Raw genomic sequence first — 46,725 nt, 5'->3', positions numbered from 1 at the left:
TTCAAGGCTTAACCAAAAGCCTTTGTTCTTAGAATTTTCAGGGTTTTACATACTGTTCAGTTTTCAAGGTTCTTTGTTGTTGTCTCATTGACAGCTCATTTATATTACCACAATCAGTTATCTTTGTCAACAACTTTTTTATTTTATTTTTCGCAACTGAGCTTTCGCTCAACAGCTTGAATATCATATCATAGGCAGTTGTCGTTGTCAACTATTTTTTCTTAATTTTCAAAACATTTTCGCAAATAAGAAAACCTGTGATATTCGATTTTCCCTGCATATGCAGACTAACGTCAAAACACGTTAGAGTTAAAGTCTACCATTTCAGCATTAACTTGTCAAGGGATTTTCACTTGTTTTTTTCGCCTTGTTTTTTCGCTGATATATTCCATACAGAATCATTGCGCATCCTCGCGGAGCATTTATCTCAGTCGGAGGCCCAACTCCCACTGAGACAAATTTGCTATTACTCGCCACCTAAAAAGGTGGGAGTCTTCTCGACTGAAATAAAAAATTTGGCACACCCAACTCATCACTAAGCAGCGAGAATGCGGTGTGCCGTTTTTCAATATCACAGTTTTTCTCTATAAGCTTTTAAATAATCCGTTTCACAACACCCATCAGGATGCTTCCAAGCATATTGTGGTCATACAGCCAGGTCAGCCAGATATTGCTTTCTATCTGGTTCAGGAAAAGTTCACCAATCGCCGTTGCCGAGAACAGTGTAATAAGCAGTGCTGCAATCCAGACGAAAAAGATCCCTTCCGCACCCCCCAGCACGGCACCTGCCAGACGGTTCAGCCCCGATATGATCGGCAGCCGGGAGACCACATTGAGCGATACGGACAGAACACGCAGTCCGCCGAACACGGCTGCAAACAGCAGAAAAAAACTTATAATATTGATCAGGCTGTTTGCCAGATAACGGCTGACGTAGTGGGTAAAGCTGCTTACACCCAGCGCCTCGTAAACTTCGCTGTTATTATTCTCCAGAAGCGCATCCTTTAACTGTTCCGGAAGCTCCATTTCTTCAATAATACTGCGCTGTACGGATGGCGGCGCCGCGTCAGCTGCCTCATTTTCCGCCTCATCGTCCTTTTGGATAAATTTCGTCACGCTGTCCTCCACCGCCTGATAGACCACCTCATTGCTGCGAAGCAGATTCGCGACAGACGGCGCACCAAAATGAACCACCCCCAGCGACAGCACCAGGGAAACGGCCGAGACTGCCAGGCGGACAAATCCGCGGTAATGCCCGTACAGTACCATGGAAACCAGATAGACTGCCACCACCACGAACAGCCAGTTTTCTTTTATATAAGCACCCATTGTCTGATCGCCTCCGCTACGCCCTCTTCCCGGTTCGAAGCGGCAATCCGGTCTGCGCGTTCCTTTAAAAATGGGGCGCCATTTTCCATCGCCACGCCGATTCCTGCTGCCTCCAGCATGGGCCAGTCGTTTTCGCCGTCTCCAAATGCCATCGTCTCCTCCGCTTCAATTCCCAGATACTGACAGAGATTCCGCAGCCCGCTCCCCTTTGTGATGCCCGCCGCGTTGAGTTCCAGATTCCACGGAAGCGAAGAGGTCACCAGAACCTCCGGCATCGCTTCCAGCTTTTCCCGGACTGCCTGCTTGCTCTCCCGGTCCTTAAAATTTAAATTCATCTTCTGCACCGGGCATTTTTTCTCCCGCAGATACTCCACCATGTCAGTAACTGCCCGGCGCGTCGCCCGGATATAGGCGCATTCACGTTCCGGTATCCCGTATTCTTCCAGCTGTGCCAGCAATCGCATCTCGCTGACGCCGCCCTCCGATACATACATATCGTAAATAACCGGATGCCGGCGCAGCACCTCAATCACCCGGATCGTCTCTTCCCAGCTCAGGCAGCTTTCCGACACCCAGGTATTTTTCCCGAAATCCCGGACGACCGCCCCATTTGTAAATATGCCATAGTGGACGCCCGGCAAGCTCAAAACCTCCTCTGGCACTGCCGGGAGCGCGCGCCCGGTCGCCGGAACAATCTCAATCCCCCGCTGCGCGCACAGTTCCATCATCTGTCTTGTTTTTTCCGACACGTGCATTTTTTCATTTAACAGTGTCCCATCTAAATCGAGGGCTATTAACCGTGTTCCCATCTTTCTCTCCCGTATCTCTTTTTACTGTCCACTACCAGAAAACGCTGCCGGGAAGCATTCCCCCGCAGCGCTCTCTTTTACTTAGTTTTAATTTTAAAATTTCTCGAATTATTTTAATTAATCAAAGAAATGCTTCTCTTTCAGAATCAGAAGTCCATCCTTATCATATTTCGATGAGAACAGTCCGCTGAAGGATTTCTTCTCCGCCTTATCTGCAGCTTCCTCGATCAAATCTTCGGCACTTGTCTTGCTAAGCGGTTCTCCGTCCTCCTCCATCATCTCAGCGCGCTCGTACAGAGCCAGCATGCTCTTTCCCGAAATACTGCAGTCGATCTCCGATGCATATTTGCAGGCATACTGAACGAACTCCTCAACATCCATATCGCCGGACTTTTTGGACGGTTTCTCTTCCGGCTCATCCTCTGGATAATTGGAATACTCGTCGTCCTCGCGTTCGTCTTTATAGCTGTCTTTGTAATCGTCCTTATAATCATCACGATAGCCGCCACGCGCATAATCATCCTCCGGCTCATACTCGTCCTTCTCGTAGTGATCTTCTTCGTCTTCATACTCCGGCTCGTCATCGCGTCTTGCCTCTTCCTGACGGCGCAGTTCTTCTCTCTGCCGCTCTGCCAGACGGCGATCTTCCTCCGCTTTACGCGCTTCTTCTGCCTCTTTGGCTGCCAGCGCCTGTGCTTCTGCCTTGGCGCGCTCTTCTTCCTCACGGCGGGCTGCTGCTTCCTGCTGTCTGCGTTTTTCCTCTGCCTCTTTTTCTGCCTGACGGCGGATCTCCGCTTCACGCTCTGCCTGGCGTTTTCTGGCTGCTTCTGCTTCCTGCTGCGCCTGCTGGCGTTTCAGCTCTTCCTCGCGCGCCTGTGCCAGCTTCGCTGCATCGTCTTTCTGGTTTTCACAGCCGATATACTGGAAACGCACTGCTAATGCCGGATATGCGCGGTGCATCTGCTCTAAACGTGCCTGCGTATCAATCAGAACAACGACCATGCCGGTTTCATCCTGTGTCATCAGTTCTTCCAGCTCTTCCACCGTCAAATCGTCCAGATCAGCTGCATGCTCGACCACCAGATCCTTGCCTGCCAGGCGCTCCGCCACCGATGCGATGCCGCGATGGGAAAGGTTTGCACCGCTGATCTTGGCAACCGGATGCTTGGTTCCCAGCTCGCGGTGAATCTTTTTCAGAGAATCAAGTGCCATCGCAAGACCGGCTGCCGGATCTTCCGCCTCGATCATCAGATGATTTGATTCCTTGATCTCCTCTTCTTCCTCTTCCGGTTCGAAATCCCAGTCTTCCACTATGGTTTCTTCTTCCTCTTCAAATTCATGAATCGGAGCTTCCTCGCTCTTTTCCTCTGCCTCTGCCGGTTCCAGGTCGCGGAGATTCCTGAAAACACGTGTCTCCCCTTCGGATGCGCCCTCTTCCTCATCGTAAGGCTTGATCTTGGACACTTCTTTTGCCAGCGCTTCTTCCGCCTGTGCTTCATGAAGGCTTGCTACTACATCCTCGTCCAGCGCAGCCTTTTCTACTTTCTCGTCCGCCGGTTTTGTCTCGGCTTTCGGTTTTCCAGCCTTCTCTTCTGGCTCTGCCTGCTCTGGCTGTCCCTCCGGCTCATTCTCCGATTCGTCGTCCAGCTCTGCCTCCGGCTCATCCGTATCCAGATACTCTCCTTCCGGCTCCGGCTTGCGGTATGTACCGTTCTTGTACTCTTCTTCCACCGCACGCAGCTTCTCTTCGTACTTCTCGCGGTTTTCTACCAGATCCATCTGATATTTCGTCAGCGGCGCATACTGAAGTTTCAGTTCCATTGCCTTGTCCACATATTTGCCAAGACCGAACATCAGCATGATCTTGTCGCAGATCCGCACACAGTCGTCCGCCTGGTTCGCCTGATGATAAAGCTCTGCCAGGTGGTACAGCCATTTCTCATCCAGCTCTTCCTGACAATATCTCTCCAGAGAATTGATCTGCTGCTCTAACGGCGCATCCTTCGCCTCCAGAATCAGGAAACGAAGCAGGTACTGGCGCGGGTCATCGCCGGACAGCTCACAGAACTCCCGGTAATATGCCTCTGCCTCCTGAATATTATTTTCACGCAATGCAAGGTCAGTCAGCTTATATAAAAGCCCCTTTCCAAGCGGCGCTCTCTCATATGCCAGCAATAAAATATCCTTGGCATCCTGATACTCTGCATTTTTCTCATAAATCTGGGAAATCATCGTAAGCAGGCTGGTGCTGCGTACACGACGCCAGTCGATGGTATCGGCGATCTTCATCGCCGTCTCGAAATCTCCCTTGTTGACCAGTTTCTTAATCTGCTCTACCTTGATGTTAAACTCGTATTTATCCATCTTATGCATCTCCTAACTTCCTGCCGCGGCAGAAGTTTTATTGTTACTGTTCACGCATACGTGCCCAGTAACGTTTTATTTGCTCACCGGCTACAGCTCTGTACGCCCATCCAGCGCGCGCAGAAGCGTTACCTCATCAATATATTCCAAGTCGCCCCCAACCGGAACGCCGCTGGCGATTCGCGTCACCCGGATCCCTGTCGGCTTAATCAGCTTGCTCAAATACATCGCGGTCGTCTCGCCCTCCAGGCTTGAGTTGGTTGCGATAATGACCTCACGAACCTCCTCTTTCTGCAGGCGAGTCATCAGCTCCTTGAGCCGGATGTCGCCCGGCCCGATCCCCAGCATCGGGGAGATCGCCCCATGCAGCACATGATAGACCCCGTTGTATTTTCCTGTCTTTTCATATGCCGCCAGATCGCGCGTATTTTCCACCACCATGATCGTCTCATGATCTCGCCGGTCGCTGCTGCAGATCGGGCACAGTTCCTTATCAGTCAATGTGCAGCACTCCTTGCAGTAACGCACATTCTGCTTGGCTTCCAGAATCGCGCCGGACAAGTGCCTGACCTGTTCTTCCGGCATATTGATGATATGAAATGCAAGACGCTGCGCCGATTTACTTCCGATTCCGGGAAGTTTTGACAATTCTTCGATTAGCTTGCTAATCTGACTGCTGTAATAATCCATCGCTTAAAACGGGAATCCGCCTCCCAGACCGCCAAGGCCACCGGTCAACTGGGACATCATCTGGCTGCTGTCCTCTTCCGCCTGACGGAATGCCTCGTTGGTCGCCGCCACGATCAGATCCTCTAACATCTCGATATCATCCGGATCCACTACTTCCTCAGACAGTTTCACGGAAAGAACCTCTTTTTTACCAGATACGGTCACGGTTACAGCGCCGCCGCCCGCGGATGCGCTGTACTGCTTCTCCTCCAGCTCTTTCTGCTTCTCTTCCATCTGGCGCTGCATTCTCTGCGCCTGCTTCATTAAATTGTTCATATTGCCCGGCATACCGCCTGGGAAACCGCCACGTTTTGCCATGGTGTCATTCCTCTCTTTCACTTCTTTTTATTTATATTCAGACTGGCTGCCGATTGCAGCCGGTTCTATATATCATATAAACCCACTAATATCATTTATCTGTATTTAATCACAGCTTCTTGCATTACAAAACAAGGCTCATCTTTGGCAAGCTCCACTACACGGAATCATCCTCTTCGACAATCACATCGGTATGGATTGCGTTCTTTAAATCCTCATCACTGACATAAACCGTTCTTTGCGGCACAGCAGATGATTCTAAACGGACTTTAAATTGCAGAGTCTTTTTGTATTTTTCTTGCACTACTTCCTGCAAATTCTTAAGCTCAGGCTCCCGATTGATAATTCCAAACGTATTTTCATCTGTACACACAATGCAAAGGCAGCCTTCGCCCGCCGGTTCTACACTTGTCTTGGGAAGACTGAGTCTAATCGAACCCACAAGCTGGCTCAGGGACGCAATCCGTCCCCATTCTTTCCGCATCAGCATCAGATCCTCGTACTGTGCCGGCGGAAGGGATACCGTCTTCGGCTCAGGCGGCGTTTCCACCACAGCCGTTTTGGAGGATGCCGCCTGCCCCGCTGCCGGTGCAAGGGACGCCAGTTTCTGTAGATTGTCCGGCATTTCCTGCATTTTCTGCTCTAATAGCGTAATCCGCTGTAAAATGGAATCAAGATTCTGTTCCATCGACGGCGTCGTCAGCTTGATAAAGGCAATCTCCACCAGAATCCGCTTCTGCGACGCGTAGCGCAGCTGCCCGGAAAGCTCCGAGAAAATACGGATGTAACGCATCAGCGTTTCCGCATCAACACCTGCCGCCTCTTCCTTTAAAACTGCCAGATTTTCCTCCGACATATCTAGCATATCGCCCGGTTCGTCGGTCGTCTTGGCAATCAGGAGATTTCGCATATACCAGACGAAATCGTTGACAAGCTGCGAAAGATCGCGCCCCTGGATGATCATTTCCTCAATCTCACGGATGCACGCCTTCGTATCACTTGCAAGCACCGCCTGAAACAGCTTGCTGAACACGCGGTTATCGACCGCGCCCAACACCTCGAGCACATTGTCATACGTCAGCTTTTCCCCGAAATGGAACGCCACGCACTGATCGAGAAGACTTAACGCATCTCGCATCGAGCCATCCGCCGCACGTGCCACATACCTAAGTGCCCGGTCATCTACATCGATCTGCTCCGCCTGCGTCAGCTCCGCCAGTCGTCCCGCAATGGTATCGATCGAGATCCGCTTGAAATCATATCTCTGGCACCGGGACAGGATCGTGATCGGGATCTTGTGGACCTCCGTCGTCGCCAAGATAAATATAACGTAGGACGGCGGTTCTTCCAGCGTCTTTAAGAGCGCATTGAACGCGCCGATCGAAAGCATATGAACCTCGTCAATGATGTAGACGCGGTAGCGCCCATCCGTCGGCGGGTACTGCACCTGCTCCCGGATATCGCGGATATTTTCCACACCATTGTTGGATGCCGCATCGATCTCCACCACATTGAGGGAAGCTCCTTCCGCAATCTGGCGGCACATACTGCACTCGCCGCAGGGGCTGCCGTCCACCGGATGTTCACAGTTGACTGCCCGTGCAAAGATCTTGGCAATACTCGTCTTACCGGTTCCGCGCGTCCCGCAGAAGAGGTACGCGTGCCCGATCCGCCCGGAGTTGATCTGATTTTTCAGGGTCTTTACGATATGGTCCTGACCCCGGACCTCTTCAAAGGACGTCGGACGCCATTTTCTGTACAGTGCTGTATATGACATAAACTACTACTTCCTTACTATTCGTCGCCGAAGCTGATGCCTACATCCTTAGCTTCCCGGATAATATCGCTCTTCGGATCGACCATCTTTAATTTACCGGCAATGTCCGCGAGCGGAATTTTTTCAATCTTATTGTTGTTTAAAGCGACCATATAGCCGTATTCTTTGCGGTGGATCATCTCTGCTGCCTCCGCGCCGAGGCGCGTCGCAATCACGCGGTCATACGGACATGGCTCGCCTCCGCGCTGCATATGCCCCGGAACCGTCACACGGATCTCCTGCCCCGTCCGCTCGGAAATCTGGGCGCCCAGCTCGTAAGCGACCGACGGATAAACCGGTCCATTTTTCTTCTTGTCTTTTAATTCTTTCTTGGTCAGGGCTGCATTTTCCTTGGAAATCGCGCCCTCTGCGACCGCCAGAATCGTGAAATTCTTGCCATTTTTAGTACGGCTGCGGATCGCATTTACCACCACATCAATATCATACGGGATCTCCGGCAGGAGAATGATGTCAGCTCCGCCCGCGATGCCTGCATAGAGCGCCAGCCATCCCACCTTGTGGCCCATGATCTCCACGATGAAGACTCTGCCATGAGACGCCGCCGTCGTATGAATACAGTCGATGGCATTGGTCGCCACATCAACCGCACTATGGAATCCAAACGTAAGATCGCTGCCCCAGAGATCGTTGTCTATGGTCTTCGGAAGAGAAACGATATTGAGTCCTTCCTCCCGCAGCAGATTTGCCGTCTTCTGGCTGCCGTTGCCGCCTAAAATGACGAGGCATTCCAGTTTCAGCTTGTAATAGGTGTGTTTCATCGCTTCCACTTTATCCAGACCGTTCTCGTCCGGCGTCCGCATCAGCTTGAAAGGCTGTCTGGAAGTTCCCAGAATCGTACCTCCGCGTGTCAGAATCCCGGAAAAATCCGACTGTTTCATAATCCGGTAGTCTGCATACATAAGACCTTTATAGCCGTCTTCAAATCCAACTATCTCTATGTCATCGAACATCTTGTACAGCGATTTTGCCACGCCTCGCATCGTCGCATTTAAGCTCTGGCAGTCGCCGCCGCTGGTTAACATACCGATTCTTCTCATGAGCGCTTTCCCTTTCTTCATAACCGTCCAGTACCTTCACAGTTACCCTTATTCTAAGTTTCCAACAACCCCCATATCAGGATAAACTACACCCATTTTGTAATTATAATACAATCATATCCCGCGGGCAAGAAAAAATTCCTTACAAATATCATAGACATAAAAATACCGGGATACGCGCTTTTAATCTGCTCCGGCACGGTATTCCTCCCCCTTGGCAAATCAAATTCCACATATCCCGGCTATATTCACACACCTGCAAAAATGCTTGTTTCTGTATCTATTATTTTCTATTTTTTATTTCATAGGAAGCAATTTCCTATGAAATAAAAAAATCCGCACGCCCGGCTTCGAACGTATGCCATGGACGTTACCCTGACAGTTAACTCGGTCCAGGCTGCCTTGCGGCACACAGAAGGTTCTGCTTAGTGCTGCTGCATTCCTGCCCTGACACGGTTCACAGATTTCTGTTGCGCAAGACCCAGACTTCAACGCCACTTTTCAGGGGCAGCCCCACAGTAAAAACGCCCTCGGTCGGACAACACCCCTGCTATAGCGGATTGCAGGTACAGGGCACCGCTAACTCCCCGGCTGTGCGGAAACTTTATGACTTGATCTTATATGACGGAATGACCTGCAGACCGTCAGCCTGTTTAGTATACATGGCAGCCGCCGTTTTGTCAAGCCGGAGCTTGACTAACAAGCATTGTATAAAAATACACAAGAATACATTTTATTGTTTTTTTATCATTTTTTATCCCAGAATCTTGCAACAGAAGAAAGAAATCATTATAATAGGTATAAATCTAGCGACTGCAAAAAGTCAAACAGTTACTAAATCATAAAATTCTGTAAGATTGGAGCAACGATTATGGAGAAGAAAAACATCGACTGGAGCAACATCGGTTTCGGCTATATGCCAACGGATTACCGCTATGTTTCCATGTACCAGAATGGTTCCTGGGACGAAGGCGTCCTTACCTCCGACCCGAATATTACCCTGAATGAATGTGCCTGTGTTCTGCAGTATGCACAGACTTGCTTCGAGGGTCTGAAAGCGTATACGACCGAGGACGGCCATATCGTTACGTTCCGTCCCGACTTAAACGGCGAGCGTATGGAGAATTCCGCAAAAGGTCTTGAAATGCCGCCATTCCCGAAGGAGCGCTTCGTAGACGCCATCACAAAAGTAGTAGAAGCCAACGCAGCATTCGTACCGCCGTATGGTTCCGGTGCAACCCTGTACATCCGCCCGTATATGTTCGGTTATGATTCCATCATCGGCGTTAAACCGGCAAACATCTATCAGTTCCGTGTATTCTGTACACCGGTTGGCCCGTACTTCAAGGGCGGCGCTAAACCGATCACCATCCGCGTCAGCGATTTCGACCGTGCAGCACCTCACGGAACCGGTCACATCAAAGCCGGATTAAACTACGCGATGAGCCTGCATGCGATCGTCGATGCTCATAAGAACGGTTTCGATGAGAACATCTACCTGGATCCGCAGACACGTACCAAGATCGAGGAGACCGGCGGCGCAAACGTTATCTTTATCACCAAAGACGGCAAGTTGGTAACTCCGAGGTCCAACAGCATCCTTCCGTCTATCACACGCCGTTCTATCCTGCAGGTTGCAAGAGATTACCTCGGCATGGAGACCGAAGAGCGTGAAGTATACTTAGACGAGGTAAAGGATTTCGCAGAGTGCGGTCTGTGCGGTACCGCAGCTGTTATCTCCCCGGTTGGCAAGATCGTTGACCACGGCAAGGAAATCTGCTTCCCGGCAGGTATGGAGAAGATGGGTCCGGTTACCCAGAAACTCTATGAGACACTGACCGGCATCCAGATGGGTCACATCAAAGCTCCGGAGGGCTGGATCCACGTAATCAAATAAGGACTGTACCTTTCAGTTTGAACGGAAAATATGAAATTAAAAAAGCTGGCAGAGGTTTATTTGCCAGCTTTTTCTTCTTTCTTCTTTTTTCTCTTTTCACGCAATTCTTTGAAAAATTCTTTCAACATCATCGAACATTCCTCGCCCAAAAGTCCTTCTTCTGTCTCCACCTGATGATTGAATCCTTTTTCATCCAGAAGATTCAGTACCGAACCGGCGCAACCGGCTTTCGGGTTCATGGAACCGATGTAAACTTTTGGAATCCGCGCCTGCACGATCGCCCCTGCGCACATCGGGCATGGTTCCAACGTCACGTACAGCTCACATTCTTCCAGGCGCCAGTCGCCCATGCGCTTGCACGCTTTTTTGATTGCCGCGATCTCCGCATGTGCCAGCGCGCTATGATCGACCATCCGACGGTTGTAACCCCTGCCGATGATTTTGTCCTCATACACGATCACGCAGCCGATCGGCACTTCTCCGAGCGCCCAGGCTTTCTTCGCCTCGCGGATCGCCGCTTTCATATATTTCTCTTCCCGTGTCAATTTTGCTGCCACTGTTTTTTCCTCCGTTCAAATTCATCCGCTTCCAACAACAGACATCCTTATCCCAGTTTCCCGACAAGTTTGATCCGCTACCAACCAAACACCTGAAAGCATTTGACCCGTGTCCATCCTACCCAGAAAAGCTATCCTTTGTCAAGAGTTCTCCAAAAGGATCAACCGGCTTTTATGTAAAATTCAAATCCGTATACCAATACCCGAACCGGCTGTCGCGCGGCGGCTGGCGGGTGGAACGGACAAAGCGGTCAAAGCCGAACATCGCCGCCATATATTTTTCATTGTTTCCATAATGTCCCGGCACGCCCAGAATGTAGCGCCCCCGTTCGCCGGGTTTCCCCAGTCTCGCCAGAATCAGATATCGGTAGTTGTAGTAACCGTGCAGAAGAAAGCTGTTATTTCCATACACCCAGTTTTCCCGCGGCAGAAGCCCGATATCCTGCGGTTTGATTACCAGAATCTCGCAGCCGTCGGCGCATTCGAAGGCGGTTACTTTGGGATAGGCAGCACGCAGACGGTTCCAGAGGGACTCGGCGGGATCTTCTTTCGGAAATTCCTTGGATGAATCTGGTTGCGGTTGTTTTTGATTTTGAGAGTCTGACTGAAATGCCTCTTGATGGTCTGGTGGAGAATCTGGAGGCATTTCTTTCTGGACTTCCCGGGTGGATTCTTGAGAATCTTTCCGTCGCGCCTCTGTCTGCGCTTCCTGATTGGATTCCTGAAAACTTTCCTGCGGTGTCTCCGTTTGCGCTTCCTGATTGGATTCCTGAAAACTTTCTTGCGGTGTCTCCGTTTGCGTTTCCTGATTGGATTCCTGAAAACTTTCTTGCGGTGTTTCCGTTTGCGTTTCCTGAACAACTTCTGCCTCTTGATGATCGGATGTTTCTGAGATATCTGGAACCGCTTCCATGGTTTCCGTGTCCTCGAAAATCTCCAGGTTTGAATCCTCCAGCTTTTCTGGCTGGGGCTGGCTGATTCCGAAGTCCGTTTCGTTTATATTCACAGCTTCTTTCTTCTCTGTCTCCGTGGATGTGTCCTGATTCTCCATTTCTCCCGACCGGGTAAGTTCTGACGCCTCATCCAATTTTTCTTTCCCTACAGACGCGCTGTTCACTTCCCCAGATACATTCTCTGCCAGTTTCCGCGTTGCCTCTTCCTTCTCCGCTTCCTGCTCCCGCACTTTCTCAGCAGTCACATCCGCCAGCTCAACCTCTGCCGCATGCGCGACGGCATCTTCCCAGATCGTCGTATAGGCACGCCATGCGCTGTCCGTCTCATGAAGAGTCAGACCACAGCACTCTTCCATATTGCAGCCGCTTCCTTCAATATTTTCACAATTGACGACGGCACGGAACTCCCCATTTCCGCCACGGACAAACAGGGTGCCGATACGGATCTCCTCCTGCCCTGCCAGAAGGTATACGCCGATCGGGCTGCCGCCCGCAAAGACACGGCGGACGCTGACCTGAATCCGGCAGGAAGTTCCCCGCGTCTCCAATTTCGCAAATCCCGTATTTTTCCCTTTGATTCCGCCTTCGTATGCATAGATATATGATATTAACCGATGATATGCAGACATGTTTTCACTCCTTTGCTTTGTATTATATGCAAAAGAAGCGCCGGTTTATGACAGGATTTCTATATCCTGATATAAACCAACGCTGCAAATACGTCCGTATAACGCAAAATCGGGAACAGTTAAAAACTGTTCCCGATACTGCCGGCGACCGGAATCGAACCGGTACGAAGTTTAACCCTCGCAGGATTTTAAGTCCTGTGCGTCTGCCAGTTCCGCCACGCCGGCATCATGATTACTCATGACTGGCACAAAGCCAAATGGATGGAGGTGGATTCGAACCACCGAAGCGAGACGCAACAGATTTACAGTCTGCCCCCTTTGGCCACTCGGGAACCCATCCAAAATTGCTCTGACAGTTGAAGATTATAACATGGCTGTCTCAAAAAAGCAAGTGTTTTTATATATTTTATTTAATATTTTTATTTCCATTTTTTCCTGCTTTTGATTCTTCTCGCTCAACTGCCAGAAATCATATATCTTGTCGAAGCCACATTTCCTACAATGCCGTATCATTTCCCGTCAAAACGATACTTCCGACCGGTGGGATTTTCACCTCGATATAGCCGTCCTTTACCTCATGTTCAACCTGTCCGGCGTTGTAACCGTCCTCATAGGTCATCATTTCCCGGCGCAGGAGCGCCCCGTCGCGCGCCCCGATCTGCCAGACCGGAATCTTGAGCGTCAGCCAGTCATCACCTGTATTGACCGCCGTCACGCCGCAGCACGCGCCGCCAGCTCTCTGAGCACTCTGAAAACGTCCATAGGCAATATAGCCATCTCCCGCCGCCAGCGCTTTCAGGGAACCATTTCTAAATGCCGGACAGCGTTTCCGGATGCCGCTCATGTAGCGGTGGAACTCGATCAGCTCCAGATTTTCCCCGCCCCACGGGTACGTCCGGCGGCTGTCCGGATCGGTCCATCCACAGACGCCCGCTTCGTCGCCGTAATAGATCGTCGGTGCGCCCGGCCAGGTCATCTGCATGACAACACCCTGGCGGAAAATGCCATAGCTGATGCCTTCCTCCGCTGCTTTTGCACCTGCCGACGCAAGACGACCCACCCGGCGGTTTGTCCGCGTCATAAAGCGGGAGTGATCGTGGTTGGACAGCTCGTTCATCGCACACTGCACGGAAGCCGTCGGCATTTCACTCATATGGTAGCGCATCGCCTCAAAAAAGGCGCATCCATCCCCAAACAGAGCCGGATTTTCTTCGTCACTGTGCTTCTCCATCCCGGTCAGAAACCATGACAGCGGCTCCATAAACGCATCATAATTCATGACCGTATCCCACTGATCGCCCTTCAGCCAGTCATACGGGCTGCCGTAATGTTCCGCGATCATGACCGCCTCCGGATTTGCCTCCTTGACTGCCGCGCGGAAATCACGCCAGAACTGATGGTTCATCCCGGCGCTCCGCCCCAGATCTGCCGCCACATCCAGCCGCCAGCCATCTGCTCCAAACGGCGCCGATACCCATTTTTTCGCAATCCCCAGAATGTACTGGTACAATTCCGGCGATTCCTCGTAATTGAGCTTCGGAAGCGTCGCGTGTCCCCACCAGCCATCGTAGCTGTCATTAAACGGCCAGGCATTTTCATTGTGAAACTGGAAGAAATAGCGATACGGGCTGTCCTCCGAGACATATGCCCCCTGCGGATAGCCGCCCGCGTGCTGGTACAGAAGTTCCGCATCCAGCCATTTATTGAAAGAACCACAATGGTTGAACACACCGTCCACCAGCACCCGGATTCCCCGCTTGTGCGCTTCCTCAATCAGGCGGGCAAAAAAGGCATCGCTCGCCTCCAGGTTCTGCTCATCCGCCGTCCGCGTCATATATTTATGTGCGCGGTCATTGTCCGTATCTTCCGGGCACACCAGCCCGTCTGCGTCCTCCAGAATCACTCCATAATGCGGATCGATATGGTCGTAGTCCTGACAGTCATACTTATGGTTCGACGGTGATACAAATACCGGATTTAAGTAAATTGCCTCTATCTTGAGACTCTTTAAATAATCAAGTTTATCTAAAACACCCTGAAGATCGCCGCCGTAAAACCGTCCCACATCGAGTGTACCGATCGGTTCCTTCCAGTCCGTCACCCGGGTGACCGGCTTTTTCAGATAAATATATTCATTGGTTTCCGTATCGTTTGTAGGATCGCCGTTGCAGAACCGATCCACATAGATCTGATACATCAGCGCGCCCTTGCTCCACTCCGGCACATGAAACCCCGGAATCAGGCGGAACGGGTGCGCCGCCGCATCCTCTGTCAGCCCGATCCGGTTGTAAAGACAGACGTTCTCGCCCCAGGTTACCTGAAATACATACGAAAATGTTTTCGTTCCCAGAGTCAGCGCACAGCTGTAGTAATCAAAACGGCTGTCTGACTTGTCAGCCATACCGCTACCATCTATGCCTCGATTTGTATCTGCACCGTTCCCAACGCTGCCAGCACAGCACTCCCACGAAAGCCGTTTCATCTGCCACTCCTGCAAAAGCGCCCCGGTCTCCGGGTCACATTCCAGCAGTACAACCGCATCTGCTCCATTTTTCTCTGTTCTGAAATAAAATGTAACGACTTCACCCGCATCTGCCTCCGAAGGACAACGGTAATCCTCTGTCTCGTCGCAAAATAGCGCGTCGCGATTGATCTGCTCCATCTGTTTCCCTTTCCAGCGGTTTCGCCGCTTTCACAATCATGTTATTTTCTGCCCATATTTTACAGGATTTCCCCAAATTACACAAGTTATTTTCACGCCCCTAATTTTAGGTAATAAAAAAGAATGTGCCTTGGCACATTCGGGCGTCTCGCGCGGTCGCTTGCGACATGTTTCTGCTTCGCGCGAGTGTGCATCCTCGCGGAGCGTTTTTTGTTTCATAGGACGTAATTTCCTATGAAATAAAAAAGGTCAGCGGGGTAGCTGACCTTTTTAGGAGAAGGTATTTCGTTTTATGGGGTGTAGCAAAAACTATATAATGTATTGGGGGGGGGTTACGTCTATTATAATAGCATAGGAGCGGAAATAAGTGTGCACAAACATCGTTTTATTTCGATTTCTTTTTTGTGCAAATCAACACTCTCTCCCGAAATGTCCAGCAAAATCCGCCTGAAATTTGCATAAAAGAAGGTGCCACCACTGCCATTTCCATCTATCCGATGGCTGTCCGGGATGTCTCCCGCACATTCTGGCAGCTGACTGGCACCTTTTTTCAGGCTTATTTGCAGACCTGTTTCATGCTTTGAACTTTTTATGCTTCTATCACCGGAGTTTCAACTTCCCCTGACGGCTTTTCTCCATCCTGGAACAGCGCTTCAAACTCAGCCTGACCGATCTTCTCTTTCTCCATCAGCAGGGCACAGCAGGAATGAAGGACATCCTCGTGATCGAGAATGATCCGTTTTGCCTTGGCGTAGCACTCATCGATGATGCGCTTTACCTCGCTGTCGATCTCGCTCGCCACTTCCTCGCTGTAGGTTCTCGTATGCGCCAGGTCGCGGCCAATAAAGACCTCGTTGTTGTCGCCGCCGTAGTTGATCATGCCCAGCTTCTCTGACATACCGTACTCGGTTACCATCGCGCGCGCCATCGAGGTCGCCTGCTTGATATCCTGGGAAGCGCCGGTCGTGATGTCGTCAAAGATAATCTCCTCGGCGATTCGTCCGCCCAGCGAAACCATGATATTTTGAAGCATTCTGCCCTTCGTCATATGAAGCTCATCCTGCTCCGGAAGCGGCATCGTATAGCCTGCCGCACCAACGCCGGTCGGAATGATCGAAACGGTATGAACCGGTCCCACATCCGGGAGGACATGGAACAGAATCGCATGACCCGCCTCATGGTATGCGGTAATCTTCTTATCTTTCTCGGAAATCACCTTGCTGCGCTTCTCAGCGCCGATTCCCACTTTAATAAAGGCTTTCTCAATATCCGTCTGGGTCAGGAACTTACGTCCCTCTTTTGCGGTATTGATCGCCGCCTCATTCATCAGGTTTTCCAGATCGGCTCCGGTAAATCCAGCGGTTGTCTGCGCGATGCGGTGTAAATCCACATCCTCGCCCAGCGGTTTTTCCTTCGTATGGACGCCGAGAATCTCCTCGCGACCCTTGACGTCTGGTCGTCCGACTGCCACCTTTCGGTCAAATCTGCCCGGCCGCAGAATCGCCGGATCGAGAATATCCACACGGTTCGTCGCCGCCATGACAATGATGCCCTCATTGACGCCGAAACCATCCATCTCAACTAAAAGCTGATTGAGCGTCTGCTCGCGCTCGTCGTGACCGCCACCCATGCCGGTACCACGCTGTCTGGCAACCGCATCGATCTCATCGATAAAGACGATACACGGGGCATTTTTTTTGGCTTCCTCAAACAGGTCGCGGACACGGGATGCGCCAACACCGACGAACATTTCAACAAAATCCGAACCGGAAATCGAGAAGAACGGGACACCCGCCTCGCCCGCTACGGCCTTAGCAAGCAAGGTTTTACCAGTTCCCGGAGGTCCGACTAGGATCACGCCCTTCGGGATGCGCGCTCCGACACCGGTGTATTTCTGCGGGTTTTTCAGGAAATCTACGATCTCCTCCAGTTCCTCTTTCTCCTCTTCCAGACCGGCAACTTTGGTAAAGTTGACCTTGCTGGTCGATACCATCCGGGCACGGCTGCGTCCAAAATTCATCATCTTGGCATTTGCCCCGCCGCCGGAACGGGAATTGATAAACATAAACAGGAAGATCAGGACGCCTGCGGACAAAGCGATCGGCAAGATCACCGTCATAAAATAGCTGTCCTGGCGGACGCTGGTGGTCGTGTACGGAACCCCCGCCTTGCGCAGCGCCATCTCTACTTCCTTCACATCCAGCACATTGAACTCCTCCCGGTCACCGGAGGTTGTCTCAAAAACAACCTCACCGGTCGGCACCTCGCGGTTCGGGCGGATCTGTGCGCTCTCTACGGTCTTATTTTCCAGATATACCATGAACTCCGGATAGCTTAATTCCCGCTCCGTCGCCATTCCAGGAACCTTCAACGAGAAAAACATGATAACAAGCAGCATGAGGATCAGAAGCCCCACGCCTCCCATCGACTGACGTTGTTTCAACTGGCTTCCTCCTTATACTTCCACAACACCGATGTACGGCAGGTTGCGGTATTTCTGATCGTAATCCAGGCCGTAACCTACGACAAACTCATCCGGGATTGTAAAGCAGGTATATTTAACCTGAACCTGTTTTTTTACACGGCGCTCCGGCTTGTCAAGCAGGGTGCACAGCTCGATATTTTTCGGATTTCTCTGTTTTAATACCTCGATCAGATATGCCAGGGTGCGTCCGGAATCGATGATATCCTCCACGATGATGACATTCTTGCCCTCCAGCGGCTCGTCCAGATCCTTGATAATCTTTACCACACCGCTTGACTTGGTGTCAGAACCATAGCTGGATACAGACATGAAATCCAGGGAAACCGGAATAGTCAGGCGTTTTGCCAGTTCGCAGGTAAAGAATACGCCGCCCTTTAAGATACAGATCAGGTGGACTTCCTTTCCCTCATAATCTTTGTTGATCTGTGCTGCCACTTCACTGATCTTCTTGTTTACTTCTTCTTCCGTTAATAATACACGAATCTTATCAGCCACTGCTTTTTCCTCCGTTAAATTCCACCTCAAGGATGGTTTTTGTCTGTTCTGTTATCTTATAATATGCGCTGATCCGGTGCCCCACTATCCACAGGATATGTTTTTCTTCCGCCAGAAGCCAGATTTCCTCCCGCTCCTGTCTCGGAATTTTCTCATCGATCATCCAGGATTTCAGCGTCTTCCGACCGCCGGACGGCAGTGTCAGGTAGTCCCCCGGCTGCCGGTGTCTCAGCGATAAGGTACCTTTTATTTTATCATAGTCAAACCATTTCGTATACTGGTTTTTCGGAAATTCATCCCCATTTTCACAGGGGAAAGTATGCATCTGCAAAAGATTCTCATTCTGGATGCCCGGAAGCAAACCCCCTTTTCTTTCCCCTGGATGACTAAGCGGGCGCACTTCAAGAAATCCATATATATTTACCGCCCGGAACCCATGCGGCAGCGAAATACTCTTTCCGGTTCCCTGGTACAGAAGTTCCCGAACCGCCTGCACATGCGTCTCCGTCACGTCCCGGAGCGGCATTTTGCTCTTTAAAAACAGCCGCCGCACGATATAACCCTGCACAATCTCCGCCTGCTCTGCCAGCGCTCCTGCATCCGCTTTTCCGTCCGGTGCATGCTTTTGAAGCCATTCCTCTGCCACCTCTTCCAGATAGGCATCTGCCTGCCGGATGCGTCTGCCCGCCTGGTCGATATGACGGACTGCCTGTGCATTCAGGCGCTCTTCTACCGCCGGAAGCAGTTCATTCCGAAGCCAATTGCGGCTGTATTCACTCTCCTGGTTCGTCGAGTCCTCGACCCAGTCCTGTCCCTGCTGCCGCAGCCAGGTCTGAATCTCGCTTCGCTGCGCCCAGAGAAGAGGACGGATGATGCGCCCCCGCACCGGAGCAATGCCGGAAAGCCCGGTCAGACCGCTTCCGCGGAACAGGTTAAAAAGAACCGTTTCCGCGTTATCATCCGCATGGTGGGCGGTGGCGATATGAACCCGGGCGGCTACCGCCTCTTTCCCCCCCGCATTCTCCGATGTCAAATCCGGACACATCTCTTTCTCCCACGCAAGCGCCGTCTCCTCATACAGGCGGTACCGCGCCTGCCGTCCCGCCTCCTCGACGGAACATTTCCGGTCAAGCGCCTCTTTCGCCGCATCGATACGGAACTCATAAAAAGGAACTTCCAGCCGTTCACACAGCATCCGTGAAAATGCCGCATCTCTATCCGCCTCCGCGCCGCGCAGCCCGTGATGGACATGGAGCGCCCGCAGGGAAATCTGAAACGTCTCCCGCAGCTTCCAGAGCACCAGCAAAAGACCGACGGAATCCGCTCCCCCGGATAAACCGACCAGAACGCCATCCCCCGGCCTGGCCATATGATTTTGTCTCATATAAATTTCTGTTTGTTTCTGCATTCTTTTATATTTCTTTTTATCCCTCTTAACATCCACTCGTAACTACTGTTCCGTACCTTCACAGTATAACGGATCTCCTCTTATTTCTCAACCTGCCAGATTCTACGTTACTGTTCACGCATACGTGCCCAGTAACGGAATTTGCCGTGGCTTCGCATTTAAATACGGCAAATTCCTGCTGCCACCACGTTTTCTTACGGCACTTTCGGTTCCAAAAGTGCCTACCCGTAAACAGTAACTACCCACGTTCCAGCACCGTCCCGACCAACACGGTGCAGTCATCCACCACACCCCCGGACGAAAGCCCGGACGCAAACGCCAGGATCTGTTCTGCCAATTCCTGCGGGTTGCCGCCGGAAAGGTTTGATATAAATTCCATGAACGTCTCTTCCTTGTGTTCCCCCGGCATCGCTTCGAGAATACCGTCGCTTATCATAATGATTTTTTCGCCGTCCCACATTTTCCGCGACATCAGAACCGGCTCCGCGTTCTGTACAATTCCCATCGGCAGCCCGCCTGCTTCCAGAAACTCAACACCCTCACGCCCCAGAATAAAGGTCGGCACCGCGCCCAGCTTCATCGCTTCCAGCACACCTGTCCCCAGATCGATACAACATAGATCGATTGTTGCCGGATTCTGCTCCGTACCCGCCAGCAGAAGCACCGTATTTACCAATTTGAGCGCCGATCGCGCCGAAAATCCCGTCTCCAGCAGGCGCTGGGTCAGCTCAATGACCTTCTCGCTGTCCTCGCTGGCGCTTCTGCCGCTTCCCATGCCGTCCGACAGGCTCATAATCACCTGCCCCGGAAGCCCGGTCTGCACCGTGCATGTGTCGCCTGAAATCGGTTCTCCCTCCCTGGGGCTGCACGCCATGCCGTACACCATCCGGTATTTACCTTCTTCCACAAAACGGAAGGTCGCCGCATTGCGGGTGATAAGGCTTTTGCTGTCCTTCGCCACACTCCAGTGGCTTCCGGCGATCGCGCGTCCCAGAAGTTCCGCCACATCCCGCGCCGTCATACATCGCCCATTGACGCTGCGGAGTGTGAGAAACGCCTCCTTCTGCTGATTTTCATATTGAAGCACCAGCATGTTGTCCACGCGCAGATGGCTTCTGCGAAGTATCCCCGAAAGCATCTCCTCCCAGGATGCCGTCACATCCGACGCCTGCTCCATCTGGTTGGAAAATTCCTCCAAAATCGCCGCCAGCTCCCGGAACTGGACGATCACCGCATCCCGGCTTTCCAGAAAACGGTTTTTCCACCCCAGATTCATCGTCGCCCGGCCGAGGCTCCGGTTCAATTCCCGCAAATATGCCTCTCTCTGGGAACAGATCTCATGAAACAGGCGAGGCATGTCCTCCAGGTCGATTTTCCCTTTCTGCTCGAACGTCCGAAGCAGATAATAGAGATAATAACTGTCGTCCCGGCGGCTGCCATAATACAGGTTGCACCGTGTACAATCGCCGCATACCGCCGACGCCGCCGTCTGCATTGCCGCCAGTCCGTCCTCCTTCGTCAGATGCCCCTGCCCGCCGATCTCATCCGCAAACGCCTGCGCCAGACCACCCAGTGACAGTGCCATGCTCTTTAAACGTCTTGCCGTGTAGACGTTGACATCCGCCATATCTCTATGTAAAGTTCTCCGTTTAAGCACAAAAATCCCTCCTAACCTGTATAACGCCATTATATACAGGCTGGAGGGAAATATTTGTCAAACGGACGGAGCAAAATCAGGGAAAACTTCGACATTTTCCGACACATCCAGGAATGCTGCTCCCCTGTGTGGCATGCCCCGGACATTCTATGATGCACCGCAAGCCTAATTCGAATTGGACGGTTTGAGCAGGATCTCATTGCGGTTTACAAGTCCCAGCTTCTCCTTCGCTACCTTCTCGATATACTGCTTGGTCTGCACGTATACCCGGTATTCCTCAAGCTGTTTGGCACGTTCTTCTTCTTTCGCAACCTGCGCCTCCAGATTTTCCTCTCGAATTGAATAGCTCTTATCCTTTTCCTTGAGATCGATGCCCTTGATGTGCACGGCAGCCGCCAGACTCAGCACTACCATCGTAACGCCCACAAGCGCCATCCGGTTGTTTAAATTGTCCTTTTTCTTTTTCCGTGCATTTCCACCCGGTCTGCCTTCTGACATCTGTCTACGCACCTTCATCTCACTTCCTTTCCAGATTCTCTGCCTGTCCCCTTGTTGTATGTTCCTTTCCGGTCTTCTGGCTTTTTTTGCCTCTTCCTTTTATTCTAATCCATCTGCTGCATTTTTTCAATACCGCAAACAAAAGACGGCTGCCCGTCCGGTCATAAAACACCATGCCGCCCAGCACGCCCGCCACCGCATAGCCGCGCAGAACTCCGTCATTCTGCCCGAACAAAAGCCGGAACGTCGCAAAGCTGGCAAAGAGCCAATACGCCGCATCCTCCATGCCTGTCCAAAATGAGCTGTGCCGTACCAGCCACCGGAAGATCCTAAGCCCGTCATACATCATCATCAGCGCGATTCCCGTACACACACTGCCGCCAAGCAGCCATATTTCCCCTCTTACCGTCCCGCTCATCCGCCACCGCCTAACGGAACAGCCGTCCAAAGAACGACTCCTGCGATTTCCGGCGGGACTCGTTGGAAGAATACGAAAAGCTCTCAAACTCGCCCTCAATATCCACTTCGCCCTTTTCCAGTGTCAGACGACTCACATGCAGCGCCTTCCCACGCACCGTCAGAAGCCCCATGTCTGTATCGAGAATCATCTGGTTCTCATCAAATGACACCACATCCTGGATCCCCGTCACACTCCCCTTTTCCCGGTTCAGAAGCTCCAGCTTGTGAGGTCTGGCATTCAATTTTTCTTCCATGCAAAAAACCTCCCAATATTTCCAACCTATAGCTGCCTACTGTTAAATATATTGGGAGGTTTTCAGGTTTATGAATGATTATCTGGCCGGTTCCCAGACACCGTCTGCATTTACATAATAGCCGTCCGGTGTCCACTCAGCCATATAAAGGGAGCCGTATGGACGTCCTGCGTCCTCCATGTAAACCCAGGTTTTTAATTCTTCACTATACGCCCAGGTCGGCTGCGGTGCATACGGATTTAAGTATACATAGCCTAAATCCGGAATCAGCTGCCACTCCGTCAGCATCTCTCCCGTTGTCGGATCCAGATAATACCATCTGCCGTCCTGCGGATCCAGATACCAGCCCGTCCGCATGCCTGTGTTTTCGTCCACATAGTACCATTTGCCTGCGCTGTAATCATAGACCCAGCCCGTCCGGATATATCCATCGGCTCCAAACGCCCACCATGCGCCCCGGAGCTGTTTCCACACAACCTGTTCAACCTGTCTGCCGGTCACCGGATCCAGAACCAGACTTCCGGACAGATACGTGCCGTTTGACAGGCGGTAGCGCCATCCGGCACTCTCTTTTACCCATGTGCTGGTACTTCTGTCGCGGCTGGAAGTGGCCGTTCCCTGCGGATTGCCTGGAGTAGACGGGGTCGGATTCGATGGATCCGGTTTCGTCGGATTGGACGGGGCAGACGATGCTTTCTTTGTCTGGACCGCGACCGCCTCGCTGGCTGCGGATGCCGTCGTATTGACACCCTCTTTGAGTCTCACATAGAACTTGTAAGTTGTTTCCGGTGTCAGCCCGGTAAATACCGGTGAATCCTGCCATTCTCCCTGATCCGCGCAGTATTCCAGTTCATATCCCGCCGGAATCGCAGTTCCATCCACAAATGCAGACGGTGCTTTCAGGGTCACGCTGGTGTCTGTCCACGCTGCTGCCTGGGGTGCTTTCGGGGTCTTTGTTCCTATTTTTTTGATCGTCAGGCGCACTGTAATCGGATCACTCATATAATTTACGTTACTGTCCGGAATCTTAATCCTACAGGAATACGTTCCCGCATTGGTCGGCGGTGTCATGCTGGAATAAACGGTTCCGTTCACACCTTCATAGTGAACCTCATACTGACCCTGAAACTGTTCCGAAAGATCATATTCACCTATCGTTGCCTGAATTCCATCCCCCACAGACTTCGGCGTTCCATCGTAATCAACCTCTTTATCCGTACCATTCAGTGTAACCTTATCTTTGTCCCCAAAATACACATGTGTCTCAACATCCTGCGCCGGCATCTTAAAGGAAGCGGTCCATTTGCCGCCGGATTCGGTAAATTTCGGCGGGTAAACAACTATAAGTAAACCACCGCTGTATGTTAAGCATGCATTCTTGTTCTGCATCCCCTTCATCCGCTCAACACCTGCATCTGTCAGGGTCGCCGTTACCAGCTCCCCGGCTTTTGCCTGAGTCTTGTCCAGCGTATAATAAGAACTGCTTTCCGGCTTCTGCGTAATTGAAAATACTGCATTCGGATCATCCTGAACCTCGATATCCACAACTACCATACCCGGTCCCTCTAAGTATACATAGAGAGTCGGGAGACCGGTTGCATCATCGCATTCAACACAATAATCACCGTTTTCCTTAAGGTCTGATCGGCTAGCTACTTGGTTCGGTGTAAATGAACCTTTCTTATAGATCGACATCGACTTTATATTAAATTCTTTAAACAGCTTGCCACTGATAATATTTGTTACTTTCAGAGAGCCAATATGTTCCCCTCCGCTCCACTCTCTGGTTTCAAAGGCTGCCGTTGTTCCCCATGTACCCCACTCCTGTCCTACGAACCAGGTATACTGGTATGCGTTCATATTTTCCGCATAGGAAACCTGTACAGAGGCATCTGAACACGGCATCGTAAAGCAATACACCGTCGGATTCTCCAGATTGCAAATTGTCGCATTCACCTTTGAACCATTTGCATCGGTAATTGTTACTTCGCTTACGACATCTCCTGAATCCAGACCCGTAAATGCAAGGTAAACTTTTTCTCCGGCTTTCCGTGGAAATGTAAATGTACCAGTTTCACTACCTGTCGTAGAAATCGGATTTATTCCATTTGTTGCATCTTCCAGAGATGCATAGGCTTTCACGACTGCATTCGGAGAGTTTATCGTATTCTCCCGTTCTACTGTAACTGTGTGTTCCGCCGTATCAACTGTCAGCTGGCATTCTGCCTGCTTGGAAGGATCCGCCGCGCTGGTGGCTGTGATCGTATAGGTTCCCGCTTCTGCCACATCCGCAGCAGTTACCAGTCCATCCTCTACCTTGACTGCCGGATTACTGCTTTTCCACACCACATCTCTGGACGCTCCGTTTACCACATCGACGGTCGCAGTGAGCCGGACGCTTCCTCTCGGGTAAATCGTCTCATTGGTCTTATCCAGCGTAATTCCGGTAACCGAAGGTGTCAGATCCAGCGTCAGATCCGGACGTAAAGTCTGGTTTTTCAGAATCGGGAAAGCATACTCGCCGGTTGAATCCATCGTCCAGGTAGAATCAAAATTCCAGCCCAGCTTTTTATAAAATTCCGGATCTTTCAGGTCTTCCGCCGTTGCGTCCGCTCCATATAGCTTGTCTGCCCCCATCGTATCTGGATCCGGGGTCAAAATCGTTCCATCTGATTTTCTCGCAACTGTGCCGGCAAAGCCGTAGTTATCCCGGCAGCTTCCCGTTGTTCCGCCAATCCGGTTGAGCGATCGCATCTCCGGGAAAATGCTGACACAAGAGGAAATCGAACCGTTGGCGGAAATGCCTGCCACGGATGCGCCAATGGGATTTTTGGGCAGAGCTTCGCCTGCCGCGTAGCTGTGGGAGATCTTTACTTTACTGTCATTTCCGCATCCTACCAGTCCGCCAATAGAATTTCCCGCTTCAACGTCCATATCCACAACTGCATAGCTGTTGTCAATTGTTGTACTTCCACCGGTCCAACCAACCAAACCACCTGCAAAGCCACTGCTGGCGGTTCCCTTGATTTCAGCATCTGCATAGCAGGACTTAATATTTACCGAATAATTATACTTCCCCCTTACATTTCCAATCAAACCACCTGCCGATTCAATCTTATTCGTTCCATCTGCAGTTTCGATTGTTCCACTGACGTAACAATTTTCTACCGTCAGAGAACCATATACATCACCAACCAGGATGCCGACTCTCGCCCCATCGCGGGAAGCTTTAACCACCGCATTTTCTATGGTCAGATTCTTAATTTCACAATTCGAAGAAATTGCTCGAAACAATCCCACATAAACTTCGCCGACCGCATTCAAGCCTCGAATCATATGTCCGCATCCATCAAATTCAGCTCCGGCATTAGGAATCGAAGTAAACTCGTGACCGCCCATATCAATATCGCACATCAGTTTCGCTTTCCAGTTTGAAATCTTCGTATTTCTAAAATACGCAAGCTCTGCCCCTGTACTAATTTGATAATAACCATGTTCGTCTTTGGTCGGTTCCACAGCCGTTATTCCATCCCACTGATCCTGCACCCATACCGCCTTAAATGCTACATTTCTATTTGGCATTGTATAATCTGCACCGCTGGCATATGTAGTACTTCCGTCACTCCAGCCTTTAAAATTCATGCCATATACCTTAAAGGTATTCTCCGGAAGCGTAATCACAGTTCCGGCTGCGGCATTTCCCAGGGTCGGCGCATCTCCCTGTGAATCCTGGCGTCCGGATGCAAAGGTAATTGCATACTTCGCCGCGATTGGAAGATTTATTTCGATTGTTTCTGTTGACGCGCCCTCAGAGGTATCGCTCAAAACAATCATTCCCGTGATACTTCCGTTTTGTCCCGGTTCTTTGCCATCCGTTGCTGGTGTTAGATGGAACCCTTCTTCAGCGGACCAGTCCGCATGAATTTTTTGATTTGTGATAACGTTCTGTACAACCTGCAAAATTTCATTCGCTGTTGTCTCATTTGTCACTGTCATCGCCTGCAGCGCTGCCCGTGCCGCTGTTTTGACATCCTCTAAGGTCTGCTCTGAAAATTCATAATTTCCACTCTTCGTCTCCTCGCTGTCACCATAGGTTGAACCATCTCCCGTTGCTTGAACTCCAAACGTATAGATTCCGCCCTCTGCAATCTGGGCGGTAAAATCGTAACCAGCTGTATCCGCCCCAAGTGTTACCGGACCCCCCAGTGCTGAACCATCCTTATAGAGCTGTACTTTATAACCCAATGCATTCGTAACCGGACGCCAGACGGCCTTTCCTTTTACTATCTCATCCCATTTGACATTCTCAGGTGCCGCAAGCCGAACAAGGTTTACCTCTTTTTTCAGCACAATCGAACCAATCGAACTTCCCTTGTAATGGACATATAAGGTTATTTCATTCGTATTGCCAAGATTCAGCGATTTAGCAAATTGAATCTTAATACTGCTAGTTCCATTTTCAGTATTCACTGCAAGAAGTGTAACTCCGTCATATGCCGTTCCATCTTCCTCGGATGAAAGTTTAAAATCCTCCAACCGTAAATCTTCATTTCCGGTATACGTAAGCGCAATCTCTCCATCTGCCATGGCGGTGTCCGCATCTGTTGTCTGGAAAGTTCCTGTCACCGTTTGTCCCGAAATCATGGAAACCGGGTTTGTTTCCATGGTGAAATCAAGAGCTTCTGGATCGGCATCCGAAATCGTAACTTTTTTCTTAACCGTAAGATATCCAGTCTTTTTGATCGTTACGTCATAGTCTCCATTGGCAAGATCAATGCAAAAGGTTCCTTCTGAATCCGTTTTCACCTTTTTCTCGCTGCTGCCCTTCTTAAAAGTAATCTCCGCGTCTGCGATTCCGGTTTCTCCAGACTTTACTGAGCCTGTTTTTATCTCGGTTGCCTCAAGATACTCTGGTATGTCTGTGCCGGAGAATATAATTACTTCTTTATTATCTCTTTGCATCTTTAGCGTCGGAAGCTGATTAGCGGCAAATTCCCAGTTTTCCGCATCACTTCCCCAGCCAATCGTGTTTTTCCAGAAATTGGTTGTTAAAAGGTCTGGTTTGAAAACACTCTCGCTACGATGCAACTCTGGCCATTTTCTATCTTTATCATTCTCTTTATCAAGAAGGGTTTCACCACATTTAACCCTCATACCCTGATAGGCGAAATTTCGTCCACCAACTACATGAACTTGATAATCACCGAAATAGCCAAAAATTCTATCTACATAGTATTGCGAACTGTTTGTGGAAATCTCTTCTTGCAATGCTGCGCTCTTATTAATTGTAACTGTTTTTCCTTGTCCACCAACTAATCCACCTGCACCGCGACCTGAATTTGTCGAAACACTTCCCATTGCAATACAGTTCATAATATTCAACTGCGTGCCATTTTTCACTTTAACCGAACCAACCAAGCCTCCAGCTAAAGACTCCCTATTATTATTATCTTTGTTTTCAATCTCTGCATTAACAATACAATTTTGAATTTCCAGCGTCCCCGACTGAACCTGTCCAATTAATCCACCTGCGGCACAATTTCCTGTAGTAGCAAGACTGCCACTGATATAACAATTTTCAATCTGCGAATCAGCACCTACAGTTCTCGCAATCGCTCCTACATGCTTTCCATCTCCCGTAATGGTCACATTGGACAAAATCAAATTTTTAACAGTTCCCGCCAAAACATTAAACAACGGCTGCGAAATTCCACTCAGCTCATATCCATTACCATCTAAACCAGCCGTTAGTGTTCTTGACTCCCACGACTCACCGCTTAGATCGATATCAGCCCCCAATCTAATATATTTACTTACACCAGAGGATTGATTTCCATTATATTGATTCTTTTGGTTTTCACCCATAACAGTAAACCACTGTTTTACATTACAAATCACATAGGGATACTCTTTCGTACCTTTTCCCGTGATTCCTTCATCTGCATACAACGCAATCCCCGCGTCTCCCACCTGCACATGGATCTCCGGCAAAGCAGTGTCTTCCGGTATCTCTTCGCTTTCCGGAATCACCGGAATATAGGTATAGATCGCCCCATTGTATTCTTCATTGGCTTTATCGTAGCCCTCCCAGGTCTTTTCTTCAGTTTCTTCTGGTTCACCGTCCTCATCGAAGCGGTCAAAATAGTCCTCCGGTGCCAGTCCGCCCCGAAATTCAGAATAGTCGCTGTTTTCTGCATCCAGTTTCCACGTGATACCCGACAAAGTCCGCTCGGTGGTTTCTTCTCCCATCGTCTCACGCACGGTAAGAGTCTCCGGGAACTGGATATCGGATTCTTTGCTTCCAAGCGGGAGAATCTGATCGGTGATCGATTCTTCCAACGGTACAAATTCCAGCGTTGTTTTCACCTGCTCTTCTTCCAGGACCGTGATCTGGATCACCGGAAGTTCGTCCTCATCTACCTCATAATTGCTGCTTTTCAGCTCTGCACGGAACAGGTAGATGCCCGGATTTTCCCCATCATAACGGGATGCCTGGCTCTCTTCTTCATCCAGAACCCAGCGCACCCTTACTTTTCGCCAGAAACCTTCCTTTTCGTCAATCTCTTCCTCGGTTTTCTCATCCGTCTTGACATCTTCCTTCGATTCATCCGTTTTTCCATTCGAAGAATCGGCATCTTCATTCAAATCTGCATTTCCACCCGAAGAACCGGAATCTGTCTTACCGGAATCGTCTTTCTCATCGGATTCACCGTTCCCCGGATTTGCATTTTCATCCTGAGAGTCCCCATTTTCCGCCGAATTTCCATCTTTCCCAGAATCTCCCTGTTCACCTGAACCGGATTCCGCTTTCTCTAAGCCCTCTCCACCTTCGCTTTTGTCTTTGCTATTCTCTCCGGCATCTTTTCCTTCGGTATCTTTTCCTTCGGTATCTTCTTTTTCTCCATTCTCTTCACTGTCCGTCTTTTCCAGCACGGCATCATCATTTGTGCGGTTGGCAAACGCTGCTACATTCTCATCGCTCCCTGCGTCAGGCACATCTTCGGTTTGCCCCCCCCCCGCTGACAAAAACGTCTATGCTGTCCGGCATCTCCAGATCCTGATACCGGGTGCCATAGGGAACTTTCTGATACAGAACCTGTTCCGATAAACTCTCGATCTCCCGGATCTGATAAAAATTCGTGTTCGCATAAACTCTAGGCACAGAGCCATATGAACTGCACGTTATCACTACCACCATTCCTGCTGCCAGGATTCTTCTTTTTCTCCTTCTCATACGCTTTTTCCTCTCATTCTCGAAATGTTGATTATCCGTCATAAAGTGTGTATACACAAATGAGTCGTCACTATATTTATATTATAATAATCAACTCTCACAAATTCAAGACAGAATCTGTTCTTTTAAGCGCATAAAGAAAAACGAGACGACCGAAGTCGTCTCGTAAAAGTCTAACTTTGAGGGGGCACCTCATTCTCTTGACTTCTTTTTTTATTTCCCTTCTTTATATCATTGTTTTCCCAGGTTCTCCGGGGTTCTGCACCATGTCAGGAGCATTCCTTTTAAAAATTCCAGTTCCTGCGTGTGGTCTTCCTTGTGATCGTCCGCCCACACAATTCCCTGTGCATAGCGCTCAGCCACCGCCAGCATCGCAATCGCAACGCTTGTAAATAACTGCTGCTCCGGGATATCGGTCCGGATGCTTTTATCGCTCCTCGCCTGCTCATAGAACTTATGATACAGCGCTCCTGCCGGCTTCAAAACATCCAGATGTTCAGCCAGCGCTTCCCCCTTGACTTTCTCCCGGGAGATAAAGTTTTTATAGTTATTACTGAACCGGAGTATTTCCGGGCGTTCCCGGTAAATCCGGATGATCTGGTCCGTATAAAACTCAATGTACTGATACGCCGTGAATGATTCAAATATCTCCGGTCCCTTTTCTTCCAGAATCTTCTTCCAGAGATCGCCCCAGATTTTTCCGCTGATCGCTATCACAAGCTTGACCTTCGTCTGATAATAGTTATATAGGGTCGCAACGCCCACTTCCGCAGCGTCCGCCACTCTTTGTAAGCTGACATTCTCGATCCCATATTGCGAAAACAGCCTGAATCCAGCTTCCATCAGCTGTTCTTTCCGGCGCATCGCCTCTTTTTCATCCCGCTCTATATTTCTTGGCATTTCGTCCTCCGCGCCTTTTACTGACGTCTCTTGGATTTTTACAGGTATTCAAACATTTCTTTGGCATCTTCCTTGCGGATGGTCTCCTGTACGCTTGTAATGCGGACCTTCACCGATTTATTGCCGAAGGCAATTTCAATCACATCCCCAACCTTGACCTCCGCGCTGGCTCTTGCCACTTTATCATTCAGCATCACTCGTCCGCTGTCACACGCTTCATTGGCTACGGTTCTTCTCTTGATGATGCGGGACACTTTCAAATACTTATCTAGCCTCATATTTTTCCTTTCCATAGCCCCTTGCAGGGCACTTTCATCCTGGCGGAATCCCTTCGCTCCTATAATACTAAAGCCCTCCATGATATTTTATCACGAAGGGCTGTCTGTCACACATATATGTCTGAGATAATTATGCGTTTACCATATCCTTTAATGCTTTACCAGCTTTGAACTTCGGAGTCTTGGAAGCTGCGATCGGCATGGTCTCGCCGGTCTTCGGGTTTCTTCCCTCTCTAGCTGCTCTCTCAGCTACCTCAAAAGTACCAAAGCCAACCAGCTGAATCTTTCCGCCCTTAACCAGTTCCTCGGATACTGCATCTGTGAAAGCCTTGATTGCCTTCTCTGCGTCTTTCTTGGAAAGCTCTGCTTTCTCAGCTACAACTGCGATTAATTCTGTCTTGTTCATCGTATATTCCTCCTAGCTTATATCTTTGCACATGAATCCTCTTAGTTTTCTTCGTACATGCCCGCAAATCTTACTTTACATTTATATACATTTCTCCTTGCTTTGTCAAGGTTTTTTGCACTTTTCCTCACATTCCGAACCGACAATCGTTACGACTCGCAAATAGGAATTTTCTAAACTGAAAATTCCGTACGATGCCGTTTAGGCAGCAGATTTTTCCGATTTTAAATGCGAAGCATCGCCAAAATCATAGTTTGAAGCACACGCAAGCACTTCACACTGTGATTTTTTGGTGAAAACCCGTGTAGTATCTGTGAAATCCCTTGTGCTTTTATATCATTTCCGATATACCTCCATCTTATTCAGCATACTTCTCTTTTCCGATCATGTTTTCTATCGTTTTTGCATGCTTTTCTCCGTCTTTCAGAATATTGTTTTTACAGGCTTTCGTCAACCTTTTCGTTACAGTTACACTGTCTTCTTTACTTGCCTGAATCCCATTCTTATGGTAAGATCAAATAATGTATATCCGGCCTATTACGGCAAACATATAGAAAGGCTGAAAATTATTATGAAAAAGCAAAAACTATCTTCCCTTCTGCCTATCGCTGTATTTCTGATCTTTTATCTGGGGCTAGGAATCTGGTCAGAATATATCATGAAGATCCCGATGGGCTTTTACAACATTCCGATTGTTGTCGCATTTATGCTTGCGATCCTGACGGCCTGTTTCCAGAACCGTTCTCTTTCCTTTGACCGGAAACTGGAGCTGATGGGGCAAGGCATCGGAGATAAGAACATCATCACCATGCTTCTCATCTTCCTGACAGCCGGAACCTTTGTCGGTGTCGTAGGACGAAGCAGTGCTGAAAGCGTTGCTTATCTGATGCTGTCTCTTATCCCGGCCCGTTTTTCCGTTGCTGTTCTCTTTGTGGTAGCGTGCTTTGTCTCTACCTCCATGGGAACCTCCGTTGGAACCATCACCCTGATCGTTCCGATTGCCGCTGCCGTATCTGAGACCTCTGGTTTCTCTCTGGCCCTTTGCGTCGCATCTGTCATCGGCGGTGCCATGTTTGGAGATAATCTCTCTTTCATCTCCGATACAACCATCGCAGCCTGCAACGGTCAGGGATGTGCTATGAAGGATAAATTCCGTGAGAACTTCGGCATCGCACTTCCGGCTGCCATCGCTTCCCTGGCACTTATCCTGGTCGTTTCCTTCCATCAGGATCCGGGAGCTGCCATCATAAAACCATACAACCTGATTCAGCTGATCCCCTATCTTCTGGTATTAGCAGGCGGCATTGCCGGTATTCAGGTATTTGTCGTTCTGTTAGTCGGAATCGTATCCGGTGCCATCATTATGCTGGGCTCCGGCCAGACTACTCCCTGGGAAATGCTTACCAACATGGGTTCCGGCACTTCCGGCATGTTTGAGACCAGTATGGTTGCCATCTTAGTTGCAGCTATGTGCGCACTGATCCGTGAAAACGGTGGCTTCGATGTTCTTCTTAACGTTATTCATCGCATCTTCCGCGGAAAACGCGGCGGTCAGTTTGGTGTCGGCCTTTTAGTTACCCTGCTGGATATCGCAACTGCCAATAACACAGTAGCTATCGTTATGGCCAACCCTATTGCAAAGGAAATTTCTGAAGATTATGGCATCAGTGCCAGAAAGACAGCCTCCCTTCTGGATACCTTTTCCTGTATCTCCCAGGGAATCCTGCCTTACGGTGCTCAGATGCTGGTAGCATTATCGGCGGTTCATGAGCTGGGCTATGAACTGTCTGCCTTTGAGGTCATGCCGCTTCTGTTCTATCCAAGCATGCTGTTTATCAGTTCTTTAATCTGTATCTTTCTGCTTCCAGAGCGCGGAGACCGTGTCAAAGCAAAAAAATAACAGCGGAACCCTTTCCACTGCACACATAAAAAGCTAAACATAAGAAGAGCTGTCCGACTTTCTCGTCATCAGACAGCTCTTTTATGAAATATCTCGAAGTTTCACTATATAACCTCTCTTTCTTAATTTTAACAAAAAAGGGGCGTGTTCACAATTTATTTACTCATGCGTTTGTCGTGCGCCTTGCTGTGTTTTTTCTGTGAAAAATCATGGAGTATCTGTGAACTTCCTTGCGCTTTCGTCTGTTTTTCGATATATCTGTTATATCGAATACCAGTTTTTATCAAATACAGGACTATCAAAAACAGGATCGATGGACAACCGCCCAGGAGTTTTATCTCTCTTTACGTTTTCCATCGATCCCGTCTTCTTTTTTCTCTCACCGCCTGTTTCCAGGCAGATTTATCTCATTTATCTTTTTTATCCTTCCATCTGACGTCCCAGAAATCCGGCTGCCGTCGCCGCCAGCTTCATCTCCGCCCCTCCAAGCGCCTGCTTTGCCTCCCGGCTGAGGAGAATCACCGCCCCGATCGCATCGCCCTCGCTCAAAATCGGCACAATCACCTCGGCGCTGCTCTCCTCCATCTCATCCGAGGTAATCGGGATAAATGCTTTTTCTCCCCGCGCCGCACAGATATTCTGACGTTCGGAGACTGCCAGCTCCAGCGCCCGGCTGATCGTCTTCTGGTAATATTCCTTCTTTGGTCCCCCGGATACCGCGATGATCTGATCCCGGTCCGCGATGCAGACCATCAGCCCCGTGGACTGCGCCATCGCCTCCGCGTACTGCACGGCAAATGCCGCCAGCTCCACCATCGGTGAATATTTTTTCAATATGATTTCGCCCTCGCGGTCCGTGAATATCTCAAGCGGCGTCCCTTCCCGAAGGCGCAGCGTCCGGCGTATCTCTTTCGGGATGACAACGCGACCCAGATCATCGATTCTTCTCACAATTCCTGTAGCTTTCATGATTCTTCCTCCTGCATACCACGTTTGCCATATCGTGTGTCTTATGGGTAGTATGTGGAAATGCAGGCGGATTATACATCTGAAATGGTTCGTCCCAATTTTAGGACTGAAAATTTTTATATTTTTTATTCCTGCCGTTTCTTCGGATTCGGATTGATCGCCACACCGCGGTTGATGTCGCCCTGTAAATTCTTGCCGAACTGGTAATCATTACCCGGAAGAATCACGTTGAGCAGAACGCCCGCAATCGCTGCGATCGCAAGACCTGTCAGAGTAACCGAAGTTCCTGCCGCCTCAAAGGTCAGACCGTCGGAGAATCCCAGCCCGCAGACCAGAATTACCGCAGCGATTACCAGATTCCGGGATTTGGTTAAATCCACCTGGTTTTCGACCACGTTGCGGACACCGATCGCGGAGATCATACCGTATAGCATGAAACTAACGCCGCCGATGATAGCAGACGGCATCGAACCGATGACCTCTGCCATCTTCGGAATAAAGCTCAGAATCACAGCAAAGACAGCTGCAATCCGGATGACACGCGGGTCATGAACACGGCTTAATTCCAGAACGCCCGTATTTTCACCGTAAGTCGTATTGGCAGGACCGCCAACGAGTGCCGACAGAGATGTTGCGATACCATCGCCGACCAGCGTCCGGTGCAGTCCCGGATCCGCAAGGAAATTTTCTCCGACCGTCGCGGAGATCGCCGACATATCGCCGATATGTTCCATCATCGTCGCAAGCGCGATCGGCGCCATTACCATGACCGCCGTCGGGTCAAATTTGCACAGCTGGAACGGAGGAAGTCCGACCCAGGAAGCCGTCGCTACCTCTGAGAAATTCAGGATCGCACTTCCGTCCGGGTTTGTCATTCCCATCATCTGGAAAACTGCCGCCGCTGCATAGGAGATCACAACGCCCATCAGAATCGGAATGATCTTGAACATTCCCTTGCCCCAGATATTAAAAATGATGATGGTTCCCAGCGCAATCAACGCAATCAGCCAGTTTGTCGATGCGTTGGCAATTGCGGACGGCGCCAGCGAAAGACCGATACATATGATGATCGGACCTGTCACAACCGGCGGCAGATAGTGCATGACACGCTCCACGCCTGCCAGCTTGATGATCAGCGCCAGAATCAGGTACAGCGCACCAGCTACCACGATACCGCCGCAGGCATATGGCAATTTCTCACCCATCGTCATATCTGCAAAAATACCGCTGTCCAAGTTTGCCACCGTCGCAAATCCACCGAGGAATGCGAACGAGGAACCGAGGAACGCCGGGACCTTTAACTTAGAGCAGGCATGGAAAAACAGTGTTCCCAGACCCGCACACATCAGCGTTACCTGAATCGAAAGTCCCTCTCCCTCAAAATAGGTATTGACCAGAATCGGCACCAGGATCGTTGCGCCGAACATCGCGAACATATGCTGCAAACCTAAAAGCAGCATCTTCGGCAGACCCAGTGTTCTGGCGTCTTTAATGACCATGTTGTTTTCATTCATTTTAAATAGATACCTCCAACAATTCCCTTCATTTTGTAATGTATATAATTTTCATTCTCCAGAATATCCTTTTTGACTTCATTCGTCAACCTTTCTGCTGCGCTTGCTTCGATTTTCTATGAAACAAAAAAAGAGCTGTCCGACTTTCTCGTCATCAGACAGCTCTTTTATGAAATATCCCGAAGTTTCACTATATAACCTCTCTTTCTTTTATATTTTGTTTTAAATGTGCTATGGACCTCTTCCTTTCATATGAATCTCCTCCTTTGATTACATGTATCTATGTAAACTCTTTTAGAGATTGTATGATGATGGATTCCATCGATACCGATTTTTATCTTTTTATTTATTGGATAAATTCGGTTTTTAAAACCATGATCATGTTTTTTAGTAACTAACTATCCCATTGGACCGTCCTCCTTGTTCCTTATTTCGTCCTAGAAACTATGGTAACCGTTTGTTGGGGTTATCTCTGTTTCTTTTGATGGTTTTATTTTACTAGATAATTTCTGTTTTGTCAAGTATTATTTCTAATTATTTTCCATATTATTCTTTATTTATCTGATTATATTTTTGTAATTGTTGTGTAATTCAGTTTTATTCATTCTGTTTCTAATCATTATTTCACTTTATTGTCATGCTTTCTTATAAAGAAAGTCCCATAAGCAAAAAATGTGCCTTGGCGCATCCCACGGAGCATTTTTTGTCATAGGTCGAAGCCTCCTATGACAAAAAAAGAACCACCCCAAAAGAGTATACAGATACTGCACTACCCCTTCTGGAAATGGTTCTATTTTCTTCTATCTTCCCTAGTGGAACTGGAACACGATTCCAATCACAGCCGCCGCCACGATGTAGAAGATCGGGTGCTTTTTCCATTTGACTAAGCCGTACCAGATCGCAAGCGCCAGTACGATCGCCTTCCAGTTGATGATGGAAAACAGCTTGGAAAGCACCAGGCTGCCATCCTCGCCGACATGGAGGAACGCTATCTTTGCCACGCCGATACCGGCTGCCGCAATCAGGGCGGTAGATGCCGCGCGAAGTCCATAGAGCGCATTCTGTACGATCGCGGATGATTTAAATTTATCGAGAATCTTCGAGATAATCACAATGATGATGACCGACGGAAGCACCAGTGAGAGTGGCGCTGCCAGTCCGCCGAGAATCCCCTTAATATGGAAGCCGACGTAGGTCGCCATATTGACTCCCATCGGTCCCGGTGTGGACTCGGAGACAGCGATCATGTTGGAAATATCATTAAAGGTATACCATCCCGTCTCCTTGGAAATATTGTAAAGGAACGGGAGGGTCGCCAGTCCGCCTCCAATCGCAAACAGTCCGCAGCAGAAGAAGCGGAAGCATAATTCAAGTATCAGCATCATTTCTTCTCCCCCTTTCCGCCCTTCAGTACAATCCCGATCGCACCCGCCACGACAACAAGAAGCGCCGGGGAAACCGATGTAAACAGTGACAGTACAAACACAACCGCCGCAATCGCGATCGCGCCTTTATCAACCAGCGATTTCTTTGCCAGTTTGACAACCGCACTGCCGATCAGCACACAGACGCAGGCGCGGATGCCTGCAAAGGCGCTGCTCACAAAGCTAAGTTCAATAAAGTTCGAGATAAACGCCGCGATAATCATAATGATGACAAGCGACGGTGCAATGACTCCCAGTGTCGCCGCAATTGCCCCCGGAATCCCCCGATTTTTATAACCGACAAACGTCGCCGTGTTGACCGCGATGATACCCGGTGTACACTGACCAATCGCGTAGTAATCCATCAATTCTTCATCCGTCGCCCAATGGCGTCCATTGACTACCTCTTTCTGCAGCATCGGCAGCATCGCATATCCGCCGCCGAAGGTAAACCCTCCAATTCTGGCAAACGTCAGAAACATATCCAGCAGTTCTTTCATTTCTGCCCACTCCCTTCCGTATTATTGCTACACTTTTATTTCTCTGGAATTTCCAGTATATACCTGCTTATGTATCATACCAGAATTCAAGGAGCCTGAAAAATACCATTCGAATATAGAATATATATCGAAAAAATATAGTTCGCCTGTTATTCTATCGGATTTTGTTATATAATATATCTGCCGTATACACAGTTTTACAACGAATCCGAACAGGAAGGAGCATTTATGGAACTTCGCCAGTTATCCTACTTCACCACCATCGTCAACGAGGGAAATATTTCCCAGGCAGCCAAAAAACTGAATATCTCACAACCGCCGCTCAGCCACCAGATGAAGCTTCTGGAGGCAGAACTGGGTGTGACGCTGTTTGAGCGCGGTTCCCGCCGCATCCGACTGACACCTGCTGGAAAGACGTTCTATGACCGGGCGCTTGCGATCCTCGATCTGAGCCAGGCTGCCCGCACGGAGCTGACTGCACAGAAACAGGAGATTCAGGGCGTTGTGCGCCTTGGCATCATCTCCTCCGCCGTCGAATTTGTGACCCGGCATTATCTTGCCCCATTCCGGCGATCCTATCCCAAAGCCCTGTTTGAACTCCATGAGTCCAATTCCTACCACCTGCTCGATCTGCTTCACTCCAACCAGATCGACCTCGCCGTGATCCGGACGCCATTTGCCAAAGCCGGGCTGGAGATGCAGACACTGCCGCCGGAGGCGTTTCTGGCGATCGGGCGCGAAATGATCTGGAGCCATTACCAGGAATGCCCGAATGCCCTCCTGACTGATATTCCTGCATCCGAACCACAAAAAAGCCATACACCCGCGTCTCTCCCTCTCTCCGCCCTCACCCGCGCGCCGCTCATCCTTTACCGCCGCTGGCAGCCGCTGATTCTGGGATATTTTGAAGAACAGGCGCTGGAACCGAACATCGTCTGCATTGCCGACGATGCCAGAACCGCCCTTTTATGGGCGTCCGAAGGGCTGGGCATCGCGCTCGCGCCTGAATCTGCCCTCTGTTTAAATTCCGATCCCGCCCTGATCCGCCGGATCATCACCCAGCCGCAGATCCATTCAAGTATCTGTCTGGTCAAACGGAAAGAACGGAGTTTATCGCTGGTGGGGGATGCGTTTTTCCAAAGTTTCCATGCCACCGCTATTTCATAAATATGAATTTTATCCTATAAATTCAATTGACTTTACACTTTTTTCATTGGCATATTTACACAAAATCCGATATAATAAAATCAGGATACTTATTTACCATGAATTTCAGGAAGGGGGCAGAAGACGGTGCGCTTCTGCATGGACATATATGAGCGAAAATTTAACCAAACGAAAACAGCAGGCGCTGGAAACGCGGAAACGCATCCTGACCTGTGCGCTTGATCTCTTTGAAACAAAGGGATTTGAGGATGTCACCATCCAGGATATTGCGGATGCGGCTCAGACCTCGGTCGGCTCCATCTACCGCTATTTTAAAAATAAAGAAGAGATGGCGGCGCAGAATGCGGAACCGTTGGACGATCTCTACGTCAACTTCTATGAGCAGCTGAGTACCCATGCAAAATACAGGGATCTGTCCGCCATGGACAAGCTTGCCCGCTTTTATTTCTTCGTCCAGAAAGCCGTTTCCAGCTACAGCAACCTGCGGAGCCTCTATATCTACAACCTCCGGAATCAGCAGGAGGAATCCACCCTGACGGATGGAAGCCGCGCTCTCTACCAGATTTATCATTCCCTGTTTGAAGCCTGCCAGAAGGAAGATTCCATCCGGGCAGATTTAGACGAATATGATTTCTATGATCTGATGCTCCAGTCGAGCCGCGGAATGCTTCTGGACTGGCTGCTGCGGCGCAGACAGTTTGATATCGATACCCAGGCATTAAAATGGTGGGAAATCATCTTTTCATATATTAGAAAACCGATTTAATTTCGTGAAATTTCTTTTTAGATACCGGAATGGAACTGCTGGGCATTCATCACAATTCCATTCCGGTGTTTTGTCTATAAACTATCGTTCAGACTTCTGTACATCCTGTATTCTGTCTATATTGATTCATATATTACATTTTCTTTCAACTATTTCTGTTATAATAAATGAAATTAGCAAATTATCAGATTAATTATTGACTTTTGCTCTGAACCTGTGGTATTTTTTTAGTGAACATATTCAGTGAGTGCATTCATCTAAAAATTGTTTTACAAAATTGAACACACAGGAGGTAGGTACATGTCGGATAAATGGATTAAAATTCTATGCGGAAAATTATATACCGGACTGGAAGCTCGTTTTCTTGAACACGCAGAAATTCTGGTCCACGGCCAATACATTGAAGAAGTCGGCAGCAACCTCCCATGTCCGGAGGGAACTGAAATCTTGGATTTAAGCCACCTGACCGTGACTCCCGGCATGATCGACGCTCATATGCACCCGGAATTTTTCAACTGGCGCGATGTCTACAGCGATACCATCTACAACTCCGACGGTTACCGCACACTCGCCACCTATTGCACCGCCGAACGTGCCCTGCACGGCGGTTTCACAACTATCCGCTCAATGGGATGGTTCCGGGAATCCTATGAACTCGACGTCAAACGGGCAATCAACGAGGGATATCTCCCTGGCGCCCGCCTGGTTGTTGCCCCGCATCTTCTCGGTACAACCGGAAGCCATGCGGACATGACGCAGACCGTCCGGAGCAACCCGGTTCTCTGCGATTTCATGGAACACCAGTATTCCGGGCTTGGAAATGGACCGGATTTCTTCACGGCAGCGGTCCGGCGGGAGAAAAAGCTCGGCGCCGATTTTATCAAAATCATGGCAACCGGCGGATTTGCCACTCCGTATGATGATCCGGACGACATCCAGTTAAATGATGCGGAATTTAAAGCGATTTTCGATACCGCCAGAGAACTCCGAATTCCGGTCACGGCTCACGCCTACGGACCGCGCCTCATGAAAAAACTGATGGGCTTCGGTATCACGGGAATCGAGCACGGCTCCCTCATGGATGAAGAATCCGCCGAAATGTTTGAACAGACCGGAACCTATCTGGTTCCTACCTTCAGCCCGTTCCATGAAGCGATTTATCCGGATCCGAAAAAAATGGCACAGAAGTCCCCGGAATTTCAGCGCAAGCTGGGAATTTATCAGGAACGGATGCAGAAAGGTCGGAAAATCATCGTGGACAGCCACATCAAGCTGGGCTACGGCACCGATTTCGTCGCTGCCTACCAGAATTATGAAAGCGGCATGGAATTCCGCTGCATGATGGAGAGCGGCATGGATGCTTTCCGTATCTTACAGGCTGCCACGAAAAATAACGCAGAAATCTGTGAAATTGACTCCATCACCGGCACTATCGAAAAAGGCAAATACGCCGATATCGCCGGATGGAAGCGGGATCTTCTCACCGACAAGGATGCCTTGCGCGACTGCTCCTTTGTCATGAAAGAGGGCACCGTCTATGAAGCGAAAAGTTATCTGAATGTAGAATAAATAAAACGCATTCTGAACCATTACAGCAAGGAGGAAATGACTATGACATTTATGGAACTTAAAACTGCCCCTCACCTGTTGATTTTCGTTATTGTTTATTTTGGTGTTATGATTGGAATCGGCGCCTGGGCATCAAAAAAAATAAAAAGCAGTGAAGACTATGCACTCGCCGGTCGAAGCTTAGGTCCGTTCGTCTTAATGGGAACACTGCTCGCGACTTCCGTCGGAAGCGGAACCATCACCGGCGGCGGCAACTCGCTCGCTTACAACTACGGCTACTGGGCTGGTATCCAGTGGGTTATCCCGTTCATCGTTTTCTGTATCATCTATATGTGTGTATACAAGCAGATTCGAAAGAGCAATTGTTTTACCGTACCGCAGATTCTCCAGCAGAAATACGGCGCTGAGACCCGGATCCTAGGTTCTGTCATCAACCTCTTCGGTATGGCTGGTATCATTGCTTCACAGTACAAAGGATTTGGATACGTTTTAAATATTACAACCGGTATTGATCCGAAAACCTCTACCGTGATCGCAACTATTATCATTATTATCCTCTCTGTTACCGGCGGTCTTTTCTCCGTTGCATGGACAGATGCAGTCAGCGCATTCCTAATCGTTGCCTGTTGTATCGTCGGTGTTCCGTTTGTCCTCAAAGCCGGAGGCGGCTGGGAGTCCATCACCGCCACCGCAGCTGCAATCGACCCGAATAAGCTTTCCTTCTTCGGCGGACGCAACATCATCATCTGGATCGGTTCTTTCCTGCCGCTTATCCTTCTTGAGACCGGCGACCAGAACTTCTATACCCGTCTGACCGCTGCCAAGACTGATAAGACAGCCAGAAACGCCATCATCGGATGGGGCGTTATGGCGCTCATCGTTATGCCGTGCGTCGGCATCATCGCCTTCACCGGAAGCGTTTTATTTGGTACCAACATTGACGCAGGTATGTCCTTCCTGTCTACCACGACGATTATTCCGGCATTCATCGGCGGCATGCTGTTAGCAGCTTCCACCGCATTCATCATCACAACCGGTACTTCTTACCTGCTGACCTGTGGAACCAGTGTTACGTATGACTTCTACAAACAGTATATCAATAAAACTCCGGACGACTCCCAGACACTCTGGGTAAACCGGATCGGTACTGCTTTAATCGGTATCATCGCCCTGATTATTTTAAACTTCTTCCCGACAATTCTGGCGCTTCAGAACTGGTCCTACACCATGATCGGCGCCAGCATCACACCAGCAGTCCTCGGCTCCATGTTCTCTAAGAAAGTAACCCGTCCGGCTGGCTTCCTGTCCATGCTTTGCGGCGCGATTGCAACACTTACCTGGGAACTCCTCGGATGCCCGGGCGGATATCAGAGTGCTCTGATTGCAGCTCCTATCTCTATCCTGGTACTCGTTATCGTATCTGCCTTCACACAGAAAACACTGGCAGGCGAAGCTGCATAAATAATACTCATTGTGTTTAACCGGCAGTCCCGGCGCGACTGCAATTTTCCACCGCGTTTGGAACTGCCGTTTCCATTAAGAAAGAAGGGATTTCATGGCTTTTTATCTGAAAAATGCACACGTGCTGGATGTAGAAAAAGGAACCTTTTTCTCAGCTGATGTTAAAATTGAAAACAAAAAAATCGTTTCACTGGACGAAAAAGCCCCGGACGGAGCGGACGCGGTCGACTGTACCGGCAAATATCTGACTCCTGGCGTCATGGACGCCCATGTCCACCTTGTCTGGGATGGTACTTCCCCGGATCCGATGGGGGATACCATCAAAGACGGCAACTATGTCTGCTTTGCAAAGGGTGTCCGCGGCGCAATGGATTCCCTGAAAGCGGGTGTTACCACCGTCCGAGATGTCGGCTCCCACGATGACGCCTCCATTCCGCTGGCAAGCGCGATCAACCGTGGAATTATCCAGGGCGCCAATATTCTCCCTGCCGGAAGCGCCATCCAGGGTTCCTACGGACACTGCCCGATGATTGGTTTTATCGCAAATACGGAGGCACAGCTGATCGATCGCATCAAGCGCTTAAAGGGCTATGATATCGAAATGTCAATCCCGCCGATCCACTGGGCAAAAATCATGGCGAGCGGCGGAGCTGCCGGTCTGGAAGATGTCGGTCCGTGTATGTATTCGCCGAAAGAACTGGAAACACTGGTGTATGAGGCGCACCGCCTGAATATGAAGGTAGCCGCCCATGCGCTCTCCTATGACGCCATCTCCAAATGCGTGGACGCTGGCATCGATACGATCGAGCACGGCGCTGAAATGACCGAAGAAATCCTTCTAAAAATGAAGGAACAGGGACAGTGCTGGGTACCGACGGTAGCCGTTTACAAGAGTCTTGTAGAGAGCGAGGGCATCATCGCTGATGTGATTGTAGAAAAAGCAAAGGTAGTCGCTGAAAACCAGCGGAAATCCTTTAAAAAGGCAATGGAAATCGGTGTGAAAATCATTCTCGGAAGTGACGCCGGCTCTGCCAACTTTGGTCCGCACCCGTCCGCCTACCTGGAAATGTTTACCATGCACGAATACGGCATGCCAAACGCAGATGTCATCCGGTGTGCGACCATCGCAGCTGCCAACGAACTCGGCATCGGCACACAGCGCGGCTCGATCGAGGCTGGCAAACTGGCGGATATCCTGATTCTGGATGCTAACCCGCTCGATGACCTGCACGCGTTTACCGACCATCTGTGCAGTGTCTACAAAGAGGGTGTTCTTATTTGACATTTATCCAATTCCTATAGCGGATAACTGCGTGCGTATTTCGTTCCCCCTAATACGCGCGCAGTTTTTTTCATTTTAGCGAAAAATCGCCTCGTTTATTTATCGTATATTGAATATTTTTTTATACATTACCGCATTCCGTTTAATTTTTCCAGTAAATTACTTTCAATATCGTTTTTTAATATAAATTACACAAAATTTTTAATATATAACACAAATGGCAGATTTTTCAGTTGACATATCGAAAAACCGCACGTATAATTGGCATCAATTCAGGAAAAGCAGAATAAACATAACAGAAAATAATTGCAAGGGCGCATCTCTTTTACGATGAATGCGTCCTTGTTTTTATTTATATGGCAACTGATCACGTGCCGGCTTACCGCGGGCACAGCTGAAAAAGAGGAGGAACCATTATGAAAAAAAGGTGATAACAGCAACGGCAATGATGGCTTTAGCAGCTATGGCAATGGCAGGATGCGGACAGTCTTCTGCTCCGGCAGAAACAACCGCAGCTGCTACCGATGCCCCAGCGGAAGATACGACCGCTTCCTCCGATGAAACGAAAGAAACCAGCGCTGGCGCCAAGGACGCGCTGAAAGGCGTAAAGCTTAAATTCGGTACCACCGCACTGTTCGCGCCGTTTACTTACTACGACACAGACGGAACCACATTGATTGGGTTTGATATCGATATGATGAACGCCCTGAAAGATTATCTGGGATTTGAGCTGGACGGTGATATCCAGGTTATGGATTATTCCGCACTGACTGCCTCCCTGGCAGAGGGAAAGCTGGATATAGGCATGGCTGCCCTGTGTGCAACCGACCAGAGAAAAGAGGTCATGAACTTCTCCAAGACATATTATGACGCAGGTCAGGTTGTCATGGTCAATACCGAAAGCAGTCCGAAAGAGATTACCGGCGAAGAAGCACTCCGAAGCGGTGACTACAAGGTAGCAGTTGAAAAAGGAACTGCCTCCCACATGTACGCACAGGCAAATTTCCCAGAATCCTGCATCGGGGTACACGATACCATCACTCCTGTTATGAATCCCTGGAACAGGGTAAGGTAGATGCCTGCTTACAGGATCTCGCCGGAGCTGCCTACTACGTTAAGACAACCGACGGCACCAAGCTTGCAATTGCCGGTGATGATTTCAATCAGGGACAGTCTCCATACGCGATTGCACTTTCCTTTGATTTCTGCAAAGAAAACCCGACCGTCAAAGATGCTTTTGATGCGGCTATCGATGCACTGGAAGAGGACGGAACCATCGCAGAACTGGAAGCGAAATGGTGTGAATAACACAAAGACAGGAGAGATTTGATGGATTTTAGTTTTTTAACAGTACTTTTACCGATGCTGTTCCGTGGTCTGAAGGTTACCCTGATGATTGCGGGTGTCGGTATTACACTTGGCTTCATCATCGGATGCCTTTCTGGATATGCGCTTCAGTCCCACAACAAGATTGCAAAAATTATCGCCAATGTATATATCTGGATCATCCGCGGTACGCCGCTGATTGTGCAGGCCTTATATATCTACTTTGTCATTCCTAAGATAACCGGCATCGAACTTTCAAGCAATACCGCCGGTATTGTCACAATCATGATGAACTCGGGCGCATTTATTTCAGAAATCGTCCGTGGCGCATTGGAAAGCATCGACGTCGGACAGAAGGAAGCTGGTTTTTCACTGGGACTTACATACAGACAGACGCTGGTCCATATCATCATACCGCAGGCGTTCCGGATTGTCCTGCCTCCGCTGTTTAACCAGTTTATCACATCCGTGAAAGATACCGCTCTTTTATCCGTCATTGTAGTCAACGAGATTACAAAACAGATTAATAACTACACCGCGCTCAACTTTAAGGTAATCGAGGGTTATACAACCGGAGCAATTTTCTATCTGGTGCTGATCTCTATTTTGATCCTGCTCCAGAAATATATCGAGAAAAAGCTTCGCGGAAAGCCAAGCAACCGGATTTTAAAGGCTTCATAGCTCGTAAAAACGCCTATCAATCTAGCCGGGAAAAGGGGGAGAATTGCATGATTCATATAGAACATCTTTCAAAAAAATTTGGAGATCTGGAAGTATTAAAGGACATTAACCTGGATGTAAACGAAGGTGAGGTTGTCTGTATCATCGGACCATCCGGTTCCGGGAAAAGTACATTTCTCCGATGCATCAATCAGCTGTAGGTAGCCACCAGCGGTGTTATTGAATACGAAGGCAAAAATATGCTGGAACCAAAGGCAGATATCCGGAGATTCCGGGAAGAAGTCGGCATGATATTTCAGAGCTTTAATTTATTTCCCATGATGAGTGTGCTGGATAATATTACGCTCGCACCGATTCTGACCGGTCATATGAAGAAACCGGAGGCTGAAAAGCTGGGAATGGAGCTGCTTGACAAGGTAGGTCTGGCAGATAAAGCCGATGTAAAGCCCGTCACTCTCTCCGGCGGACAGAAGCAGCGGGTTGCCATCGCCAGAGCACTGGCGATGCAGCCAAAAGCGCTCCTCTTTGACGAACCAACCTCCGCACTCGATCCAGAGCTGGTCGGAGAGGTTTTAAACGTCATGAAGGAGCTGGCAAAATCGGGAATGACGATGGTCATTGTCACCCATGAGATGGGCTTTGCCCGTGATGTTTCTGACCGGGTGCTCTTTATGGCAGACGGCTATGTGGTTGAGGAAGGAAAGCCAGAGCAGATCTTTACCGCCCCGCAGCATAAACGGACCAAGGCATTCTTATCAAGACTGCTGGCATCTGCGTAGACCCACTATCAAAAACATAAGTGTCGACAGCCGCTTCGCGATCAATAAGATTGCGGAGCGGCTGTTTTCTGCCATAGGAAACCTCGTTCTATGTGCCATGGCACATTCCTTCTTATAAATTCAGATCTCCCAGACTGGAAAGATAATGTTTGCATATATCCAGGAATTCCCTGTTTTTTTCAGCGAAAAAGC

At 49.5% G+C, this 46,725-nt stretch carries 36 protein-coding genes, 2 tRNA genes, 1 other RNA gene and 1 pseudogene; 11 read left to right on the top strand and 29 right to left on the bottom strand.

Annotated features, from left to right (window positions below):
• Nucleotides 1-594: 594 nt before the first annotated feature.
• The 8 genes from DWZ45_RS13740 to ffs all read right to left on the bottom strand — a co-directional run bounded on the left by DWZ45_RS13740 (nucleotide 595) and on the right by ffs (nucleotide 9,022).
• On the bottom strand, nucleotides 595-1,329 hold the full coding sequence (locus DWZ45_RS13740) for a CvpA family protein (RefSeq protein ID WP_107001682.1): 735 nt from the start codon (nucleotides 1,327-1,329) through the stop codon (nucleotides 595-597).
• Nucleotides 1,314-2,138: an HAD family hydrolase gene (locus tag DWZ45_RS13735; RefSeq protein WP_118469450.1), complete on the bottom strand. Its 825-nt coding sequence runs from the start codon at nucleotides 2,136-2,138 to the stop codon at nucleotides 1,314-1,316. The genes DWZ45_RS13740 and DWZ45_RS13735 overlap by 16 nt, the downstream gene beginning before the upstream one ends.
• A gap of 117 nt (nucleotides 2,139-2,255) precedes the next feature.
• Nucleotides 2,256-4,502, bottom strand: coding sequence for a hypothetical protein (locus tag DWZ45_RS13730; protein ID WP_118469449.1), 2,247 nt, complete (start codon nucleotides 4,500-4,502; stop codon nucleotides 2,256-2,258).
• 90 nt (nucleotides 4,503-4,592) lie between these two features.
• The gene (gene recR / locus DWZ45_RS13725) at nucleotides 4,593-5,192 is read right to left on the bottom strand and encodes a recombination mediator RecR (protein WP_022359051.1); all 600 of its coding nucleotides are present in this window, start codon (nucleotides 5,190-5,192) and stop codon (nucleotides 4,593-4,595) included.
• Between the two features lie 3 nt (nucleotides 5,193-5,195).
• Complete coding sequence (locus DWZ45_RS13720) at nucleotides 5,196-5,549, bottom strand: YbaB/EbfC family nucleoid-associated protein (RefSeq protein WP_022359050.1); 354 nt, start codon at nucleotides 5,547-5,549, stop codon at nucleotides 5,196-5,198.
• 157 nt (nucleotides 5,550-5,706) lie between these two features.
• Nucleotides 5,707-7,326, bottom strand: coding sequence for a DNA polymerase III subunit gamma/tau (gene dnaX / locus DWZ45_RS13715; RefSeq protein WP_118469448.1), 1,620 nt, complete (start codon nucleotides 7,324-7,326; stop codon nucleotides 5,707-5,709).
• Nucleotides 7,327-7,343: 17 nt separating this feature from the next.
• On the bottom strand, nucleotides 7,344-8,423 hold the full coding sequence (locus tag DWZ45_RS13710; protein WP_118469454.1) for an ATP-dependent 6-phosphofructokinase: 1,080 nt from the start codon (nucleotides 8,421-8,423) through the stop codon (nucleotides 7,344-7,346).
• Nucleotides 8,424-8,759: 336 nt separating this feature from the next.
• Nucleotides 8,760-9,022, bottom strand: an RNA gene (gene ffs, locus DWZ45_RS13705) — signal recognition particle sRNA large type.
• A 272-nt stretch (nucleotides 9,023-9,294) separates the two neighbouring features.
• Between ffs and DWZ45_RS13700 the strand changes: the two genes are divergently transcribed.
• The gene (locus DWZ45_RS13700) at nucleotides 9,295-10,320 is read left to right on the top strand and encodes a branched-chain amino acid aminotransferase (protein ID WP_118469447.1); all 1,026 of its coding nucleotides are present in this window, start codon (nucleotides 9,295-9,297) and stop codon (nucleotides 10,318-10,320) included.
• 56 nt (nucleotides 10,321-10,376) lie between these two features.
• On the opposite strand, the gene tadA is transcribed toward DWZ45_RS13700, so the two are convergent.
• The 17 genes from tadA to DWZ45_RS13615 all read right to left on the bottom strand — a co-directional run bounded on the left by tadA (nucleotide 10,377) and on the right by DWZ45_RS13615 (nucleotide 31,195).
• Nucleotides 10,377-10,865, bottom strand: a complete 489-nt coding sequence (gene tadA, locus DWZ45_RS13695) for a tRNA adenosine(34) deaminase TadA (RefSeq protein WP_118293780.1) — start codon at nucleotides 10,863-10,865, stop codon at nucleotides 10,377-10,379.
• A gap of 184 nt (nucleotides 10,866-11,049) precedes the next feature.
• Nucleotides 11,050-12,459 (bottom strand): DUF6128 domain-containing protein, encoded by a 1,410-nt coding sequence (locus DWZ45_RS13690; protein WP_118469446.1) that lies wholly within the window; start codon nucleotides 12,457-12,459, stop codon nucleotides 11,050-11,052.
• 139 nt (nucleotides 12,460-12,598) lie between these two features.
• A tRNA-Leu gene (locus tag DWZ45_RS13685) sits at nucleotides 12,599-12,684 on the bottom strand.
• Nucleotides 12,685-12,717: 33 nt separating this feature from the next.
• Nucleotides 12,718-12,799: transfer RNA gene (locus tag DWZ45_RS13680), tRNA-Tyr, on the bottom strand.
• A gap of 156 nt (nucleotides 12,800-12,955) precedes the next feature.
• Entirely contained in the window at nucleotides 12,956-15,121 is a 2,166-nt protein-coding gene (locus DWZ45_RS13675) for a glycoside hydrolase family 13 protein (protein WP_118469445.1), read from the bottom strand.
• A gap of 589 nt (nucleotides 15,122-15,710) precedes the next feature.
• Nucleotides 15,711-17,519: an ATP-dependent zinc metalloprotease FtsH gene (ftsH, locus tag DWZ45_RS13670; RefSeq protein WP_333491459.1), complete on the bottom strand. Its 1,809-nt coding sequence runs from the start codon at nucleotides 17,517-17,519 to the stop codon at nucleotides 15,711-15,713.
• Between the two features lie 57 nt (nucleotides 17,520-17,576).
• Nucleotides 17,577-18,101 (bottom strand): hypoxanthine phosphoribosyltransferase, encoded by a 525-nt coding sequence (gene hpt / locus DWZ45_RS13665; protein WP_022360393.1) that lies wholly within the window; start codon nucleotides 18,099-18,101, stop codon nucleotides 17,577-17,579.
• Nucleotides 18,094-19,485 carry a tRNA lysidine(34) synthetase TilS gene (gene tilS, locus DWZ45_RS13660; protein WP_227589734.1) on the bottom strand — a complete coding sequence of 464 codons (1,392 nt, stop codon included), beginning with the start codon at nucleotides 19,483-19,485 and terminating at the stop codon, nucleotides 18,094-18,096. Before tilS ends, hpt begins: the two co-directional genes overlap by 8 nt.
• 262 nt (nucleotides 19,486-19,747) lie before the next feature.
• Complete coding sequence (locus DWZ45_RS13655) at nucleotides 19,748-21,166, bottom strand: SpoIIE family protein phosphatase (RefSeq protein WP_118469443.1); 1,419 nt, start codon at nucleotides 21,164-21,166, stop codon at nucleotides 19,748-19,750.
• 165 nt (nucleotides 21,167-21,331) lie between these two features.
• A complete protein-coding gene (locus DWZ45_RS13650; protein WP_243015316.1) occupies nucleotides 21,332-21,682 on the bottom strand; it encodes a septum formation initiator in 351 nt (116 codons plus the stop codon).
• Between the two features lies 1 nt (nucleotide 21,683).
• Nucleotides 21,684-22,082, bottom strand: coding sequence for a spore cortex biosynthesis protein YabQ (gene yabQ, locus DWZ45_RS13645; RefSeq protein ID WP_118469442.1), 399 nt, complete (start codon nucleotides 22,080-22,082; stop codon nucleotides 21,684-21,686).
• A 10-nt stretch (nucleotides 22,083-22,092) separates the two neighbouring features.
• Entirely contained in the window at nucleotides 22,093-22,377 is a 285-nt protein-coding gene (gene yabP / locus DWZ45_RS13640; RefSeq protein WP_118469441.1) for a sporulation protein YabP, read from the bottom strand.
• Between the two features lie 78 nt (nucleotides 22,378-22,455).
• The gene (locus tag DWZ45_RS13635) at nucleotides 22,456-29,373 is read right to left on the bottom strand and encodes a carboxypeptidase regulatory-like domain-containing protein (RefSeq protein WP_118469440.1); all 6,918 of its coding nucleotides are present in this window, start codon (nucleotides 29,371-29,373) and stop codon (nucleotides 22,456-22,458) included.
• A complete protein-coding gene (locus DWZ45_RS13630) occupies nucleotides 29,366-29,611 on the bottom strand; it encodes a hypothetical protein (RefSeq protein WP_118293767.1) in 246 nt (81 codons plus the stop codon). Before DWZ45_RS13630 ends, DWZ45_RS13635 begins: the two co-directional genes overlap by 8 nt.
• A gap of 231 nt (nucleotides 29,612-29,842) precedes the next feature.
• A complete protein-coding gene (locus DWZ45_RS13625) occupies nucleotides 29,843-30,511 on the bottom strand; it encodes a TetR/AcrR family transcriptional regulator (protein ID WP_118469439.1) in 669 nt (222 codons plus the stop codon).
• 38 nt (nucleotides 30,512-30,549) lie between these two features.
• Nucleotides 30,550-30,789: an RNA-binding S4 domain-containing protein gene (locus DWZ45_RS13620; RefSeq protein ID WP_022346712.1), complete on the bottom strand. Its 240-nt coding sequence runs from the start codon at nucleotides 30,787-30,789 to the stop codon at nucleotides 30,550-30,552.
• A gap of 130 nt (nucleotides 30,790-30,919) precedes the next feature.
• Entirely contained in the window at nucleotides 30,920-31,195 is a 276-nt protein-coding gene (locus DWZ45_RS13615; protein WP_022360642.1) for an HU family DNA-binding protein, read from the bottom strand.
• A gap of 571 nt (nucleotides 31,196-31,766) precedes the next feature.
• On the opposite strand from DWZ45_RS13615, the gene DWZ45_RS13610 reads away from it, so the two are divergent.
• Entirely contained in the window at nucleotides 31,767-33,095 is a 1,329-nt protein-coding gene (locus DWZ45_RS13610; RefSeq protein ID WP_118469438.1) for a Na+/H+ antiporter NhaC family protein, read from the top strand.
• Between the two features lie 420 nt (nucleotides 33,096-33,515).
• Here the strand turns inward: DWZ45_RS13610 and spoVT are convergent, their stop codons facing one another.
• The 4 genes from spoVT to DWZ45_RS13590 all read right to left on the bottom strand — a co-directional run bounded on the left by spoVT (nucleotide 33,516) and on the right by DWZ45_RS13590 (nucleotide 37,502).
• On the bottom strand, nucleotides 33,516-34,064 hold the full coding sequence (gene spoVT, locus DWZ45_RS13605; RefSeq protein WP_118469437.1) for a stage V sporulation protein T: 549 nt from the start codon (nucleotides 34,062-34,064) through the stop codon (nucleotides 33,516-33,518).
• Nucleotides 34,065-34,189: 125 nt separating this feature from the next.
• On the bottom strand, nucleotides 34,190-35,578 hold the full coding sequence (locus DWZ45_RS13600; protein ID WP_118469436.1) for a uracil-xanthine permease family protein: 1,389 nt from the start codon (nucleotides 35,576-35,578) through the stop codon (nucleotides 34,190-34,192).
• Nucleotides 35,579-36,387: 809 nt separating this feature from the next.
• Entirely contained in the window at nucleotides 36,388-36,963 is a 576-nt protein-coding gene (locus DWZ45_RS13595; RefSeq protein ID WP_227589736.1) for a chromate transporter, read from the bottom strand.
• Nucleotides 36,960-37,502, bottom strand: a complete 543-nt coding sequence (locus DWZ45_RS13590) for a chromate transporter (protein ID WP_118469435.1) — start codon at nucleotides 37,500-37,502, stop codon at nucleotides 36,960-36,962. Before DWZ45_RS13590 ends, DWZ45_RS13595 begins: the two co-directional genes overlap by 4 nt.
• 228 nt (nucleotides 37,503-37,730) lie before the next feature.
• Here DWZ45_RS13590 and DWZ45_RS13585 point away from each other — a divergent pair, with 228 nt between their 5' ends.
• The 9 genes and pseudogenes from DWZ45_RS13585 (at nucleotide 37,731) to DWZ45_RS13550 (ending at nucleotide 46,533) form a co-directional block, all read left to right on the top strand.
• Nucleotides 37,731-38,669, top strand: a complete 939-nt coding sequence (locus tag DWZ45_RS13585) for a LysR family transcriptional regulator (protein ID WP_118469434.1) — start codon at nucleotides 37,731-37,733, stop codon at nucleotides 38,667-38,669.
• Between the two features lie 148 nt (nucleotides 38,670-38,817).
• A complete protein-coding gene (locus DWZ45_RS13580; protein WP_182426683.1) occupies nucleotides 38,818-39,435 on the top strand; it encodes a TetR/AcrR family transcriptional regulator in 618 nt (205 codons plus the stop codon).
• 300 nt (nucleotides 39,436-39,735) lie between these two features.
• On the top strand, nucleotides 39,736-41,004 hold the full coding sequence (locus DWZ45_RS13575) for an amidohydrolase family protein (RefSeq protein ID WP_118469432.1): 1,269 nt from the start codon (nucleotides 39,736-39,738) through the stop codon (nucleotides 41,002-41,004).
• 42 nt (nucleotides 41,005-41,046) lie between these two features.
• Nucleotides 41,047-42,465 (top strand): sodium:solute symporter family protein, encoded by a 1,419-nt coding sequence (locus tag DWZ45_RS13570; protein ID WP_182426682.1) that lies wholly within the window; start codon nucleotides 41,047-41,049, stop codon nucleotides 42,463-42,465.
• 94 nt (nucleotides 42,466-42,559) lie between these two features.
• Complete coding sequence (locus DWZ45_RS13565) at nucleotides 42,560-43,747, top strand: amidohydrolase family protein (RefSeq protein ID WP_118469430.1); 1,188 nt, start codon at nucleotides 42,560-42,562, stop codon at nucleotides 43,745-43,747.
• Between the two features lie 445 nt (nucleotides 43,748-44,192).
• Nucleotides 44,193-44,822 carry a transporter substrate-binding domain-containing protein gene (locus tag DWZ45_RS13560; RefSeq protein ID WP_243022839.1) on the top strand — a complete coding sequence of 210 codons (630 nt, stop codon included), beginning with the start codon at nucleotides 44,193-44,195 and terminating at the stop codon, nucleotides 44,820-44,822.
• The gene (locus DWZ45_RS14765) at nucleotides 44,759-45,055 is read left to right on the top strand and encodes a transporter substrate-binding domain-containing protein (protein WP_333491458.1); all 297 of its coding nucleotides are present in this window, start codon (nucleotides 44,759-44,761) and stop codon (nucleotides 45,053-45,055) included. Before DWZ45_RS13560 ends, DWZ45_RS14765 begins: the two co-directional genes overlap by 64 nt.
• Before the next feature lie 21 nt (nucleotides 45,056-45,076).
• A complete protein-coding gene (locus DWZ45_RS13555) occupies nucleotides 45,077-45,754 on the top strand; it encodes an amino acid ABC transporter permease (RefSeq protein WP_118469429.1) in 678 nt (225 codons plus the stop codon).
• Nucleotides 45,755-45,801: 47 nt separating this feature from the next.
• Nucleotides 45,802-46,533: pseudogene (locus DWZ45_RS13550) on the top strand (amino acid ABC transporter ATP-binding protein).
• The last annotated feature ends 192 nt before the right edge of the window (nucleotides 46,534-46,725 follow it).

The organism is Clostridium sp. AF32-7AC (assembly GCF_003477925.1).
Lineage (GTDB): Bacteria > Bacillota > Clostridia > Lachnospirales > Lachnospiraceae > Otoolea > Otoolea fessa.
Note: the sequence above shows the minus strand (reverse complement) of the source record. Positions and strands in the feature narration are given on the sequence as shown.

Bases quoted from the DNA above. Each gene is read 5' to 3' on its own strand.
- DWZ45_RS13700 (WP_118469447.1), top strand. From the start codon at position 9,295: ATGGAGAAGAAAAACATCGACTGGAGCAACATCGGTTTCGGCTATATG.
- DWZ45_RS13560 (WP_243022839.1), top strand. From the start codon at position 44,193: ATGATGGCTTTAGCAGCTATGGCAATGGCAGGATGCGGACAGTCTTCT.
- DWZ45_RS13565 (WP_118469430.1), top strand. From the start codon at position 42,560: ATGGCTTTTTATCTGAAAAATGCACACGTGCTGGATGTAGAAAAAGGA.
- DWZ45_RS13615 (WP_022360642.1), bottom strand. From the start codon at position 31,195: ATGAACAAGACAGAATTAATCGCAGTTGTAGCTGAGAAAGCAGAGCTT.
- dnaX (WP_118469448.1), bottom strand. From the start codon at position 7,326: ATGTCATATACAGCACTGTACAGAAAATGGCGTCCGACGTCCTTTGAA.
- DWZ45_RS13555 (WP_118469429.1), top strand. From the start codon at position 45,077: ATGGATTTTAGTTTTTTAACAGTACTTTTACCGATGCTGTTCCGTGGT.
- DWZ45_RS13620 (WP_022346712.1), bottom strand. From the start codon at position 30,789: ATGAGGCTAGATAAGTATTTGAAAGTGTCCCGCATCATCAAGAGAAGA.
- DWZ45_RS13595 (WP_227589736.1), bottom strand. From the start codon at position 36,963: ATGATGCTGATACTTGAATTATGCTTCCGCTTCTTCTGCTGCGGACTG.
- ftsH (WP_333491459.1), bottom strand. From the start codon at position 17,519: ATGCTGCTTGTTATCATGTTTTTCTCGTTGAAGGTTCCTGGAATGGCG.
- DWZ45_RS13585 (WP_118469434.1), top strand. From the start codon at position 37,731: ATGGAACTTCGCCAGTTATCCTACTTCACCACCATCGTCAACGAGGGA.
- spoVT (WP_118469437.1), bottom strand. From the start codon at position 34,064: ATGAAAGCTACAGGAATTGTGAGAAGAATCGATGATCTGGGTCGCGTT.
- tilS (WP_227589734.1), bottom strand. From the start codon at position 19,485: ATGAGACAAAATCATATGGCCAGGCCGGGGGATGGCGTTCTGGTCGGT.
- DWZ45_RS13740 (WP_107001682.1), bottom strand. From the start codon at position 1,329: ATGGGTGCTTATATAAAAGAAAACTGGCTGTTCGTGGTGGTGGCAGTC.
- DWZ45_RS13730 (WP_118469449.1), bottom strand. From the start codon at position 4,502: ATGGATAAATACGAGTTTAACATCAAGGTAGAGCAGATTAAGAAACTG.
- DWZ45_RS13590 (WP_118469435.1), bottom strand. From the start codon at position 37,502: ATGAAAGAACTGCTGGATATGTTTCTGACGTTTGCCAGAATTGGAGGG.
- DWZ45_RS13570 (WP_182426682.1), top strand. From the start codon at position 41,047: ATGACATTTATGGAACTTAAAACTGCCCCTCACCTGTTGATTTTCGTT.
- DWZ45_RS13690 (WP_118469446.1), bottom strand. From the start codon at position 12,459: ATGTCTGCATATCATCGGTTAATATCATATATCTATGCATACGAAGGC.
- DWZ45_RS13580 (WP_182426683.1), top strand. From the start codon at position 38,818: ATGAGCGAAAATTTAACCAAACGAAAACAGCAGGCGCTGGAAACGCGG.
- DWZ45_RS13610 (WP_118469438.1), top strand. From the start codon at position 31,767: ATGAAAAAGCAAAAACTATCTTCCCTTCTGCCTATCGCTGTATTTCTG.
- DWZ45_RS13675 (WP_118469445.1), bottom strand. From the start codon at position 15,121: ATGGAGCAGATCAATCGCGACGCGCTATTTTGCGACGAGACAGAGGAT.
- DWZ45_RS13575 (WP_118469432.1), top strand. From the start codon at position 39,736: ATGTCGGATAAATGGATTAAAATTCTATGCGGAAAATTATATACCGGA.
- DWZ45_RS13600 (WP_118469436.1), bottom strand. From the start codon at position 35,578: ATGAATGAAAACAACATGGTCATTAAAGACGCCAGAACACTGGGTCTG.
- DWZ45_RS13735 (WP_118469450.1), bottom strand. From the start codon at position 2,138: ATGGGAACACGGTTAATAGCCCTCGATTTAGATGGGACACTGTTAAAT.
- yabP (WP_118469441.1), bottom strand. From the start codon at position 22,377: ATGGAAGAAAAATTGAATGCCAGACCTCACAAGCTGGAGCTTCTGAAC.
- DWZ45_RS13720 (WP_022359050.1), bottom strand. From the start codon at position 5,549: ATGGCAAAACGTGGCGGTTTCCCAGGCGGTATGCCGGGCAATATGAAC.
- DWZ45_RS13710 (WP_118469454.1), bottom strand. From the start codon at position 8,423: ATGAGAAGAATCGGTATGTTAACCAGCGGCGGCGACTGCCAGAGCTTA.
- DWZ45_RS13625 (WP_118469439.1), bottom strand. From the start codon at position 30,511: ATGCCAAGAAATATAGAGCGGGATGAAAAAGAGGCGATGCGCCGGAAA.
- DWZ45_RS13650 (WP_243015316.1), bottom strand. From the start codon at position 21,682: ATGAAGGTGCGTAGACAGATGTCAGAAGGCAGACCGGGTGGAAATGCA.
- DWZ45_RS13630 (WP_118293767.1), bottom strand. From the start codon at position 29,611: ATGAGAAGGAGAAAAAGAAGAATCCTGGCAGCAGGAATGGTGGTAGTG.
- recR (WP_022359051.1), bottom strand. From the start codon at position 5,192: ATGGATTATTACAGCAGTCAGATTAGCAAGCTAATCGAAGAATTGTCA.
- yabQ (WP_118469442.1), bottom strand. From the start codon at position 22,082: ATGAGCGGGACGGTAAGAGGGGAAATATGGCTGCTTGGCGGCAGTGTG.